The organism is Vogesella oryzagri, from assembly GCF_040148885.1.
In the GTDB taxonomy this organism is placed as follows: domain Bacteria; phylum Pseudomonadota; class Gammaproteobacteria; order Burkholderiales; family Chromobacteriaceae; genus Vogesella; species Vogesella oryzagri.
In genome coordinates this window covers 1-56,660 of sequence record NZ_JBEFLD010000012.1, presented here as the reverse complement: position 1 = coordinate 56,660, position 56,660 = coordinate 1, and the positions used below count along the sequence as shown (strand labels likewise).

Genomic DNA, 56,660 nt, shown 5'->3' with positions numbered 1-56,660 from the left:
GCCGATCACTAGCCGGGTGGTGAAGTTGCGGCCGCTTTTCAGCGTCAGCTGGCTGATGCCCGCGCCGATATGCAGCTGGCTGATTTCGTCCGGGCAAATCAGCTCGATATTGCCGTATTGCGCCAGCGCGGCGGTGCACCCCAGCTGCACGATGCGGTTTTCCACGATGTGGCCAAGGTTGGCCGCAGCGATCTCGCCGGCATCGAACAGCGTGCCGTCTTCACGCTTCTGTTCCCACACCTGCATGCGCTGGTAAGGCGCCGTGCGCATGGCGCGGATATGTTGCCAGGCACCGATATCCTGCAGCAGAGTGATGGAGGCCGGGCTGAGGGCGGACACGCGCAGATCCGGCGCGCTGGCGGGGTCGAAAGCCGCTGGAGTGCTCTGTTCCAGCACCGCGATGCGCAGCCCGCTGCCACCCAGCCGCGCGGCGATGGCGCTACCGACCATGCCACCGCCGACGATGAAGATGTCCACGTGTTCCATCATGCTGCGCTCCCGTATTCGGCAAAGCGCTGACTGTAGCAGTGCGTGTTGGCGGTGGCCTTGGCTTGGGTCAAACGCTGGCCAGCGCGGTCTGCAGCCGGGGCACGATGAAACTCATGAAGGCCTGGTATTTGCGCGGTAGCGGCTGGTGGTAGGCGAACACCAGGAACACCGGCCAGCCGGCGGCGCGCCAGTCCGGCAGCACCTCGGCCAGCAGGCCTTTTTCCACCAGCGGCTGGCCCATATAGCTGGGCAGCAGGCCGATGCCGTGGCCCTCCTGCAGGATGTTGGACACCACCGCGTACTGGTCGACGATGATGGCCGGTCGCAGCTTGAGGTTCAGCGGCTGGTCGCGGTATTCGAGTCGCCATTCGCGGCCGCTGTCGGTGTAGTAGGTATTGCTGATCAGCCGGTGCTGCGGCAATTGCTCCGGCGTCTGTGGCTGGCCGTTCCGGGCCAGGTAGCCCGGGGCGGCGTACAGCTTTTCCCATACCAGCCCCACCGGGCGCGCCACCAGGCGGTCGTCGTGCACATTGCGGGTACGGAAGGTGAAATCCAGCCCTTCGCTGACCGGATCCAGCACGCGGTTTTCCACCTGCAGGCCGATCTGCAGCGCCGGAAACTCCGTCACCAGCTCGCCCAGCAGCGGCCCCACCAGCTGCTGCGCCAACCCGGCGGAACAGCCGATGCGCAGCACGCCTTCCACCTTGTCCTTGCTCTCTTCGATATCGGTGCGGATACCGGCCAGCAGCAGTCGCAGCTTGGCGGCATGCGCCGCCAGCCGTTGGCCGCTTTCCGTCAGCACCACGCGGCGGGTATTGCGCAGCACCAGCACGGTGCCCAGTTCTTGTTCCAGCTCTTTCACCAGCTGGCTGACGCGGCTCTTGGCACAGCCAAGGTCGTTGGCCGCGGCGGTAAAACTCAGGCAGCGGGCCAGGGCATCGAAGGCCAGCAGGGCATCGGGCGGCAGGCTCTGGGCGGATTTCATGATGATTGCGTGGTGTGGGACGGAGTTCGCCAGTGTATCACCGCTTAACGCGGCGGAAAGCTGGCTGCCGGGACATCTTTGCACCGCGCCAGCTGCAACGCCAGCAGGCGGCCCAGCGTGGCCAGCGCCGCGTCCAGCGCCGGGGTAAAAGGTTGGCCGCAGCTGAGGCGCAGGCAGTGATCGAAGCGCGGTTCGGCCGAGAACACCACGCCGGGGGCAAAGCTGATGCCTGCCGGCAGCGCCTGCTGCAGCAACTGCGTGGTGTCGCTGCCCGGCGGGCACTCCAGCCACAACAGCATGCCGCCCTGCGGCTTGCGCACGCGGGTGCCTTTCGGAAAATGCCGCAGTACCGCGTCGGCGGTGGCGTGCATCTGTGCGGCCAACTGCTGGCGGATGCGCTGGCTGGTGCGCTGGTAGTCGCCGCTTTCCAGTACCTCGGCCAGCACCGCCTGCAGCAGCGGCGACACCGTCAGCGTGCTGCTGGCCTGCAGCCGCGCCAGCGCCTGGTGATGGCGGCCGCCGGAAAACCAGCCCAGGCGGAACGACGGCGCGTAGCTCTTGGTGAACGACGAGCAGTAGATCACCTCGCCGTCGCGATCCCAGGCCTTGATCGGCGTCGGCCGCTCGTTGCCGTAATACAGATCGCCGAACACATCGTCCTCAACGATGGTGATGCCGTGGCGGCGTGCCAGTTGCAGCAGCGCGCGCTTGTTGTCGTCCGGCATCAGCCCGCCGGTGGGGTTCTGGTAGTTGGGCACGCACACCAGGCACTTCACCGCCGGGCCATGCCGCAGCGCGAACTCCAGCGCCTCCAGCGACAGCCCGGCATCGGCGGTGCAGGGGATCTCCAGTACCTTCAAGCCCAGCCCTTGCAGCGTCTGCAGCAGGCCGAAGTACACCGGCGTCTCCACCGCCACGGTGTCGCCGGGACGGGTGAGGTGGCGCAGTGCAAGGCTGATGGCCTCGGTGATGCCGTGGCAGGGCAGGATGTCGTCGGCGCGCAGCGCCATGCCGCGCTGCTGTGCCAGCTGCTGCAAGGCGCTGGTCAGCCGGCGCTGGGTGTTGCCCGGCAGATGGGCGCCGATCAGCTCCGGCTGGCGCGCCAGCGTCTGCTGCAGCCGGCGCGCCAGCTCGGTGGACGGGTACAGCGCCGGCGCCGCCTCGGCCATGTGCAGCTGCAGCGGGATGCGGTCGTCGGCCAGCAGCAGCAGGGTAGACATGCGGCTGTTGAGATCCACCAGCGCGGCGGTGGATGGTAGCGGCAGCGCCGGATCGCTGCGGCGCGGGGCGATGCTGCCGGCGGGCGCGGCGGCAAAAAAGCCGGCGCGCGGCCGGGCCTCCACCCGCTGCTGTTGTTCCAGCAAGCGGTAGGCGGCCAGCGCGGTGAGGGTGTTGACGCCGTGTGCGGCGGCCAGTTGGCGTACCGCCGGCAGGCGGCTACCCGGCGGGTAGTCGCCGTGGTCCAGCTGTGCGGCCAACGCCGCGGCGATCTGCTGGTAGCGGGGAAGGGCGGTGCGGTTCATCGCTCTGTTATATAGAACAGGGCATAACAGCGCCAGCCTGTTATACCCGGCTGTGGCAGGCGCACCACGTTGGCCGCGACTAAGCTGTGTGCATTCCCGCTGCCCGCGCAGCCAACTCCCTACCCGCGAGCACGCCATGCTGCAAAAGCTGCCTCCCTCTACCCTGATCGCCGGTGTACTCACTATTGCGGTGGGCTACACCGGCCCTTTTTTAATCATCGTCCACGCCGCACAGCAGGCCGGCCTCAGTGCCGGACAGCTGGCGTCGTGGATGTGGGCGGTGTCGTTTGGCTCCGGCATCGCCGGGCTGTGGCTATCGTGGAAGTGGAAGATGCCGATCATCACCGCCTGGTCCACGCCGGGCGCGGCGGTGCTGCTGGCGTCCTTGCCCAGCGTCAGCTACCCGGAAGCGGTGGGCGGCTTTTTCCTGGCCGGGCTGGCGGTATGGCTGATCGGCATCAGCGGCGCGTTTGACGCGCTGATGAAGCGTTTTCCGCCGGCGCTGGCCGCCGCGCTGCTGGCCGGCATCCTGTTCCGCTTCGTGGTGGAGCTGGTGCCGGCGATGCGCGATCAGACTGCACTGGTGCTGCCGATGGCCATCGCCTTCTTTGTCGGCCGCCGGCTGTGGCCGCGCTACGCGCTGATGGGCTCGCTGCTGCTGGGCTGCGGGCTGTTGCTGCTGCAGGGCGGCTTCGTGGCGGCGCCGTCGCTGGCCACCAGCGCCAGCGGCCCGTTGTGGACCACGCCGGTGTTCAGCCTGGCCGGCATCAGCAATATTGCGCTGCCGCTGGCATTGGTGGCGCTGACCGGGCAGTTCCTGCCGGGCATGGCGGTGCTGAAGAACGATGGCTACGACATCCCGGCCAAGGTGCCGGTGAGCGTGCTGGGCGGCGTATCCACCCTGCTGGCGCCGTTCGGCTGCCATGGCGTGGTGCTGGCGGCGATCACCGCCGCGATGTGCACCGGCGCGGAGGCGCACCCGGACCGCAACCAGCGCTGGAAGGCCGGCATGGTGGCGGCGGTGTGCTACCTGCTGGTGGCATTGCTGGGCGGCGCGCTGGTGGCGGTGCTGTTGATTCTGCCCAAGGCGCTGGTGATGGCGGCGGCGGCGCTGGCGCTGTTCGGCACCCTGGCTTCGTCGCTGACTGCGGCGCTGAGCAACGACACCCACCGCGAGGCGGCGCTGCTCACCTTCGTGGTGGCGGCTTCCGGCGTCAGCATCGCCGGCATCGGCGCGCCGCTGTGGGCGCTGCTGGCCGGCGTGGCCGCCGGGCTGATTCTGCGCTGGCAGCCCAAGGTTGGCCGCAAGCAGAAAGCCGCCGCGCAGGCACGCTGATTGCCGGCAGCGCTGCCGCTGCAACAGAATCGCCACACCCCCGCCCTGTGTGACCGCACTTGGCGGGGTTTTGCTATACAGATGAACGATTGTATACAAAAATGCGCACTTTCCCGCCCACCCGTGGAAGGCCGCCATGTTCCAGCCCGACATCTACCTGCAACGCCGCCAGCAGCTGGCCGCGCTGCTGCCGGACAGCCTGTTGCTGTTACTCGGCAACGTCGATTCGCCGATAAACTACCGCGACAACATCTTCCCCTTCGTGCAGGACAGCTCGTTCCGCTACTTCTTCGGCCTCAACGAGCCGGGGCTGGCCGGCGTGATCGACACTGCTAACGGCGAAGCCACGCTGTTCGGTAATGACCCGGAGGTGGCCGACATCGTGTGGACCGGCGAGCTGCCGACGCTGGCCGCGCGTGCCGCGCAGGCCAAGGTTGGCCGCAGCCAGCCGTATGCCGCGCTGGCGGAGGTGCTGTCCGCCGCGCAGGTCGCCGGGCGCACTGTGCATTACCTGCAGCCCTACCGTGGCGAGAACGTGCTGGAGCTGGCGCGCCTGCTGCGTTGTGACCCAGATGCCGCCAAGGCGGGTTACAGCACCGCGCTGACCCGCGCCGTGGTGAGCCTGCGCGAGATCAAGGGCGCAGAAGAGATCGCCGAGATGGAAGCGGCGCTGGCGATTACCCGCGACATGCACCTGGCCGCCATGCGCGCCGCCAGGCCGGGGGTGGTGGAACACGCCATCGTCGGCGAGATGGAAGGCATCGTGCGCCGCCACGACCTGCAACTGGCCTACCCCAGCATCTTCTCGCGCCGTGGCGAGGTGCTGCACAACCACCATCACGACCAGGTGCTGCAGGCCGGCGATCTGGTGGTGAACGACACCGGCGCCAACTCCGCCGCCGGCTACGCCAGCGACATCACCCGCACCATCCCGGTGGGCGGCAAGTTTTCTCCGCGCCAGCGCGAGCTGTACGACACCGTGCTGGCGATGCAGCAGGCCGCCATCGACGCCATCCGTCCCGGCGTGCGCTACCTGGACATCCACAAACTGTCAGCACAGGTGATGGTGCAACGCATGACGGCGCTGGGCTTCTTCCACGGCGAGGTGGACGACATCGTGGACAGCGGCGCCTACGCCATCGCCTTCCCGCACGGGCTGGGGCACCAGATCGGCATGGACGTGCACGATATGGAAGGCCTGGGCGAAGAGCTGGTGGGTTACGGCGACGAGCTGGCGCGCAGCCCGCTGTTCGGCATGGGCTACCTGCGGCTGGGCAAGACGCTCAAGGCCGGCATGGTGGTGACCGTGGAGCCCGGCATCTATTTCATTCCGGCGCTGATCGCCGCCTGGCAGGCCGAAGGCCGCCACGCCGGGCTGATCAACTACGCGCGTTTCAACGAATACCGTGACTTCGGCGGCATCCGCATCGAGGATGACGTGCTGGTTACCAGCACTGGCAGCCGCGTGCTGGGCGACCCCATCGCCCGCACTGCCGACGAGGTCGAGGCGGTTATGGCGGGCTGACACCCTGCCACCGGCTGCGGGCGCAGCCGGCTGTTCCATCGTCAATACTCCATCCTTGCACCGCCCTTCGGGGCGGATTTTTTTGCCCGCCGGCAGAGGCGGGCGGGGCGGCACAAGGCGAAAACACCGCGGCACGCGACATTTACCCGTGGTAAATCCGCATGCCGCCGGCGTTGTTCAGCCGTTGTTGCCGCTGGCTAGCCGCCGCCGTGGCGGTTACAGGAATTGCAGCAGCTGGCCCTGGCGATTGAACGCCAGATAGCGGCCCACATCGCCGCCGGTCTGGATGGTCTGCACCATGCGCTTGATCGGCCCATCGGCATCCTGGCTGCCGCTGTCGTCGATGGCGGCGACGAACACCACCTGCCAGCTGTTATCCATGCTGTCGGCCTGTTCGGCCAGCGCGGCAAAGCTGTCCAGCTCCAGTACCGACTTGTCCACACATAGCACCGGCTGCAGGATGCCGCCTTCGCCGGCGGCAAAGCGCGCCGCTTCCGCCGCGGAATGGTCGTCGTGCAGGCGGCGGTTGCAGAAGGCGAACAGCAGGCGCTGCGGGGCGGGCTGGGCGCGGGCGGCGCCCAGCAGGCTGGCAAAATCGATAATCGGTTGCATGGTGGACTCCGCAGCAAAAAGCTCAGTCTAGGCGCGGATGCGCCGGCGGCGCGATACGCCGGAAGGAGGAGCCGGGGCGGGCAAACGGTTGAGACGGGTAAATTCGGTTACACGAAATGGCTGCAAGCCGCGCTGCCGCGTGCTTAGATGAAAAGACCGGGCATGCCAAGGGGTGTTGCCGCATTGCCCGGCCGTGTACCGGCCTGCCACAGACGGGCCGGCAAAAAGTAAAACACGGGAGCCGCCCGCGGCGCGGGCGCTACCCGCCGTACAGGAGCCCGTAGCATGGACTATCACGCCCTCCCCGGTATCAGCCTGCCTGCCACCACCGACCTGATTCACGTCGAACAGCGACCGCAACGCCCGCTGTCGCTGAAAAGCCCGGCGGTGGAAGTGTTGACCGACCTGCGCATCATCGACCCGATCAGCATCCACGATGACGTGGCGCTGGAAGAAGCCCACGCCCGCATGATCAACCACGGTATCCGCCTGCTGTTCGTCAGCAACAACGCCGGGGCGTTTACCGGCCTGCTCACCGCCAGCGACGTGCTGGGCGAGCGCCCGCTGCGTTGCATGCAGAGCAGTGGCAAGCAGCGCAAGGAGCTGCTGGTGGCGGACGTGATGACGCCGCGCAACCAGCTGGAGGCGCTGAACATGGGCGACGTGCTGCACGCCAGCGTCGGCCACATCGTCGCCACGCTGAAAGAACATGGCCGCCAGCACGCGCTGGTGGTGGAGCGCAACAGCAACAGCGGCCACCTGGAGATCTGCGGCCTATTTTCCACCTCCACCATCGCCCGCCGGCTGGGCATCTCGCTGAACTTCCTGCGCGTACCGCGCGCGTTCTCCGAGATCGAGCATGCGCTGTTGCACGAAAGCTGAGCCGCGCTGCTGCCCGGTACGTTGAACATGCGGCCAACCTTTGCGGGTTGGCCGCATTGTTTTGGCGCTTGGCGGCTGTTTGTGCACGCGAGCGCTGTGTGGTGTCGGCTGTGCGGCCAACGTCGGGGCTCCGCCCGTAGGCTGGGTTGAGCGCAACGAAGCCCAGCGTTTACCGCGTTGTTTTGCTGGTGTTGACTTGGGTGTGGAATCCGCTGCGCGGATGATGATTTTGGTGCCGGTTCCGCCCGGCGAGCAGGCCAAGGGGGCCACCGCAGCCCCCTTGGCAATCCCCGGCTCCCCGGCGGCTGCTCGAAACCCCGTGCAAAACGGCACGCCCCAGGCGCCGCCGAACTCGCCCCTCGCTAACGGCTCGGGACTCAAACAGATCGGCGTCTTAACACCTGGGGCGCACCACTTTGCCCGGCTCGCGCCAACGGGAATGGGGCGTAGCGGTTCGGTTCTACAAGTTGAAAGGTTGGCCGCATCGCAGCTGTAGCCCGGATAAGACGCAGGCGCATCCGGAGCCGTGCGGCCAACGTCGGGTCTTAGTCCTCGTCCTGCGGCACCGCGGTGCGGTACTTGCAGGTATTGATCACCACCAGCGATTCGAACTCGCGCACATGCGGGTTGTTCATCAGGTGGGCGCGGGCGAAGCGTTCGTAGTCGCCCATGTCGCGTACCAGCACGATCAGCACGAAATCCGGGCGGCCGGTCACGTTGTAGCACTCCATCACCTCCGGCGCCGCTTCCATTGCCGCCTTGAAGGCATCCACCAGCGGCGCCTGCGCGCGCTGCATCATCACGTTCACCACCAGCCGCAGGCTGCGGCCGAACAGTGCCGGGTCCACCAGCGCCACCTCGCGCTGGATCAGCCCTTCGCTGCGCAGCCGCTTCAGGCGGCGGGTGACGGCGGTGGGCGACAGGCTTACCGCTTCCGCCAGCTGGTCGTGGGTCTGGCGCGCGTCTTCCTGCAGCAGTGCCAGCAGTTTGCGATCGTAAGCATCCAGCATGTCAGGATTCCTGCGTTGAAATGTATTGAAATGCAGCTTGGCTGCAGTCTGACGCATGATAACGCAGCAGGTGGCAGTGGCGGGCTTTCTACACTGTGAGCATCGCATCGGGCAGCCGCCCGTCACCGGAGCCGCACATGAGCACCCTCAACCCCGCCCGCCGCCTGGCGGCCAACCTTTCCGCCAGCCGCTGGCTGCCGTACGCGCTGTTTGCCGGACTGGTGACCATGTGGGCGTACAACTACGTGGTGATGAAGGTGACACTGCAGGCGGCCACGCCGATCACCCACCTGATCATCCGCACCGCCATCGGCAGCCTGACGCTGTTCGGCGTGTTGCTGGCGCGCGGTCACGGCATCCGCCCGCAACGGCTGCGCGATGTCTGCCAGGTGGGGCTGTCCAGCAACTTCCTGTATGGCCTGGCGGTAACGCTGGCGCTGGTGGCCGGCGCCGCCGGGCGCACCTCGGTGCTGGTGTTCACCATGCCGTTCTGGGTGGCGCTGCTGTCGCGCTGGCTGCTGGCCGAGCCGTTCTCGCGCAACGCGCTGCGGGCAATGGCGGCCGGTTTTGCAGGGCTGATGCTGATCGTGGCGCCGTGGCAACTACACGGCGGCATGCTGCCGATGCTGTGCGCGGTGCTGGCGGGCCTGTTCTGGGCGCTGGGCTCGGTGCTGTCCAAGCGTGCCACCCAGCGCGGGCAGCTGGACAGCCTGAACTTTTCCGGCTGGCAGGCGCTGATTGCCCTGCTGCCGATGTTGCTGCTGCTGCCGTTCGCCGACTTTGCCGGCATCCACTGGTCGCCGGCCTTCGTGCTGGGCATGGTGTACTCCGGCGTGTTCTCCAGCGCGGTGGGCTGGCTGGCCTGGCTGTGGCTGCTGCGCCGGCTGCCGGCTTCCACCCTAAGTTTCAATTCGCTGGTGATCCCGGTGCTGGCGGTGGGAATGGCCGCCTACAGCCTGGGCGAATGGCCGCGCCCGGATGAGCTGCTGGGCATGCTGCTGATCGGCGCCGGCATCGTGCTGATCGCGAGGCGCTGACGTTCCACTGCGCCAAAAACACATGCGGCCAACCTGCAAAGGTTGGCCGCATTGTTTTTGGGGCGGTGCCGCCGCTTACGGTTGCACCAGCTGCTGCTCCACCACCATGTCCAGCACCCAGCGCAGCGACGGGGCGTCGGCCGGCGGGTTGGGCACTTTCACTTCCTTGATGCGCAGGCGGTAGGCAACGCCGGGCTGCGGGCGGAAGCCTTCGATCTCGCCGTAGTGCAGCTGCCACGGCTGGTTCTTGTCGCTGCGTACCTGCAGGCACATCATCCGCGCCACGCCGCTGCACGGCTGGCGCTCGGCGGCGACGTAGATCAGCCGGGTCGGCGCGGCGGACAGGTCTTCCTGCTGCCGCAGCACCAGTTGCTGCCCCGGCTTGCCCAGCAGCAGCTGGTCGCCGCGGCGCTGCACCGGCGGGCGGCTGGCCAGCAGTTGCGACAGTTCGCGCTCGCGCGCCATCGATACCGGGTCGCAGGCCATCATGGTGCTGGCCAGCTGATCTACCACCAGCACGCCGTTTTCCACCCGCGCGGTGCCGAACAGCCGGTTGCAGCCGCCGGACACCGACAGGCGGCCGCCTTTCAGTTCCAGCTCCAGCGGCGGTTTGTCATCGTGGTCGCCGCTGTGCCAGCGGCCATCCGGTTGCGGCGTGGTGCTGGCGCAGGCGGCCAGCAGCGCGGTGGTGATCAGTAGCGAGCTATGACGCAGACTCATGGGGAATTCCTTGCAGAGGTGCCCCGGAACACGCGGGGCGAAGGCGGCGCACAGCGGCGCGCCAGAATGTTGCAAGGCTAGCGAGCCGCTGATGCCAGCGTCAATCCTGCGCTGATTAAGCTTTGTGAATGCCGTCACACACCGTCACGACACGAGGCGGCGGCAAGAAAAACGGCCCCTTGCGGGGCCGTGGCGTTTGCTGCGTTGCGGGCGGGTTTAGTGCGCGCCGGCCTTCACCAGATCCTCGACCACTTTCTTGGCATCGCCGAACACCATCATGGTCTTGTCCAGGTAGAACAGCTCGTTGTCGAGGCCGGCGTAGCCGGCGTTCATCGAGCGTTTCACCACGATCACGGTGCGCGCCTTGTGCGCTTCCAGGATCGGCATGCCGTAGATCGGGCTGGCCTTGTCTTTCTGCGCCGCCGGGTTCACCACGTCGTTGGCGCCGATCACCAGCACCACGTCGGTGTTGGAGAAGTCGGAGTTGATCTCCTCCATCTCCTGCACCTGCTCGTACGGCACTTCGGCTTCCGCCAGCAGCACGTTCATGTGTCCCGGCATGCGCCCGGCCACCGGGTGGATGGCGTAGCGCACGTTGACGCCCTTCTCGTGCAGCAGCTCGGCGAATTCCTGCAGCGCATGCTGCGCGCGCGATACCGCCAGGCCGTAGCCGGGGACGATGATCACGGAATCGGCGTTGCCCATCAGGAAGGCGGCGTCGTCGGCGGAGCCGGACTTGTAGTTCTTCGGCCCGGAGGCGGCGGCGCCGCCAGTGGCGACTTCGGCGCCAAAGCCGCCCAGCAGCACGCTGACGATGGAACGGTTCATCGCCTTGCACATGATGTAGGACAGGATGGCACCGGAGGCGCCGACGCAGGCACCGGCGATGATCAGCACCGGGTTGTTCAGCGTGAAGCCGATACCCGCCGCCGCCCAGCCGGAGTAGCTGTTGAGCATCGACACCACCACCGGCATGTCGGCGCCGCCGATCGGGATGATCAGCGTCACGCCCAGCACCAGCGCGATGGCCAGCATCATCAGGAACGCCGCGTGGCTATCGCTGACGAAGTAGGCCGCACCGAAGCCGACCATGGCCAGTGCCAGCACCAGGTTCAGCAGATGTTGGCCGCTGAAGTTCACCGCCTTGGCGCCGAACTTGCCCGACAGCTTGCCGTAGGCCACCACCGACGCGGTGAAGGTGATGGCGCCGATGAAGGCGCCGATGAACAGCTCGATCTTCTGCACCCCGGTGTGTTCGACACCGGTGTGGAAGATGGCGGCTACCGCGATCAGCACCGCGCTCAAGCCGACCAGCGAGTGCATCGCCGCCACCAGCTCCGGCATGCCGGTCATTTCCACGGTCTTGGCCTTGTAGGCGCCGATGGCACCACCGGCGACGATGGCGCCGGCGATCAGCGCCAGTACCGGCTTGTCCAGGATCAGGAAGGTGGTGGCCACCGCGATCAGCATGCCCAGCATGCCGTAGCGGTTACCCTGAATGGCGGAGGTGGGCGAGGACAGCCCTTTCAGTGCCAGGATGAACAGCACCGCCGCGACCAGATACAGCACTGCAGAGAGATTTTCCATCGTTCGTGCTCCTTATTTTTTCTTCTTCTTGAACATGTCGAGCATGCGCTGGGTGACCAGGAAGCCACCGAAGATGTTGATGCTGGCGAGGAAGATACCGACCGCGCCCAGCGCCGAGGTCAGGGTGAGCTGGCTGCCGCCGATGTCCACCACCTGCAGCATGGCGCCGACGATGATGATGCCGGAGATGGCATTGGTCACCGCCATCAGCGGGGTGTGCAGTGCCGGGGTGACGTTCCACACCACGTGGTAGCCGACGAATACCGCCAGTACGAAGATGGTGAAGCTGGAGATGAACGGATCAACCATGAGTGGTCTCCTTCTTGGCTACCGGGGCCACGTGGGCCGCAGGGAAGCGCACCTCGCCGGCATGGGTCACCAGGGTGGCCGCCAGCAGGTCGTCTTCCAGATTCAGGGTGAAGCCTTCCTTGCTCAGCATCAGCGACAGGAAGGTCAGCAGGTTCTTGGCGTACAGGCTGGAGGCATCCGCCGCCACCATGCCTGGCAGGTTGCCAAGGCCAACGATGGTGACGCCGTTGTCGGTGGTGATCACCTCACCGCTACGGGTCAGCGCGCAGTTGCCGCCGGCTTCCGCCGCGATGTCGATGATCACGCTGCCCGGCTTCATTGCCGCCACGATGTCGGCGCTGATCAGCGTCGGCGCCTTCTTGCCCGGAATCAGCGCGGTGGTGATGATGATGTCGGCCTGCCGCGCGTGCTTGTCCACCAGCTCGGCCTGACGACGCTTGTAGTCGTCGGACATTTCCTTGGCGTACACGCCGTCGTTGGCTTTCTTCTCTTCCTCGCTCATCGGCACTTCGATGAACTTGCCGCCTAAGCTTTCCACCTGCTCCTTGGTGGACGGGCGTACGTCGGTGGCTTCCACCACCGCGCCCAGGCGCTTGGCGGTGGCGATGGCCTGCAGCCCGGCGACGCCGACGCCCATGATCAGCACCCGTGCCGGTTTCACCGTGCCGGCCGCGGTCATCAGCATCGGCATGAAGCGCGGGTAGTAGTGGGTGGCCAGCAGCACCGCGCGGTAGCCGGCGATGTTGTTCTGGCTGGACAGCACGTCCATGCTCTGCGCGCGGGTGGTGCGCGGCAGCAGCTCCATGGCGAAGGCGGAAACCTTCTTCTGGGCCAGCAGCGGGAAGGTGTCGTTGTGGTACGGCGCCAGCTGGCCGATCAGCACCGCGCCGTCCTTCAACTCGGCGATGGCATCGGCGGGCAGCGGGCGCACGGTGAGCACGATGTCGCCGCGGGACAGCGTCTCGGCGCGCGAGGCGGCCAAGGTGGCCCCTGCATCGACATAGGCCGCATCCAGCGCCGCGGCATGCCGCCCGGCCCCGGTCTCGACCACCACGGTGTGACCCATGGCGACGAGTTTCTTCACCGTTTCCGGTGTGGCGGCCACGCGGGGTTCACCTGCCAGCCGTTCGGTGGCAATAGCGATTTGCATGGTCTTCCTTTCTGCAAATGGTTCAAATGAAAAATGTAAAAACTGCGGAGATAGCGAACGCCCGTGCGAGGCTTGATTTCGAACGAGCGTTTGAATTGGTAATTAAGCATGACTCTTGATTTGGCGCAACGCTTTTACAAAAACGCGACATCGATTTGATCGAAAATCTTGCGCGGCCATGCTTTGTTTGATCTATGAATACTGTCTGACAGTTTTTTAATCAAATGATTTAACGAAGTATTTTCAGAACTACACGTTCTAATGATGGAACTGTTGTCAATTTTGTACGTTGCTGCGACGCAACATGGCATTGATAGCACGGGCCACGCCGGCAAGGCGATGCAACTTAGGTCTTACCACTATGTTATTGGCATCAATTGGGTGGTAATCGCCGATTCAGTAAACCTTTTAACGCCGCATGCTGTAAACGAGGGCTTACGCTTATAAGGGGTAACCTTAGCGCCGCCGGACGCCCCGCAGCAGCCACGTTGCGTCGCCTTGCTGTTCCACGGCGACAGCCTGCGGCGGCGCAGTTTGCCGGCAGGCGGTTCCGTGTCGCGCCATGCGGATCGCCACCCCGACCGCGGCCAAACCGGCTATGACGAAAATGAACCGTCTCAGGGTGACGATAGTCTGTTGCAGCAGGATGGCAACCAGGAGAACAGCATGCATTGGCCCTATCCCGCAGGTTTTGCCCACCGCCTTGGCGGCGCGCTGGCGCCGGAAAACACCCTGGCCGGCTTGCTGCTCACCCACCGGCTGGGGGTGAACGGCGTGGAGTGCGACGTGCAGCTGTCTGCCGACGGGCAGGCGGTGATCGTGCATGACCACGAGCTGGAGCGCACCAGCACCGGCTGCGGCCCGGTGAGCGCGCAAACGTTGGCCGCATTGCAGCAGCTGGATGCCGGCCGCCATCACCACCCGGCATTTGCCGGCGAGGCGCTGCCGTCGCTGGCGCAGCTGGCCACCCGCTGCCGCAAGCTGGGCATGGCGGTGAATCTGGAACTGAAACCGGCGGGCGACGATGCCGCCATGGCGCGGCAGTGCGTGGCAGAGATCGTGGCGCTGTGGCAGGGCGCCGCGTTGCCGCCGCTGCTGTCGTCGTTTTCGCGGCCGGCGCTGGCGGCGGCACAACAGGCCGCGCCGCAGTTGCCGCGCGCGCTGCTGCTGACACAGTTGTCGGAGGAGGCGGTGGCGCAGGCACTGGCACTGGGTTGTGGCGCGGTGCACGTGTATCACCGTGCGCTGACGGCGGAGTGGGTGGCCAGCCTGCATCAGCAGGAGCTGGCGGTGATGGCGTGGACGGTCAACCGCAGCGACGACATGCAGCGGCTGCGGCAATGGGGGGTGGACATGCTGTGCAGCGACCGCCCGGACCGGCTGGAGCCGGGCTGGACCTGAGCGGAGGCGCCCGTGGCGGTGGTCGCGCCGACGACAGCCACCGGCCACGCCGCGCAACCGGCCGGCGTTGTCGCAGCACAATTGCGCAAAGGTGACATCGATGTATAGAAGCGGCCTCGCCCGGGGGCAGCATGGTGCGGCGCGTTATTGGCTATCTGCTTGATTTGAATGGATTTAGTGCTGTTTTGTTGCCTGTGCTGCACTGCGACAAAGGTTGGCCGCAGTGATTGTGGCGCGGCGCGATTACTGAAATGATCGCCTCGCGCTCGTGCGGCTGGCGGCAGTCCGGCCACACCCTGCCTAGGGGGGGCGCTGTCGTCGGGCGGCATTCGGCTGCCGGCGTGCATCCAGCCGCAGCCGCACCAGGAGGTGACCATGTACAAACTAGTCGTAGACGACCTGCACAAGAAATACGGCGAGCACGAGGTGCTCAAGGGGGTATCGCTGAAAGCCAAGGCCGGCGACGTGATCAGCATCATCGGCTCGTCCGGCTCCGGCAAGAGCACCTTCCTGCGCTGTATCAACTTTCTGGAGCAGCCGTGTGCCGGCAGCATCACCCTGAACAACGAACAGATCCGCACTCACCAGGACAAGAAGGGCGCGCTGCGGGTCAGCGACCACAAGCAGCTGCAGCAGATGCGTACCAAGCTGGCGATGGTGTTCCAGCACTTCAACCTGTGGGCGCACATGACGGTGCTGGAAAACATCATCGAAGCGCCGATGCACGTGCTGGGCATCAGCCGCGACGAGGCGGTGGCGCGGGCGCGCAAATACCTGGCCAAGGTCGGCCTGCCGCCGGAGGTGGAAGGCAAGTACCCGTCGCACATGTCCGGCGGCCAGCAACAGCGCGTGGCCATCGCCCGCTCGCTGGCGATGGAGCCGGAGGTGATGCTGTTCGACGAACCGACCTCGGCGCTGGACCCGGAGCTGGTGGGTGAAGTGCTGAAAGTGATGCAGACCCTGGCCGAAGAAGGCCGCACCATGCTGGTGGTCACCCACGAAATGGGCTTCGCCCGCGAGGTATCCAACCACGTGGTGTTCCTGCATCAGGGCCGGGTGGAAGAGCAGGGCGACCCGAAAGTGGTGCTGCGCCAGCCCAAGAGCGAGCGGCTGCAGCAGTTCCTGCAAGGCAGCCTGAAGTGAGCCACGGCGGGTTCGCAAGGTTGGCCGCATGAGCGTGCAGCAGCTGGCGGTGCTGCTGTTGCCGCCGTGCTCGCCATTCGGTATCGGCTGCTTTGCCGAGCCGTTCCTGCAGGCCAACCGTCTGGCCGGCAAGACGCTGTATCAGCTGCAGTTTTATTCCTGGAATGGCCAGCCGCTGCCGCTGGGCGGGGGTATGAGCTACCCGGTGGCCGGCAGCCTGCGCGATGCCGGCCACTGCGACCAGCTGTTCGTGCTCAGCGAAGGGGTGCTGCCGTTTGCCGATGCCGCGTTGTGCTGCCACACCCTGGCCGTGCTGGCGGCGCGCGCCAGCCTGGTCGGCGGCGTGCACTGCGGCGCCTGGTGGCTGGCCAGTGCCGGGCTGCTGGACGGCCATCACGCCACCATCCACTGGTCGGAACAGCCGGCCTTTGCCGACCGCTTCGGCAAGGTGGTGGCCTCGCAGCACGTGTACGAGCTGGACCGCAGCCGCTTTACCTGTGCCGGCGGCGTGGCGCAGATCGACGGTGCGCTGGCGCTGATCGGCCGCCAGCACGGCGTGGAACTGGTGGATGCCATTGCCGCGGTGCTGTGTGCCGAGCGGGTGCGCAGCAGCGACGAACGCCAGCGCGTGCCGCTGCTGGCACGGGTGGGCGAGAAGCATCCCAAGCTCACCGAGGCGGTGATGCTGATGGAAGCCAATATCGAAGAACCGCTTACCACCGACGAAATCGCCACCCTCACCAACCAGTCGCGCCGCCAGCTGGCGCGGCTGTTCAAGCAATACCTGGACGACTCGCCATCACGCTACTACCTGCAGCTGCGGCTGGAGCGCGCGCGCCAGCTGCTGCGCAACACCGGCAAATCGGTGGTGCAGATTGGGCTGTTGTGCGGCTTTTCCTCCGGCCCGCATTTTTCCACCGTCTACCGTTCCTATTTCAACATCTCGCCGCGCGAGGAGCGCTTCCCGGGGGATGCGGAGTTTGTCGACGGCGAGTGATCGCCGCCGCGCTTCCGTGCCGGACAAGGTTGGCCGCATGCCATAACGGTTTGCGGCCAATGTGTTTGGTGGCGAAGTATCCGCTGCGCGGATGCTGGTTGCAGTCGCCGGTTCCGCCCGGCGCACGGGGAAGGGGCCGACCGCCGCCCCCTTTCCAATTCCCGGCGCCCCCGAAGGCTGCGCGAAACCCCGTGCCAGGTAGCACGCCCCAGGCGCCGCTGATTCGCCGCTTGCTAACGGCGCGCGGCTCAGGCCGCGGCTTGATCCCTGGGGCGCACCGTCTGGCCCGGCTCGCGCCAACGGGGTGTGGCGAGTTGGTGCGGGGCTGCTGTTTGTGAGCCTGGCTAAGTGACAAACGTTGGCCGTATAAGCGCTGACACGATATGCGGCCAACCTTGTGCCGCACCCATTGCGCCATTGGGCCGCATTGGAGCGCAAACGTTGACCGCACCGTACTGCCACTGTCGGGGGCTAACCTGGCCCATCCCCCCCGTCGCTGGCCCAAACAGAAAATTGCATGTCTTGATTCTGGACGGAAAATTTGACGCGTCTGCCTAGAATGGCTCCATCTCAACGCCAGACGAAGGATTTCCAGATGTCCGCTCCCGTTACCCGCCAAACCTTTGATGAAGTAATGGTTCCCAACTACGCCCCGGCCGCGTTCGTACCGGTCAAGGGTGAAGGTTCCCGCCTGTGGGACCAGCAGGGCAAGGAATACATCGACTTCGCCAGCGGTATCGCCGTGACCAGCCTGGGCCATCTGCATCCGGAGCTGACCCGCGTACTGCACGAGCAGGTAGACCGCCTGTGGCACCTGTCCAATACCTTCACCAACGAGCCGGCGCTGCGCCTGGCGCGTCGCCTGACCGAAACCACCTTTGCCGAGAAGGTGTTCTTCTGCAACTCCGGCGCCGAAGCCAACGAAGCCGCGCTGAAGCTGGCCCGTCGTTACGCCTTCGACCATTTCGGTGGCAGCAAGACCGGTATCGTGTCCTGCAAACAGGCTTTCCACGGCCGTACCCTGTTCACCGTATCGGTGGGCGGCCAGCCGAAGTACACCGAAGGTTTCGCCCCGCTGCCGGGTGACCTGAACCACATCGAATTCAACAATCTGGAAGCCGCCGAGGCCGCCATCAACGCCGGTACCTGCGCGGTGATCGTGGAGCCGGTACAGGGTGAGGGCGGCGTGCTGCCGGCCACCAAGGCCTACCTGCAGAAGCTGCGCGAGCTGTGCGACAAGCACAACGCGCTGCTGATTTTCGACGAAGTGCAGATCGGTGTTGGCCGCTCCGGCGCGCTGTACGCCTACCAGGCCTACGGCGTGACCCCGGACATCCTGACCAGCGCCAAGGCCCTGGGCAATGGTTTCCCGGTAGCTGCCATGCTGACCAGCAACAAAGTGGCGGCATCCTTCGTGGTGGGCACCCACGGTTCCACCTACGGTGGCAACCCGATGGCCTGCGTCGTGGCCGACAAGGTGCTGGAACTGATCGACACCCCGGAAGTGCTGGCTGGTGTGCAGCAGCGCCACGAGCTGATCAAGGCCGGCCTGGCACGCATCAACGCCAAGTACGGCATCTTCAAGGAAGTGCGCGGCATGGGCCTGCTGATGGGCGCCGAGCTGCAGGGCGAGTTTGTGAACAAGGCCAAGGACATCGTCAACGCCGCCACCCGGCACGGTCTGCTGGTACTGGTAGCCGGCACCAACGTGCTGCGCATCGTACCGTCGCTGATCATTGCCGAAGCCGACGTACAGGAAGGCCTGGCCCGTCTGGAAGCCGCCGTGGCCGAACTGGTGGCAGCCAACGCCAAACAGGCACAACCGGCCTAATGCGCCTCGCGGCGGCGATCCTGCATCGCCGCCGTTTTTTGCTACCCGAGGAAGACCCATGCTTCTTGTCCGCCCCAGCAAGCTGTCCGACCTGCCGCAGATCGAGCGCATGGCGCGCTCCGACGGCCCGGTACTGCACTCCCTGCCGCCCGATCGCGAGCGCCTGCAGCAGCGTGTGAATGATTCCGTGCATTCGCTGCGCGCCGATGTCGACTGCCCCGGCGAGGAAAGCTACCTGTTCGTGCTGGAAGACACCGCCAGCGGCCAGCTGCACGGCACTGCCGGCATCATGGCGGTGGCAGGCTTCTCCGAGCCGTTCTACGCCTTCCGCAACGAAGTGCTGGTGCATGCTTCGCGCGAGCTGAAAGTGAACCACCGCGTGCACGCGCTGATGACCTCGCACGAGCTGACCGGCCGCAGCCGCCTCACCGGTTTCTACTACGACGAAGCCGCGCTGGGCCGCAATATGGCGCTGCCGCAGCTGCTGTCGCGCGCGCGCATGATGTTCATCGCCCAGCACCGTGAACGCTTCAACAACGAAATCTTCTCGGTACTGCCGGGCGTTACCGACGACAACGGCCGCTCGCCGTTCTGGGATGCCGTCGGCTTCAAGTTCTTCCGTCGCGACTTTGCCGAGATGGAGCTGGCCTCCGGTGGCCGCAGCCGCACCTTCATCGCCGAGATGATGCAGGTGGACCCGCTGTACGTGCCGCTGATCGCCGAGGAAGCACAACGCGTGATGGGCGAGCCGCATGCCGGCGCGCGCATCAACTACCGCTGCCACCTGGCCGAAGGCCTGGAGCCGGACAAGTTCGTCGACCTGTTCGACGCCGGCCCGGTGCTGACTGCGCAGCTGGATGTATGCCGCTCGGTGCGTTACAGCCGCCTGCACACCGCCCGCCGTGGCGAAGTGGGCGGCGACACCGTGCCGCACCTGGTCAGCAACACGCTGACCGCCGACTTCCGCTGCCTGCTGGTGGACCTGCCGCCACTGCTGGGCGACGAAGTGGTACTGCCGCCAGAAGTGGCGGATGCACTGGAAATCGTGGATGGCGACGCCGTGCGTTGCGTCCCGCTGAATAGCGAAGGGGCCCGCTGATGTTCGTATTGCGTATGAGCCGGCCGGATGACGTAGACGCGCTGGTACAACTGGGCCACAAGGCTGGCCCCGGCCTCACCACCCTGAAACCCGACCCGGATGCCCAGGGCGCGCGCCTGCAGCGCGTGCAGCGCACCATCGCCGGCAGTGCCGAGCTGCCGGAGCAGGGTTATCTGTTCGTGCTGGAAGACACTGCCAGCGGCAAGGTGGTGGGGGTGTGCGGCATCGAAGTGGCCGTGGGCCTGGACCAGGCGTTCTGGACCTACCGCATGGATACCTTCGTGCACGCCAGCCGCGAGCTGGGGCTGTGGACGCGCATGGACAAGCTGCACATGTCGCACGGCCTTACCGGCTATTCCGAGCTGTGCACGCTGTTCCTCGACCCGGACTACCGCGTCAATGGCAACGGCTCGCTGCTGTCCAAGGCGCGCTTCATGTTCATCGGCCAGTTCCGTGACCGCTTTGCCGAGCGCATCTGCGCCGAAATGCGGGGCTACTTCGACGAAAACGGCGAATCGCCGTTCTGGAAGGCGCTGGGCGCGCACTTCTACCGCATCGACTTCCACGAGGCCGACCGCCTGGTGGCGCTGGGCAAGAAATCCTTCCTTGCCGAGCTGATGCCACGCCACCCGGTGTACATCGACTTCCTGCCGCAGGACGCCCGCGACTGCATCGGCAAGGTGCACAAGGAAACCGAGCCGGCGCGGCGCCTGCTGGAAGTGGAAGGCCTGCGCCTGGAGCAGCACGTGGACATCTTCGAAGGCGGCCCGGTGCTGGAAGCACGCATCGACGACCTGCGCGTGATGCGCGACAGCGGCCTGTGCCAGGTGGAAATCGTGGCCGAAGCCGCCGCCGACGCCCCGCGTCAGCTGGTGGCCAACGGCGAGCTGGCCGACTTCCGCGTGATCCTGGCCGCGGCCAACGTTAGCGATGGCGTGGTGCACCTCACCGCCGAACAGGCACGCGCGCTGCAGGCGAAAGCCGGCGACCGCGTACGCGTGATGCTGCAGAACCCGGCCAAATAAACCGAACACTTATTGCCGGCAGCCGATGCGCTGCCGGCCAACAGACAGGAATACAGCAATGAGCCAACTGTTCATCGACGGCGCCTGGACCACCGGTCGCGGCGCCTCCTTCGTATCGCTCAACCCGGCCAACGGCCAGCCGGTATGGGAAGGCCACTCCGCCTCCGCCGCCGACATCGACGCGGCCTTCGCCGCCGCACGCCGCGCCTTTGACGACTGGCGTCGCCGCTCGCTGGACGAGCGCATTGCACTGGTGCGCCGCTTTGCCGAAGTGCTGGGCGAGCACAAGGAAGACATGGCCCGCGCCATCGGCGTGGAAACCGGCAAGCCGCTGTGGGAATCGCGCCAGGAAGTGGCGGCCATGGTGGGCAAGATCGACATCTCCATCCGCGCCTACAACGACCGCACCGGTGAAAAGCGCGGCGAGCTGGCCGGCGACACCACCGTGCTGCGCCACCGCCCGCACGGCGTGATGGCGGTGTACGGCCCGTACAACTTCCCCGGCCACCTGCCGAACGGTCACATCGTTCCGGCACTGATCGCCGGCAACACCATCCTGTTCAAGCCGTCCGAACTCACCCCGCTGGTGGCCGAGCTCACCGTCAAGCTGTGGGAAAAGGCCGGCGCACCGGCTGGCGTGATCAACCTGCTGCAGGGTGAGCGCGATACCGGTATCGCCCTGGCGCAGCACCCGCAGCTGGACGGCCTGCTGTTCACCGGCAGCTCCGCCACCGGCGTGGCACTGCACAAGCAGTTCGCCGGCCGCCCGGGCTTCATGCTGGCGCTGGAAATGGGTGGCAACAACCCGATGCTGGTGGCCGAGGTGGACAACCTGGACGGCGCCGTGCACCACGCCATCCAGTCGTCCTTCCTGTCGGCAGGCCAGCGCTGCACCTGCGCGCGCCGCCTGCTGGTGCCGCACGGCGAGTTCGGCGACCGCTTCATCGCCCGCTTTGCCGAAGTGGCCGCCAAGCTCACCATCGGCGAATACGATGCCGAGCAGCAGCCGTTCATGGGCGCCATGGTGTCGCTGAAGGCCGCGCAGGGCATGCTGGCCGCGCAGGACAAACTGCTGGCCATGGGCGCCAAGTCCATCCTGGCCATGCGCCAGCTGGAAGACGGCAAGGCCTTCGTTACCCCGGCCATCGTGGACGTGACTGCCATCGCCGGCCAGCTGCCGGACGAGGAATACTTCGGCCCGCTGAGCCAGATCATCCGCTACCACGACTTCGACGAAGCGCTGCAGATCGCCAACCGCACCCAGTACGGCCTGTCCGCCGCGCTGCTGGCCGACGACGAGGCACTGTGGCAGCGCTTCAACCAGGACATCCGCGCCGGCGTGGTGAACTGGAACAAGCCAACCAATGGCGCCTCCTCCGCCGCACCGTTCGGTGGCACCGGCCTGTCCGGCAACCACCGTCCGGGCGCCTACTACGCCGCAGACTACTGCGCCTACCCGATGGCATCGGTAGAAGCAGGCAGCCTGGTGCTGCCGGCCCAGCTGTCGCCGGGCATGACGTTCTGATGCACTGACTGTTTTCGTTGCTCCTGCTTGGGCCCGCCGCGTGCGGGCCTTTTTTCGTGCCAGGTACCGTGTTGGCGACCAAGCTGACAAAGTATGCGGCCAACCTTGTGAGGCGCCAGATTGCCCTACGGGGAGCGCCGGGCACAATGGTGTTCGCCAGGTGTTAAGACGGCAGCTGAGCCGTTTGACGTTAGCAAACGGCGAATTGCCGGCGCCTGGCGAATGCCGTTTTGGCCGGGGTTTCGCGGACCATTAGGGCGAGCGGGGTTGCCAGGGGGCGGCGGCACGCCCCCTGGCCCGTCCGCCGGGCGGAACCGGCGACTTCAAACAACATCCGCGTAGCGGATACAAAACCAGACGCGGTAAACGTTGGGCCTCGCTACGCTCGACGCCAACCTACGTGTGGTAGGGCGGAAGCCCGGTGGTACCGGGCGTTCCGCCACCATGCGGCCAACCTTGCAGGCGTCCCGGCGGATCGCCCTTTGGGCATCCGCCCTACCTCTACTGCCCGCCAGCCGCTATGCTGCCGTCTTTGCCTTCTGCCCGAGATTCCTCATGCTGCTACCGCACTACACCCTGCGCACCCCGACGCCTGCCGATGCCGACGCCTGCTACGCCATCGAAACCAGTGCCTACGAAGGCGACGAGGCCGCCACGCTGGAGAAGATCGCTCTGCGCATCCGCCAGTACCCGGCAGGTTTCATGCTGCTGGAGGTCGATGGCCGCATCGCCGGCTTCATCAATTCCGGCTGCGCCGACCTGGTGGCGCTGTCGGATACCGCGTTCAAGGAGCTGGTGGGGCATCACCCGGACGGCCGCCACGTGGTGATCATGTCGGTGGTGGTACACCCGGACTTCCAGGGCCAGGGGCTGGCGGCGATCCTGCTGCACAACTTCATCCTGCGCATGCGCCGGCTGGGCAAGGAGAGCATCCAGCTGGTGTGCCGCGAGCAGCATATCGCGCTGTATGAACGCTTTGGCTTCCGTTACTTGCAGCCTTCAGCCTCTGCCTACGGCGGCCATAGCTGGCACGAAATGGCGCTGGCGCTGCGCGGGTAACGTCGTTGTCAGGGCGTAGTTTGGGCTGGAGAACATACCGCGGCCTGCCGGGTGTCGTGCGCAGGCTGCTACCGGGCTAGACATCGGCTGTTCTGCTTGTCGCATGGAGCGGGATGGCGGTGTCTATAGTGTGTTCAAGGTAGCCGCAGCAACAGGCGGGCTACTGCGGCAAGGCGGCGCAAGCCGTCCTGGCACCAGCTGGAGACACGATCATGGCTACTACGTCGGAACCCGGATTGCTGCACCTGTTGTATCTCTATTTCATTCCCTACTGGCTGTTTCGCGATGTCTCCCACGGCGATCAATTGCTGCGCGAACAGAACTATCGCTACAACCGCGAGCAGCGCAAATACCTGCCGGGCTATCTGTTGAAGTGGGCGATCCTGTGCGCGTTGCTGCTGGCCAGCCACCATCTGGCCAAGGAGCTGGCGCTGCAGGTGCCGGACTGGGATCAGCTGTTCCAGCTGTGGGCGCTGTTTTCCGGCATCAGCTTCTCGGTCGGCGTGGCCTTGATGTCCAACATCATGGTGGCCTGGAGCTTTCTGACCTTCATGCACTGAGTGCCGCCCGCGTGCGCTGCGGCGCAAGGTTGGCCGCATGGCCGGCGTACGCTTGCGGCCAACCTTACGGCGTCGCCTCCTCCTGCGCCGCCTGCGCGAGCAGCCATTCGCGGAATACGCGCACCTTGTAGACGTCGGTACGGGTGGCCGGGTGTACCAGGTAGTAGGCGTGCTGGCTGCGCACCGGCTTGTCCAGCGCCAGCACCAGCCGGCCGCTGGCCAGTTCTTCCGCCACCAGGAATTGCGGCAGCACCGCGATGCCGAGGCCGGCCACCGCGGCCTGGATCACCATGAAAAAATGCTCGAAGCGCGGGCCGGACAGCAGGCTGGCCTGCTGCGCGTCCATGTCCTGCAGGCCGGCGGCGGACAGCCAGTCGTTCCACGCCTGCGGCCGGGTGGTGTGCTGCAGCAGGGTGTAGTCCAGCAGCTCGCGCACGTCGGTCAGCGGCTTTTGCAGCAGGCCGGGGGCGCACACCGCCACGATGTCCTCGCCCATCAGCCGGTGGCAGATGGCGCCCGGCCACAGCGCCGGGCCGAAGTGGATCGCCACGTCGGCCTCCACTTTGTCGAAATCGAACGGCCGCACCTGGGTAACCAGGTTGAGCTGGATATCCGGGTAGCGGGCGCTGAAATCCACCAGCCTTGGCACCAGCCAGCGCGAGCCGAAGGTAGGCAGCATGGCCACGGTGAGCACGCCGCCCTCGCCGCGATAGGCCATCAGCTGCAGCGTGGCGGATTCGGCGCGGTCCAGCACGTCCTGTATCGCCGCGGCATAGGCCTCGCCGGCCACAGTCAGCACCAGTCGCTGCTTTACCCGCTCGAACAGCGGGCGGCCGATGAAGTCTTCCAGCCCGCGAATCTGCCGGCTGACCGCGCTTTGCGTCAGGTTCAGTTCCTCGGCGGCGCGGGTAAAGCTCAGGTGGCGCACGGCAGCTTCGAAGCACTGCAGGGCCATCAGCGAGGGCAGGGTGCGGCGCATGGTGAGTTCATGATTTTACGGAATGAAGTCAGCAGAATACATCGCTTGAGCCACTGGCGGAAAGGCAGGAAACTTTGCCGCATACAAAGCCGTCGCCAGCACGCAAAAACCGCGACGCGCCAAACTCACACCACGGAAAAGGTATTCGCAAATGACACAAGCTCAAGCCAGTATCGCCGGCAGCCAACTGAACAAACTGCTGGTACAGGTAGCCGGCGCCCAAGCCGCCGCCGACCTGTTCACCATGATCAAGGTAGAAGACGTGCTGCTGGCCGAGCAGGCCGGCGCCAGCGTATCGCGCCTGGTGCTGGCGCAGGCGATGAACATGCTGCTGTTCGCGAAGAACCTGGAAGCGGTGCCGGAAGGCAAACGCTATGTGGCAGACAAGCTGGCCGCCGGTGGCCAGGTGGTGTTCGATCACGGCGCGCTGCGCACCGTGGCTGCGGCCAACACCGGCGCGCTGCCGCAGGGCGAGCTGGCCTTCAAGCGCCTGCTGGAGCCGCTGGGCTTTGCCGTGGCCGACGTGTACCCGCTGCCGCGCCTGAAGATGACCGGCCGCGCTTACTGCCACCAGGATGCGCCGGAACAGGTGGCGCAGTTCTTTGTGTCCGAGCTGCATGTGGACCAGTTCTCGCCGGCGTTCCAGGCCGCGGTGAACAACGTGGTATCCACCTCGCGCGATCCGCTGTCCGCCGAAGACAAGGCGCTGCTGGCCACGCTGTCCGACAACCGCGAACTGCCGTTTGCCGATGCCGCCAGCCTGCTGCCCAAGCTGGTGGGCTGCTTCGACGTGCAGCACGCCACCCCGGCACTGGCCGACTACCACACCCTGCTGCAGGAATCCGCCGAAATGGCGTGGATCTCCACCGAGGGCAACGCTTTCAACCACGCCACCGACCACGTGGCGGACGTATTCGCCACCGCCGACGAGCTGCGCGCCAAGGGCCAGCCGATCAAGGACAAGGTGGAAGTGTCCGCCAGCGGCCGTGTGCGCCAGACCGCGTTCAAGGCGGCACAGGTGGAGCGCGAGTTCATCGACGCCGACGGCCAGCGCGTCAGCCGCATCGTGCCGGGCTCGTTCTACGAATTCATCACCCGCGACCGTTACACCGACGCAGCGGGTATCAACAAGCTGGATCTGCGCTTTGACAGCTCCAATGCGCAGGGCATCTTCAAGATGACCGCTGCTGCCTGCTGAGCGCAGGGTTAACAATCGTGGGGGGCGCCTTTAGTTCTAGGACGCCTGCTTAGGCTCGCACCCCGGTGCGAGCCATTTTTTCACCCGCGCCTGCGGCCAACTTTTAGCCAGAACACACATGATTCCCCGTCTGCATTCCCACCCACCAGGCGATGCGCTGTACCTCGATTTCGCGGCCGAACTGGCCGTGCGCGGCTTTGCCGGCGAGATCAGCCACGCTTATGCCGACCGGACCGTGCTGTCCACCGACAACTCCATCTACCAGGTGCTGCCGCAGCTGGTGGTGTTCCCGCGCGATAACGACGACGTGATCCGCATTGCCCGCCTGGCCGGCGAGCCGCGCTTCCAGGCGCTGACGCTGAACGCCCGTGGCGGCGGCACCGGCACCAATGGCCAGTCGCTGGGCCACGGCGTGATCGTCGACATCTCGCGCCACATGAACCGCATCCTGGAAATCAACGCCGAAGAGCGCTGGGTGCGGGTACAGGGCGGCGTGGTGAAAGACCAGCTCAATGCCGCGCTGAAGCCGCACGGGCTGTTCTTCGCGCCCGAGCTGTCCACCTCCAACCGGGCCACCATCGGCGGCATGATCAACACCGATGCCAGCGGCCAGGGCTCCTGCCTGTACGGCAAGACCCGCGACCACGTGCTGGCGCTGGACACCGTGCTATTGGACGGCACGCTGTGGCATTCCGCGCCGCTGGACGAGGCCGAGTTCGCCGCCATCAGCCGCCGTGACGACCGTGTCGGCGCGGTGCACCGCCTGCTGGACGACATCCAGCGTGACGACGCGGCGCTGATCGCCGACAAGTTTCCCAAGCTCAACCGCTGCCTGACCGGCTACGACCTGGCGCACATCCGCGACCAGGCCGGCCGCTTCAACCTCAACAACATCCTGTGCGGCTCGGAAGGCACGCTGGGCTTCATCGTCGAGGCCAAGCTGAACGTGTTGCCGATGCCGCGCGCCAGCGCGCTGGTGAACGTGCGCTACGCCAGCTTCGACGCCGCGCTGCGCGATGCGCCGGCGCTGATGCAGCTGGGTGCCGCCTCCATCGAAACGGTGGATTCCAAGGTGCTGAACCTGGCGCGGCAGGACATCGTATGGCACGGCGTGCGTGAGTTCTTCCCCGACGACGCCACCCCGGCGCAGGGCATCAATCTGGTGGAATTCCTCGCCGACAGCGATGCCGCACTGGAAGCCACGCTGGCCTCTATCGGCGCGCAGCTGGACAGCGAAGGCAATAGCCATGGCCGTCAGGGGCACACCGTGGCGCGTGGCGCCGCGGTTGGCCGCATCTGGGGCATGCGCAAGAAATCGGTGGGCCTGCTCGGCAACGTCAACGACAGCCGGCGGCCGATTCCCTTCGTGGAAGACACCGCGGTACCGCCGGAACACCTGGCCGACTACATCGCCGAATTCCGCGCGCTCTTGGACAGCCACGGCGTGAGCTACGGCATGTTCGGCCACGTGGATGCCGGCGTGCTGCACGTGCGCCCGGCCATCGACATGAAAGACCCGGCGCAGGAAGGCCTGGTGCGCAGCATCACCGACGGCGTGGTGGCGCTTACCCAGAAGTACCACGGCCTGCTGTGGGGCGAGCACGGCAAGGGTGTGCGCTCGGAGTACGCGCCGGCCTTCTTCGGCCCGCTGTACCCGCGGCTGCAGCAGATCAAGGCGGCGTTCGACCCGTACAACCAGCTCAACCCGGGCAAGATCGCCGCACCGACGGCAGACGGCTTGTGGAAGGTGGACGGCGTCACCACCCGTGGCCAGCTGGACCGCACCATCCCCATCGCCGTGCGCCAGCACTACGACGAGGCGCTGCACTGCAACGGCAACGGCGCCTGCTACAACTTCGACCCCGACGACGCCATGTGCCCGTCGTGGAAGGGCACCCGCGAGCGCCGCCACTCGCCAAAAGGCCGCGCCTCGCTGCTGCGCGAATGGCTGCGGCAGCTGGCCGCGCAGGGCAGCGACCCGGTGAGCGCCAGCCGCGCGCTGCGGGCGCGTGGTTTTGTCGCCGGCCTGCCGGCGCGCATCGCCAACACCCTGGGCCAGCGTCGTGGCGCCGTCGACTTCTCGCACGAGGTGAAGGAGGCGATGGACGGCTGCCTGGCGTGCAAGTCCTGCGTTGGCCAGTGCCCGGTGAAAGTGGACGTGCCAAGCTTCCGCGCCAAGTTCCTGGAGCTGTACTACGGCCGTTACTTGCGCCCGCTCAAGGACTATCTGATCGGCGGGCTGGAACATGCGTTGCCGCTGGCAGCACGCCTGCCGTGGCTATACAACGGCGTGATCGGCAGCAAGCTTGGCCGCATGCTGATGCGCAAGCTGAATCTGGTGGAAAGCCCGCTGCTGTCCGGTATCAATCTGCAGGCCGAACTGGCACGCCGCGGCGTGGCCGTGGCTAGCGCGCAAACGTTGGCCGCGCTGCCGGCGGCGGATCGCGCCCGCGCGGTGATCGTGGTGCAGGACGCCTTTACCAGCTACTTCGAAACCCCGCTGGTGCTGGACGTGTTCGCGCTGCTGCAGCGCTTGGGTTTTGTGCCGCTGCTGGCGCCGTTCCGCGCCAACGGCAAGCCGCTGCACGTGCATGGCTTCCTCGCCCGCTTCGAGAAAGTGGCGGCGGCCAACGTGGCCTGCCTGCAACAGCTGGCGGCCAGCGGCCTGCCGCTGGTGGGCATCGACCCGTCGATGACGCTGACCTACCGCAGCGAATACGCCAAGCTGGCACTGGCGGGAGAGCTGCCGAAGGTGCAATTGCTGCAGGAATGGCTGGCCAGCCGACTGGCCGAGCTGCCGGCAGACGCGCGTGTGGCGACTGGCGCAAGCTACACCCTGCTGCCGCACTGCACCGAGAAAACCAACGCCCCGGCGGCGGTGGGCGATTGGCAGCAGGTGTTTGCTGCCTGCGGCCTGAACCTGGCCACCCGCGCCAGCGGCTGCTGCGGCATGGCCGGCACCTTCGGCCACGAGGCCGACAAGCGCGCGCTGTCGGAAACCATCTATCGCCAGAGCTGGCAGGGCATTGTTGCCGGCCAGCGTGACGACAGCCCGCTGCTGGCCACCGGCTACTCCTGCCGTTGCCAGGTGGCGCTGATGGACGACGTGGCGCTGCCGCATCCGGCCAGCGCGTTGTTGAAGGCTTTGACGCCGGCTGCCTGACATCAGGCTCTGCCAGCGCCGTTGTACTGCATTTTGTCGGGAGCACGGCTCCCGGCCGTGACTGTTTTGCGGTGGGCCGAAGCGGCCCGCCAGACGCGTGGCTATTCAAGGTTGGCCGCGTGAGGACAACTCACCACCGACAAGGGGGTAATGCATGAACAGCAAGTTGGCAGGGCATCTGCTGGTGGAGTGCCTGGTGGCACAGGGTGTGGACATCGCCTTTGGCGTGCCGGGGGAAAGCTACCTGGCGGTGCTGGACGGCTTCTATCGCAGTCGCGAGCAGATCCGCTTCGTGGCCTGCCGCAACGAAGGCGGCGCCGCCTTCATGGCCGAGGCGCACGGCAAGCTCACGCGCCGCCCCGGTGTGTGCCTGGTAACACGCGGCCCCGGCGCCACCAACGCCAGTATCGGCGTGCACACCGCGTTCCAGGATTCCACCCCCATGGTGCTGCTGGTGGGTGACGTGGGCAGCGATTGCCGCGACCGCGAAGCGTTCCAGGAAATGGACTACAGCGTGTACTTCGGCCCGTCCACCAAGGGCATGGCCAAGCGCGTGGAGCGCATCGACGACGCCAACCGCATCCCGGAATACATCAGCCGCGCCTTCGCCACCGCCATGAACGGCCGTCCCGGCCCGGTGGTGCTGGTGTTGCCGGAAGACATGCTGGTGCAGCCGGTGGCCGACAGCCTGCAGCCGCTGTCGCGGGTGGAAGCGGTAACACCGCATCCGGACCCGGCCGGCATCGCTGCGCTGCAACGCCTGCTGCAGCAGGCCGAACGCCCGCTGATCATTGCCGGCGGCAGTGGCTGGGATGCCGCAGGCGCCGCCGCGCTGCAAGCCTTTGCCGAGCGCTGGCAGCTGCCGGTGGGCAATGCCTTTCGCTTCCAGGACACCTTCGACAACCATCACCCGCTGTATGCCGGCGACGTCGGTATCGGCATCAACCCGCCGCTGGCGGCCAACATCCGCAACAGCGACCTGATCATCGCCATCGGCGCCCGCCTCGGCGAGATGACCACCGGCGGCTACACCCTGCTGCAGGCGCCGCGCAGCCAGCAGCAGCTGGGGCACATCCTGCCGCAGGGCGACGAACTGGACCGCGTGTACCAGGCCGACGTGGCGATCCAGTCCGGCGTCAACGCCGCCGCACAGGCACTGGCCGCATTGCCGGCGCCGGCCGCCGCGCCGCGCTGGCAGGCCTGGAGCCAGCAGCTGAACGCCGACTACCGCGCCAACCTGGTACCGCAGCGCCTGGCCGGGCTGAGCGAAGGCATCAGCGGCGACATCGACCTGCCGCGCGTGATCGCCAGCCTGCAGCGCCAGCTGCCGGCCGATGCGGTAATCACCAACGGCGCCGGCAACTTTGCCAGCTGGATTCACCGCTACTTCCAGTACCACGGCGTGGCCAAAGGCCACAAAACCCAGCTGGCGCCCACCAACGGCGCCATGGGTTACGGTGTGCCGGCCGGCATTGCGGCCAACCTCGCCACCGGCCGCACCGCCTTCACCATCGCCGGTGACGGCGACTTCCTGATGAACGGCCAGGAACTGGCCACCGCGCTGCAACACGGCGGCAAATCCATCATCCTGCTGCTCAACAACGGCGTGTACGGCACCATCCGCATGCACCAGGAGCGCAAGTACCCCAACCGCATCAGCGGCACCACGCTTGGTAACCCGGACTTCTGCCAGCTGGCCAGCGCCTACGGCTACGCCGCCGAGCGCATCGCCAGCAACGACGAGTTCGACGCGGCGCTGGAACGTGCACTGGCGCGCGAGAGCGGCACGCTGCTGGAAATCCGCCTGCCGCCGGAAATCATCAGCACCCGCGCCACGCTGTCCACCATCACCCAGGCGGCGCTGGCACGCGGTTGAGGCGTATTTTTTTTGCGGTAATCGAACCGGCCTGTGGGCCGGTTTTTTGTTGTGGGGATTGGTAGATACCTTCTTGGCAATCAAGATGCGATAAAGCATGCGGCCAACGTTGTGAGGTGCCAGATTGCCCCACGGGGAGCGCCGGCCCTGTAACGTCGCGACTCATTTGGCACATTTTTGCGAATGCAATGGCACTGGCATGCAGGCAAAATTTGCGCTAGATTTGGCATTCACTTTGCGTATTCATACCGACTTAGGAGGGAGCTGCTGCTGCCTCCTTTACCGGCCAGTCTGGATCTCTCTCCCGAAGGACTGGAATTAAACTTCGAATAGAGGGAAGGTCTGATTCCTTGCATGCCAGACTCAATGTACAGGGCCTCAAGGAGCTTTTGATAGGGGAATCCATGCCTACGAAAAGCCACTCAGACAGCAATACTCTGCTTGCCATTGGCAATGCCTGTACTGGCGTTGCTGCACTTCTCCGGGGTTTTGCCGCGGTAGATGTAACAGGCACAAGCGCTATTGTTGCAGCACTGATGGTCGTGTTGGTGTTGTATAGCTTGAAGAGTTAAATGCTGGAGCAGAGCGAGTACGACCACTCGCTCATGCACCTTGCCCCTTCCAATACACCTCAAAACAGCCCGCCAAGCACTGCCGGCTCCCAGTTCGCTATCACCAGCTCCCGGCTGGTCTGCGGCGCTCCTTGGCTATTCCCCGTGCTGTACTTGATGTCCAGCCCCTCCATCCAGAAGCCAGCAAACGCGGCCCTAATGTCCGGGTGGTCGTTGATGCTGACCATCACCTTGCCCTTGCACTCCCGCATGGCCTTAGCCAACTGCTCGTACTGCTCGAAGTCGAATGGCACGCCGTAGCCCTCGGTCTGCCAATACGGCGGATCGGCGTAGAAAAAGGTGTACGGCCGGTCGTAGCGCTTCAGGCAGTCCTGCCAGCTGAGCCGCTCAATGTTGGTGCCGGTCAGTCGCAAGTGGGCGGCGCTCAGGTTCTCTTCGATCCGACACAGGTTGACCATCGGCGCGGTGGTGGCGGTGCCGTAGTTCTGGCCATCCACCTTGCCGCCGAAGGCGTGGTGCTGCAGGTAGAAGAAGCGCGCGGCGCGCTGGATATCGGTCAGCGTCTCCGGGCGGGTCATCTGCTGCCACTTGAACACCTCGCGGCTGCTCAGTGCCCATTTGAACTGGCGGACGAACTCCTCCAGGTGGTGTTGCACCACCCGGTACTCGCTGACCAGATCAATGCCGCAGAAGCTCTCAAACTGACGGATGCGGTTCAGCGGCATGGAGGTTTCCGCCAACCAGCGATACAGGGTTTTGGTTTCGACACCCATCAGGTCGGCCAGCACCTTGATCGGGCGGCGACGCTCGGCGGCGAATTCGATGCACAGCTCCATCGCCTCGGACAGGCTGGCGGGGCGTGCTGACTTCCAGTTGCGTTTTCTCATCATCGTTCTCCTTGCGTCGGGAAACGCCGCGCTAGTGCGCTGTCGCTTCCGCATCTACGCTTCAGCCCATGACCACGGGATGATTTGCAGAAACAAGGGGAACAGATGGAAAAGCCGGTTTAAAATGGCGCTTCTCGTAGCGTGTAGGCCAGATGGTTTCTGGCGTAACACCAATCGCAGCAGCAATGATTCGTTCAGCCTTTGGATAGGGACGATCCAGCGCTGTTTTTAGGGTGCTTTCACCAAGTCCAGCTTCTTTAGAAAGTTGGCGAAGTGACCAACCCTTTTTGCGTAGACAGGCTACGACATCCGCCCGGTGCCAATCCTCGGCGGCTTTTTTTGGCGCTTGCAATGCACTCATTTGGTAACCCTTTCAGTTACAACCGTGAGTGCAGTCTATGCGCATATGAGTTCAATGTAAACATGAAAGAGTTAATTTTCACGTTCGGTTTGCTCTCATTTGCTCAAATTATTGACAGCAAATTAGGCCAAACCATATAAAACAAGGCGTTACAGTGAACCCTAAAGCGACAGATGGTTTTCATGATCCGCTTTCAAGTTCGCAGCATGAACCTGAAAGCTCAGATTTCCACCAGCGACTTAACCTTTTGCTGCCTAGCTTCAAAAGTGTCCGTGCGTTTGCCATGGCTTCAGGCGTGTCTCAGACCGGTCTGCAACGCTTGATTAACGGTGGTGAGCCGACTCTTTCCACGTTGGTTGCCTTGGCAAAGGCCGCAGGTGTTTCTGTTGAGTGGCTGGCAACCGGTGAAGGCACAATGCGAAAAGGCGACGCTGTGACGGCCCCAAGTAGCATGGGCATGACTAGCTGCCCCTGTGAGGACACACTTGGTAACCCAGTAGACCTGGGCGAGTTCGTGTTTATTCCGCGCTATAACCTGCAAGCCGCTGCCGGCCATGGCGCCGCGACAGACGGCGAGAAGCCGCTGTTCAGCATGGCCTTCCGCAAGTACTGGATTGAGCACTACCTGCGCGCCAATCCGGCCGACCTGTCGGTGATCTCTGTCAAAGGGGATTCGATGGAGGGTGTGCTGAATAACCGCGACGTGATCCTACTGAACCGTGCGGACACTCAGGCGTCCGGTGGCCTGTACGTGCTGCGCCTGGATGGCGATCTGGTCGTGAAGCGTGTACAGCGTCTGCCTGGCAACAGGCTCCGCGTATCAAGCGCTAACGAGGCCTACGCACCGTTCGAGGTGGACATGAACGACACGCCAAGCGACTTTGCAGTGATTGGCCGTGTGGTATGGTTCGGGCGCCAGATTTAGTTGGCCCAGAATAATCAGTCAGTGCTGACTGATCGCTAGTGACAAAAAGGCCGCGAACTCTCGCGGCCTTGCTGTTTCTGGAGTGCAAAATGAATTCTGGGCGTTAGAAGTGCCGGCGCCACGCTAAGTCCCGCCAGGCTTTACTTCTTCCCACTTAATCCCAGATCATCCCACCGACGCCCCCTGTGCCAATACTCCCACCACACCACAGGCCCAAAGGGTGTTCGCCAGGTTTTAAGACGGCAGCTGAGCCGTTTGACGTTAGCAAACGGCGAATTGCCGGCGCCTGGCGAATGCCTTTTGGGGCGGGGTTTCGCGGACCATTGGGGCGAGCGGGGGTGGAGGGGGGCGGCGGCACGCCCCCCGCCCCGTCAGCCGGGCGGAACCGGCGACTTCAAGTAGCATCCGCGCAGCGGATACAAAACCATACGCGGTATGCGTTGGGCCTCGCTTCGCTCGACGCCAACCTACGTGGGCAGGCTCACCGCAACAAGAACCCCCGCCCGATCTCGTCATCCGCCTCCAGCGTCCAGCTGGCTTTGCCGCTGTAGTGGGCGCGGCCGGACACGCGCACGGTGACCGCGTCGTGGCCGGGCAGGTTGGCCGCGCCGTTGACGCTGGCGCTAAAGCGCGCGCCGGTGAGGCTCTCGAACACGCAAGCTTCGCCCACTGCCACCAGGCCACGGGCGTGGCGCAGCGCCATGCGGGTGGTGACGCCGGAGCCGGTGGGGCTGCGGTCCACTTCGGCATCGGCGAATACGCACACATTGCGGCTGGGGCCGTCGCCGGCGCGCTCCACGCCGTCGGTGAGGATGCTGCCGTACAGAAAGCCCAGGTCGTCGGCTTCCGGGTGGCGCACGCTGATGCTGCGCCGTACCGCCTCGGACAGCGCGCTGGCGGCATCCACCACGTCGCGCAGGCGGCCGTCCAGCGACACGCCAAGCCTGGCCGCAGACGTCACCGCGTAGAAGGCGCCGCCGTAGCCGATGTCGACATTGATCTTGCCGATGCCGGGCACGTGCACCGCGTGATCCAGCGCGAAGGCGAAGGCCGGCACGCTGTCGAAGCTGACGCTGCCGTCTTCCGCCAGCCAGGCGGTCACCAGCCCGCACGGGCATTCGATGCCGACCCGTGTCAGCGGCGCGGTGCGCGCCACCAGGCCGTGGTCCACGGCGTAGCGCGCCAGCGCGATCACCGCGTGGCCGCACATGGTGCTGTAGCCCTCGTTGTGGATGAACAGTACCGCCAGATCGGCGCCCGGCAGGCTGGGGCGCACCAGCACCGCGCCGTACATGTCGTAGTGGCCGCGCGGTTCGAACATCAGCAGGCGGCGCACGCCGTCCAGTCGCTCGCGCATGTCGCGGCGCTTGGCCAGGATGTCGGCGCCGTGGATGTCGTCATACAGGCCGGGGATGATGCGCACCGGCTCGCCGCCGGTATGCATTTCGATGGTGTCGAAGCTGCGGGTCTGCCAGTTCATGCGTGTTGCTCCTGTTGGCTGGCGGCCAGTGCGCAGCGGGCGGCGGCCAGGTCCCAGGCGGCGCTGCCCACGCTCTTGAACAGCTTGGGCGCGGTGGGGTCGAAGCGGCCGGCCAGCGCGTCGGCCAGGCTGTGTACTTGCGCCCAGTCGACGCCGGCCTGGATCAGGTCGCCGGCTTCGTGGCGGGCGCCGGGCACGTCGTCGCAGAACAGCTGGCTGCCGGCGATGCTGGTCAGCCCCAGCTCGGCCATCTCCGGGCGGAAGGCGCCGGTGCCGATCAGCAGCCGGCCGGCGCGCGCCGGCTCGTTGTACAGCGGGCTGCGGCTGGTGGTAAGCAGAATCACCACCTCGGCGCCGTCGTCGATGCGGCCAACCTTGGGGCTAAGTGCCAGCGGCAGCGCCGCCAATTGCTGACAGGCGGTGGCGGCGCTGTCTGCGCTGCGGCTGTGGAGGTCCACGCGCAGGCCGGGCCAGGTTTCGGCCAGTGCCGCGGCATGGGCGCGCGCCTGTTTGCCGGTGCCCACCAGCGCCACGTGGCGCGGCGGCTGCGGCAGCAGGGTCTGGATCGCCAGCAGCGATACCGCGGCGGTGCGGCGCGCGGTGACGGTGGGGCCGTCCAGCAGCAGCTGCGGCACGCCGCTGACCGCATCGTAGACGCTGACCACGCCGTGGATGGTGGCCAGGCCCAGCCCGGCGTTGTGCGGGCAGACGTTGACCAGCTTGTGGATGGCGATGTCGGCGGCGCTGGCCGGCATCGACAGCAGGGTGCCGCCCTCGGGCAGCGGCAGTGCCTGCCGCTCCGGGCAGTGGATGTGGCCGGCGGCCAGCTCGGCGGCGGCCTGCGCCAGCTGGCGGCAGAGCTGCGCCATCGGCAGCCGTGCCTGGGTCTGCTGGCTATCGAGTACCGGCAGCGTGGTGGCGGTGGACATCGTGGTTTCTCCGTAAATCAGGGGCGGTCGGCATCGCGCCCGCCGTGGGCTGTGCGTGCTGGGAAAGTGAAAAAAGCGGCCGGCAGGCGCCGGCCGCAACTGCGACTACAAAACGACCGGGAGTGTTTACTGCACGACGGACTTCACCTTCCAGTCGTTACCTTCCACCGTGGAGATGGTTACCGGCGCCTTCTTCAGGTTGCCGTTGCCGTCGAAGCTGAAGTCGGCGGTGACGCCCTTGTAGCCGGTCTTGGCGATGAAGGGCAGGAACTTGGCCGGCTCGGTGGAGTTGGCGCGCTTCATCGCGTCGGCCACGATCATCACACCGTCGTAGAACTGCGGCCCGAGCAGCACCACTTCCTGCTTGAAGCGCGCCTTGTAGCGGGTTTCAAAGTCCTTGCCAGCCGGACGGGCGCCCAGTTCGCCACCCGGTACTGCCGAGAAATGACCGACGGCATCCGGGCCGGCCAGCTGGATGAAGGTGGGGGTGCTGAGCATGTCGCCGCCCATCAGCTTGGCGTTGATGCCCAGGCGTTTCATCTGCCGTGCCATCGGCGCCGCCTGTGCATCGGCGCCGCCGTAGAACACCACGTCCGGTTTCTGCGCCTTCAGCGCGGTGAGGATGGCGGTGAAGTCGGTGGCCTTGTCGCTGGTGTATTCACGCTTGATCGGCTTCTTGCCCATGCCGGCGATGGACTTGATGAATTCGTCGGCAATGCCCTGGCCGTAGGCGGTGCGGTCGTCGATCACCGCGATGTTCTGTGCTTTCAGCTGCATCACCGCGTAGCGGCCCAGCGCGCCGCCGACCTGGCTGTCGCTGCCGACCAGGCGGAAGGCGGTCTTGTAGCCGGCGGTGGTGTAGGCCGGGTTGGTGGACACCGACAGCTGCGGGATGCCGGCATCGGAATAGATGCGCGAGGCCGGAATCGACACGCCGGAGTTGAAGTGGCCGATCACCGCCTTCACGCCGGCATCCACCAGCCGCTGTGCTACCTGGGTGCCGACGCGCGGGTCGGCCTGGTCGTCCTCGGACACCAGTTCGAATTTCACTTTCTGGCCGCCAACGGTGATCGGCTTGGCGTTCAGGTCGTCGATCGCCAGTTTGGTGGCGTTTTCATTGTCCTTGCCGTAGTGCGCCTGCGGGCCGGACAGCGGCGAGGAAAAGCCGAGTTTCACCACGGTGTCAGCCTGTGCCGCACTGATGGCGAACGGGGCCATCATGCCGCCCAGGGCCAGAACCAGATGCAGCGTACGCGGTGCGATGGAAGGTTTCATGCTGTTTCTCCTTTGTGTTCACTACTGGAAGGTTGGCCGCAGGGCGGCTGTTTGTTGCCTAAGAGCTGTGTTGCGGTCTTGTTGCCGCGTTTGGCGTCACTAACCACATTCCTGATCCTGCGTTGCGCCTCCTTGCCGTACGACTTGTACTGTCTGCGTCGGCGCGCCTTGGCTCAGGTGTCGTTGTTAGCGACTCCTCATCTACTACAAACCAGCCGCCATGCCGTGGCACGGCAGCGAAAACGGTGCAGCTCAAAACCGGTCCGGCCGATAGGCGCTGGTATCCATGCTGGGCGCCAGTGCGCAGATCTGCTCGGTCAGCAGCGCGCCGGTGGTGGCCGCCAGCGTCAGGCCGAGGTGGCCGTGGCCGGTGGCGAAATACAGGCCGCCGCAATCCGGCGCCGGGCCGATCACCGGGATGGTGTCCGGCAGCGACGGGCGGTGGCCCATCCACACGCTCATGCCCTCGGTGCTGAAATCGCCGACGATGCGGCGGGCGCGCTCGATCAGGATGTGGGCGCGCTGCCAGTTCGGCGCCGCGTCGCGGTGCGCCAGTTCCACGGTGCCGGCCAGGCGCAGGCCGCCGCCCGCCATCGGCAGGATCACGAAGCTCTCGCTGGCGCACTGGATGAAGTGGTGCAGCGCCACGCCGGCGTTGGGCAGGGTGACGTGGTAGCCGCGCTCGCTTTCCAGCGGCAGGCGGCAGCGCTGCTGGTGGGCAAAGCGGTCGCTCCACACGCCGCAGGCGATCACCACGCAGTCGGCGTCCAGCCGGCCGCCGTGCTTGGTGTCCACGCCGACAATGCGGCCAGCCTCGCTGGCGGTGGCCAGCACGTCGTCCTGGATAAAGCTGCCGCCTTCGCGGAGGAAGGCATCGAACAGGCCACGGCTGAACAGGTATGGGTCGTCCACGTGCGACCACTGCGGCACCTCCACTGCCACCTGCCATTCCTCGCTCACCTGCGGCGCCTGTGCCTGCAGCGCGGCACGGTCCAGCTTGCGCCACTCCACGCCGTGCGCGCGCTTGGTGTGCCAGGCGGCTTCGGCGGCACGGAATTCCGCCTCGCTGCGGTACAGGGTGAGGTTGCCGTGGCGGCGCCACATGGCATCCAGCCCGGCGCGGGCGATCAGCGGCGCGTAGTCGGCATTCACCCGTGACAGCAGCGCGCTCAGCTGTCTGGTCAGCTCGGCCACCTTGCCCGGGCGGCTGGCAGCCAGAAAGCGCAGCAGCCACGGCGTGAGGCTGGGCAGGTAGCGCCAGCGCAGTGCCAGCGGTCCCAGCGGATCGAACATCCAGCCCGGCACCTTGCGCAGCACCCCCGGCTCCGCCAGCGGGATCACGTCGCTGACAGCGAAGGCGCCGGCATTGCCGTAGCTGGTTTCCATCGCCGGTTCGCCGCGGTCGAGCAGGGTGACGCGGCAGCCGGCCAGCCGCAGCTGCAGCGCGGTGGCGATGCCGACCACGCCGGCACCGACCACGATTACGTGTTTATTCATTGTCATGGCATGGAAGCCTCGAAAAACCGTCACGAGCGGGCCGAGTGCAAGGCGCCCGGAGCGCAGCGACCGAGGTAGTACAAGTGGTACAGCGAGGGAGCGAGCACCGCGCAACGCAGCAATCGGCCCGCGCAGCAGGTTTAGCGATGGCTTCCATCAGCCCACCACGAAGCCGTGCACGTACGGGTCGGCGTCGTCCAGCAGGATGCGGTTGTAGCCGGTGGTGATCGCCCAGCCTGCAATGCCGGGGATGATGGCCGGGATGCCGGCGACTTCGGTTTCCGCCTCGATGGTGCCGGTGAACTGGCTGCCGATAATGCTCTCGTGCACCAGCACGTCGCCCTTCTTCATCAGCCCGCGGCCGTAGCGCTGCGCCAGCCGTGCCGAGGTGCCGGTGCCGCATGGCGAGCGGTCCAGTGCCGCCGCGCCGTACAGCACCGCGTTGGCCGCATGCGAGCCTGGCGTCTTCGGCGCGCCGGTCCACTGCACATGGCGCACGCCGCGGATGTTGGCATCCAGCGGATGCACGATTTCATAGTGCGCGTTGATGTAATCGCGCAGCTCGTTGCCCATCGCCACCAGCTGCGCCGGGGTGTAGTCGGCCATGTCGCGGTAGTTCTGCTGCGCTTCCACGATGGGGTAGAAGTTGCCGCCGTAGGCAATATCCACTTTCAGCTTGCCCAGTGCGGCGATCTCTACCGCCACGTCCTTCATCAGCAGGAAGGACGGCACATTGGTGAGCTTCACCGATTTCACCTTGCGGCCAACCTGGGTGTACTCGGCCACCACCTTGCCGGCCGGGGTGTCCAGGTTCAGTACGCCCGGGGTTTTCGGGGTAACGATGCCGTGCTCGATGGCCATGGTGACCACGCCGATGGTGCCGTGGCCGCACATCGGCAGGCAGCCGCTGGTTTCGATGTACAGCACCGCCACGTCGCAGTCGTCGCGGGTGGGCGGATACAGAAAGGCGCCGGACATCTGCGCATGGCCGCGCGGCTCGAACATCAGGCCGGTGCGCATCCAGTCGTAGCGTGCCAGGAAATCCAGCCGCCGCTCGGCCTGGGTGTTGCCATTCAGCGCCGGCGCGCCCTTGGTGACCAACCGCACCGGGTTGCCGCAGGTGTGGCCGTCAATGCATTCAAATTCGGTTACTGCCATCGCTGTGCTCCTTGGCTTGCGTTGGCTTCACTGTAGGATTTTGCTGCATTGAATACAATAATTGGATGCAATTTTGCCAAAACACCACACTGTGTATGCGCTCTTGTATCTGCTGCATACGGGGCTGAAAGGCTTGTTAATCAAGTATTTCTGCTGGTGTTGTAAAAAATCACCGTCGATTTTGGATAAGTGCATGCTGCACTGCGATGTGAGTTTTGAATGCAAAAAATGTTGAGTTTTGTATTCAAAAAGCCCTAGCATGAAATGGACCGCAGCACAGTCGCTGCACCCTACCCCCTGAAGGAGCAACACCATGGCACATCTCTGGACTGGCGTTTTCCCCGCCGTAACCACCAAGTTCAACGCTGACGAATCGCTGGATCTGGCCGGTACCACCCAGCACATCAAGTGGCAGCTGGAATGCGGCGCCGACGGCATCATCGTGTGTGGTTCGCTGGGCGAGGCATCTACCCTCACCGCCGACGAGAAAATCGCCATCCTGAAGGCAGCCAAGGAAGTGGCCGGTGACAAGCCGGTGCTGCTGACTGTGGCCGAAGACAGCACCCGCGCTGCCGCCGCGCTGGCCCAGGCCGCGCACGCCGCCGGCGCCGACGGCATCATGCTGCTGCCGGCCATGCGCTACGTGTCCGACGAGCGCGAGACCATCAACCACTACCAGCGCGTGGCCGATGCCAGCCCGCTGCCGATCATGATCTACAACAACCCGATCGCTTACGGCGTCAACATCACTCCGGAGATGTACGCGGAAATGGCGGCGGAACCGAAGTACGTGGCGATCAAGGAATCCAGCGGCGACATCCGCACCCTGACCAACGTGATCAACGCGGTGGGTAACCGCTTCGCCATCTTCAGCGGCGTGGATGACCTGGCGCTGGAAAGCATCGTGATGGGCGCCGACGGCTGGGTCGCCGGCCTGGTGGTGGCGTTCCCGAAAGAGACCGTGGCCATCTACAAGCTGGCCAAGGCTGGCCGCCTGGAAGAAGCCCGCGCCATCTACCGCTGGTTCGCGCCGCTGCTGCACCTGGATGTGTCGATGAAGCTGGTACAGAACCTGAAGCTGTGCGAAGCCATGGTTGGCGTCGGTACCGAGCATGTGCGTGCCCCGCGTCTGCCGCTGGCTGGCGCCGAACGCGAGCGCGTGGCCGCGGTTATCAAGGCCGGGCTGGCAGCGCGCCCGCAACTGCCGGCGATCTAAGCCCGCGCAGCAGTATTCCTCTCTCCCTGATCTTGCTGCGGCCAACCTTTGCCGCGGCTCTGCCTTCCCGCCCGCCCCCGCGGCGGGAGGGCCATTTTTTTCGGCTGCGCGTTATGTGTGGCCACCAGGAGTCACCATGCATTGCAACCTGATCAACGGCGAATGGCGCGGCGGGCAGCCGGCCATCGTCAACCGCAACCCGTCCGACCTCGATGACGTGGTCGGCGAATACGCCAGCGCCTCTGCCTCCGACATGCGCGAGGCGGTGGCCGCCGCCCGTGCCGCCTTCCCGGCTTGGTCGCGCACTACGCCGCAGCAGCGCGCCGATATCCTGGATGCCGCCGGCAGCGAAATCCTGGCCCGCAAGCAGGAGCTGGGCACGCTGCTGGCGCGCGAGGAAGGCAAGACCCTGCCGGAAGCCATCGGCGAGGTGACCCGCGCCGGCCATATCTTCAAGTTCTTTGCCGGCGAGGCGCTGCGGCCGCAGGGCGAGCTGCTGGATTCGGTGCGTCCCGGCGTGGAGGTGTTGATCAGCCGCGAGCCGGTGGGCGTGGTGGGGCTGATCACGCCGTGGAACTTCCCGATTGCGATTCCGGCATGGAAAGCCGCGCCGGCACTGGCGTTCGGCAACTGCGTGGTGATGAAGCCGGCCGAGCTGGTGCCAGGCTCGGCCTGGGCGCTGGCCGACATCCTGCAGCGCGCCGGGCTGCCGGCCGGGGTGTTCAATCTGGTGATGGGTAGCGGCCGCGTGCTGGGGCCGGCGCTGCTGGATGCCGGTATCGACGCACTGAGCTTTACCGGCTCGCAGGCCACCGGGCAAAGGTTGGCCGCAGACTGCGCGGCGCGCGGCATCAAGGTGCAGCTGGAGATGGGTGGCAAGAACCCGCTGCTGATTGCCGACGATGCCAAACTGGAGCAGGCGGTGGAATGCGCGATCAACGGCGCGTTCTATTCCACTGGCCAGCGCTGCACTGCCAGCAGCCGGCTGATCGTATGCAGCGGTATCCACGATGCTTTCGTCGCCAGATTGGCCGAACGCACTGCCGCGCTGCGGGTGGGCCATGCGCTGGCGGCGGACACGCAGATCGGCCCGGTGGCCAGCGAAGCGCAGCTGGCCGGCAACCTGTCCTACGTGGAACAAGGCCTGGCCGACGGTGCCAGCCTGCTGTGCGGCGGCGAGCGGCTGACGCTGGCGACGCGTGGCTACTACCAGTCGCCGGCACTGTTTGCCGGCTGCACGCCGCAGATGAGCATCAGCCGCGAGGAAATCTTCGGCCCGGTGGCGGCAGTGCTGCGCGCCGACGACTACGAGCACGCGCTGGCGCTGGCCAACGACACGCCGTTCGGCCTCGCCGCCGGCATCTGCACCCAGTCGCTGGCGCTGGCCACCCACTTCCGCCGCCACAGCGAGGCCGGCATGGTGATGGTGAACCTGCCCACCGCCGGGGTGGACTACCACGTGCCGTTCGGCGGCCGCAAAGGCTCTAGCCATGGCCCGCGCGAGCAGGGCCGCTACGCGGCGGAGTTCTACACCACGGTGAAAACCGCCTATCTCGGCGTGTGATGCTGTCGCCCCCGCCCGACGGGGGCTTTTTTTAGCGCGCGGCGGGCGGCAGAGTTGGCCGCCGCGGCGACACCATAACCATGGCATGCGGCCAACCTTGCCCGGCCGCGCCTGAAAATTGCGCGTGCGCTGTGGTAAGGTAGCGCCGCCGTTGCGAGAGACCACCATGAACCAAGCCGCCGAAACCCCGCAAAGTCTTACCGTTGTCGCCACCGAAGCCATCCGCCAGCGCATTCTGGCCGGGGAGTGGGCCGATGGCAGCCAGCTGCGCCAGGAAGCGCTGTCGCGCGAGCTGGGCATGAGCCGGGTGCCGATCCGCGAGGCGCTGCGCCAGCTGGAAGCGGAAGGGCTGGTGAACATCATCGAGAACAAGGGCGCGGTGGTGTCGCAGCTGTCGCTGCCGGAAATCGTCGAGCTGCTGCGGGTGCGGGTGCTGCTGGAGTGCGACGTGCTGCTGGAGGCGATTCCGCGCCAGAGCAGCGCCGACATTGCCGAAGCCGAGGCGCTGCTGGCCAAGTTCGAGGTGGCGCTGCGCGACAAGGACATCAGCGCCTGGGGCATTCTCAACGCCCAGTTCCACCTGGCGTTGTACCGCGCCGCCGGACGTGGCCAGACGCTGGCCATCATCGAGCAGCTGCACAACCGCACCGACCGCTACACCCGCATGCAGATCCTGCTCACCGGCTTCAACGATCGCGCCCACCTTGAGCACACCCAGCTGCTGGAATACTGCCGGCAGAAGGATGCCATCAGCGCGGCGGCGTTTCTGCGCCAGCACATCATGAACGCCGAGGAGGCGCTGGAGGCGTGGTACCGCGCCCAGGCGCTGGCGCAGCAGGGCAAGCGCGGCCGCAAGCGCAAGACGGACAACGACGCCGCCTGAGCCACCACAGGCAAGGCTTGGCTCCCGGCCGGCATCGGCTATGGTGAAGTGTCCGCTGCGGCCAACCTGGGCCGCGCACCCACCCCCGCGGGAGTTTTGCCATGTCTCTTTCCATGTATCAGGCATCGGTACCGGTGCTGTTGCACGCGCTCAAGAACCTGTCCGCCATCCTCGACAAGGCGGTGTTGCATGCCGAGAAACAGCAGTTTGCGGCGGAAGTATTGCTGCAGGCGCGGCTGGCGCCGGACATGTTTCCTTTCATCCGCCAGGTGCAGGTGGTGAGCGACACCGCCAAAGGCTGTGGCGCGCGGCTGGCCGGGGTGGAGATCCCCAGCTTTGCCGATAGCGAAACCAGCTTTGCCGAGCTGCAGCAGCGGCTGGCCAAGACGGTGAGCTTCCTGCAGGGGCTGCAGCCGGCGCAGTTCGACGGCAGCGACAGCCGCGAGATCGTGCTGAAGTTTCCGCACCAGACCATGACTTTCAGCGGCCAGGACTACCTGCAGTATTTCGTGCTGCCCAATTTCTACTTCCACCTCACCACCGCCTACGACATCCTGCGCCACAACGGCGTGCCGCTGGGCAAGGGGGATTACCTGGGCGGCGGCGGCTAGCCGGCAGCAATAAAAACGGCGGCCAGGTTGGCCGCCGGTGGGGTATCGACGCCGGCTGGCGTCAGGATTTACCGAACAGCCCGCCCAGCAGGCTGGCGCCTTGCGACAGCAGGTCGCCGCCCTGCGGCACTTCGCCATTCGGGGTCAGGCGGTCGATCAGCGTCGGCAGGTGCTCGGCCACCTGTTGTGCCACCTGGTTGCTGTCCAGCCCCAGCTTGGCGGCCAGGCCGGCAATCTGCTCGTTGCCCAGCACCGACTGGATCTGCTCGGCGCTGATCGCCAGGTTGTCGCCGGTGCCCACCCACGACGACACGATCTCGCCCAGTCCGCCCTGCTGGAATTTCTCCACCAGCCCGGACACGCCGCCGTTGTCGTTCAGCAGTGTCTGTGCGCTTTGCAGCAGACCGCCGTTGCCTTCGCCGCCCAGCAGGCCGCCCAGTTGATCAAACAAGCTCATAGTGCACTCCTTGAGGTGGTTGCTACCTGTCCATTAAAGACGCATGGACATGACAAACATAGTATTTGTGCCGCGGCGGTGGAAATACAAGCGCCGGACGGTGATTAACTGCCTGTTTTCGCAACGGTTTTTTCTGGACAGCCTACCCGTCACAGCGCATACTGCCGCGCTTTGCCATTCAGGAGCCTTCCATGCCGATCAACTTCTACGATCTGAACCGTTTCGAGGCGGTGAAAGTACGCGAGAACCTGCGCAAGGCCGGCTCGCCGGACCGCTTCGGCAAGGATTCCAATGCCAAGGACGGCAAGAAGCTGGACAACCCGCTGCTGGGCAAGCTGCTGCAGCAGCATGTCGACGACAGCAAGAAATAAGCGCTGGCTGCCCCGGGCAGCACAACGCGTAGTACCGCAGGCGGCCCATCGGGCCGCTTTTGTTTTGCCGTCTGCCGGCGCGCCGCTACCCATTCATACTCATTAATCAACTTGGTCACATGCTTGCCGCTGGAATTGGTTAGGCTTGCATGATTCGCAATTGTGTTGGCGCAGACGATAGCAATGAACAAAAAGATCCTGATCGGTAGCGTGGTGGTGGCCGCCCTGGCCACTGGCGTGTGGTGGCAGGCGGGCAGGGCCAAGCCGGCGGCCCCGGCGGGGCGCAAGCCGCCGGCGGTGCAGCTGGCCGCGGTGGTGGCCAACCGGCAGCCGGTGCTGTTGACTGCCAATGGCAGCGTCACCGCGCTGGAGCGGGTGGAAGTGCGGCCGCAGGCCAACGGCGTGGTGGCGCGCCTGCTGGTGACCGAGGGCAGCATGGTGCAGCCGGGGCAGCTGCTGGTGCAGCTGGATGATGCCAGCGAGCAGGCGGCGCTGGCCAAGGCGCGCGCGCAGCTGGCCAGCGATCAGGCACAGCTGCATAGCGCCGAGCGCGAGCTGACGCGCGGCCGCGATCTGGTACGGCAGAACTTCATCTCGCAAAGTGCGCTGGATACGCTGCAGGCTACCGCCGACACCCGCCGCGCCACCTTGGCCGCAGACCGGGCGCAGATCGCCGCCGCGCAGGTAGCGGTGCAGCAGAAGCAGCTGCGCGCGCAGGTGGCAGGCCGCATCGGCGCCATCAGCCTGGCGCCGGGCGCGCTGGTGACCACCGGCATGGCCGAACCGGTGCTGACCATCACCCGCATGAACCCGGTGATGGTGAGCTTCAACCTGCCGGAGCAGCAGCTGGCCGCCGTGCGGCAGGCGCAGGCGGCGGCGCCGCTGGCGGTGCAGGCGCAAGACAGCGCCGGTGGTGTATGCCGCCGCGGCGAACTGAGCTTTATCGATAGCGCGGTGGACAGCGCCAGCGGCAATGTGTTGCTGAAGGCGCGCTTCGACAACAGCGACGGCGCGCTGTGGCCGGGGCAGTTTGTCAGCGTGCAGCTGCAGGCCGGGCAGTACCCGGGGGCGGTGGCGCTGCCGGTGGCCGGGCTGATTACCGGCCCGGACGGCCAGTTTGCCTATGCGGTGGGCGCCGATAACAAGGCGCAGGCGGTGCCGCTGCAGCTGCTGGGCATTGCCAACGAGCAGGCCATCGTGCGCGGCATCCAGCCGGGGGTGAAGGTGATTGTCAGCGGTGGCCAGAACGTGCGTCCGGGCGAAGCGGTGCAGCCGTTGCCGCCGCGCAAGCCCAAGGCGGCCGCTGAGGGCAAGATGGCGGCGGGCAAACCGGGCGGGCTGCCTTCGTGCGGCGGTCATGCGGCCAACGTTAACGCCGGCGGCCAGCGACCGGCCAGCGGAGCGCAGTGATGACGATTTCCGAACTGTGCATCCGCCGTCCGGTGATGACGGTGCTGCTGTGCCTGTCGCTGATCGTCGGCGGCCTGCTGGCGCTGGGGCGCATCCCGATTGCCGCGCTGCCCAGCTATGAAACGCCGACCATCAACGTCTCGGCCAGCCTGTCCGGCGCCAGCCCGGAAACCATGGCCACCTCGGTGGCGACGCCGCTGGAGAAACAGTTCGCCACCATTCCCGGGGTGGCGGTGATCAGCTCCACCAGCAGCCTGGGCAGCACCTCCATCACCCTGGAGTTCGTGCCCGGCCGCAATCTGGACGGCGCGGCGCTGGACGTGCAGGCCGCCTTGCTGCGCGCGCAGCGCAGCCTGCCGGAGGAGATGACCAGCCTGCCGTCGTACCGCAAAGTCAACCCGGCCGACGCGCCTATCCTGCTGTTGGCGCTGAATTCGCCGGCGCTGTCGCTGACGCAGCTGAACGACTACGCCGAAAACCTGGTGTCGCCGACGCTGTCCACCATCAACGGCGTGGCGCAGGTGCAGGTGTTCGGCCAGAAGCGCTACGCGGTGCGGGTGCAGGCCGATCCGCAAAAACTGGCCGCCCGCAACCTGACGCTGGACGAGGTGGCCACCGCGCTGCGTGCGGCCAACGGCAATACGCCACTGGGCACGCTGGAGGGCCGCGCGCAGGTGCTGACGGTGCAGGCCGACAGCCAGTACCGCAACGCCGCCGCGTTTGCCGCCTTGGCGGTGGGCCGCAACGGCGACAAGGTGGTGCGGCTGGCGGATGTGGCACAGGTGGAGGACAGCATCGAGAACCTGAAGACCGGCAGCTGGGTCAACGGCGAGCGCTCCATCGTGCTGGCGGTGTTCCGCCAGTCCGATGCCAACACGGTGGCAGTGGTGGATGCCATCCGCGGCATGCTGCCCAAGCTCACGGCGCAGCTGCCGGGCTCGGTGCGGCTGGCGCCGCTGTCCGACCGCTCCGATGCCATCCGTGAGGCGGTGCACGACGTCAACCTCACCCTGCTGCTGACGGTGGCGCTGGTGATCATGGTGATCTTCGTGTTCCTGCAGCGGCTGGCGGCGACGGTGATCCCGGCGCTGACGCTGCCGATCTCGCTGATCGGCACCATGGGGCTGATGTATCTGCTGGGCTATTCCATCGACAATATCTCGCTGCTGGGGCTGACGCTGGCGGTGGGGCTGGTGGTGGACGATGCCATCGTGGTGCTGGAAAACATCGTGCGCTACATGGAACAGGGCGAGAAGCCGCTGGCGGCGGCACTGCGCGGCTCGCGCGAGGTAGGCTTCACCATCATCAGCATCTCGCTGTCGCTGGTGGCGATCTTCATCCCCATCTTCTACATGGATGGCGTCATCGGCCTGCTGTTCCACGAGTTCGCGGTGGTGGTGACGCTGGCGGTGCTGGCGTCGGCGCTGGTGTCGCTGACGCTGATCCCGCTGCTGGCGTCGCGCTTCTTGCGCGCCGAGCACATGCCGCACCATGCCGGCACTGGCCACGGCCATGCCATCGCCCGCGTGTTCGAGCGCGGCTTCGATGCGCTGCTGGCGGGCTACGAGCGCACGCTGGACCTGGCGCTGCGTCACCGCCGCGTCACGCTGCTGGTGGCGCTGGGTACGGTGGCCGGGTCGGTGTGGCTGTTCAATGCTATTCCCAAGGGCTTTTTCCCGGTGGAGGACACCGGGCAGATCCAGGTCAACACCGAGGTGGCGCAGGATGTGTCCTACGACCGGTTGGCGGCCTTGCAGGCGCGTGCCGCCGAGATCGTGCAGCACAGCCCGCACGTGGCGGCGGTGACCTCGTCGCTGAGCAGCAGTGGCGGGCGCATGTTCGTGACGCTGAAGCCGCGCGGCCAACGTGCCGCGGTGCAGCAGGTGGTGGAAGACCTGCGCAAGGATTTGCGCAAGGTGAACGGCCTGTCGGTGTTCCTCAACCCGGTGCAGAACCTGCGTCTGGGCGGGCGGCAGAGCAAGAGCCGCTATCAGTACGTGCTGCAGAGCGTGGACGCCAGCGGCCTGTATGACTGGGCCGACAAGCTGGAGCGCGGCATGCGCCAGGATGCGCTGTTCCAGGATGTCAGCAGTGATGCGCAGCGCAAGGGGCTGCAGGCGGAACTGCTGATCGACCGCGACAAGGCGGCGCAGCTGGGGGTGGGCATGCAGAGCATCCGCACCGCGCTGTACACCGCCTTCGGCCAGCGTCAGGTATCCACCATCTACACCTCGGCCGACAGCTACCCGGTGCTGCTGCAGCTGGACGAGGCGTTCCGCATCAACGAGTTCGACCTGACGCGGCTGTATGTGCGCGGCAGCGACAACACGCTGCTGCCGCTGTCCAGCATCGCCAGCGTGCGCCGCACGGTGGGGCCGGTGGCGGTCAGCCATCAGGGCCAGCTGCCGGCGGTGACGCTGTCGTTCAACCTGCCGGCCGGTGTGGCGCTGGGCGAGGTGGACCAGCACCTGAAAGCCATCCAGCAGGACATCGGCCTGCCGGCCAGCGTGTTTACCAGCTATGCCGGCGACGCGGCGGCGTTTGCCGAATCGCAGAGCAGCCAGACCACGCTGTTCCTGGTGGCGCTGGTGGTGATCTACGTGCTGCTGGGGGTGCTGTACGAAAGCTACATCCACCCGCTGACCATTCTCGCCGGCCTGCCGTCGGCGGCGATGGGCGCGCTGGGGGCGCTGATGCTGATGGGGCAGGAGCTGACCATCATCGCCGGCATCGGCATCCTGATGCTGATCGGCATCGTCAAGAAGAACGCCATCATGATGATCGACTTTGCGCTGGTGGCGCAGCGTGAGCAGGGCATGACGCCGTACGACGCCATCCGCAGCGCCTGCCTGCTGCGGCTGCGGCCGATCCTGATGACCACGCTGGCGGCGATGATGGGGGCGCTGCCGATTGCGCTGGCGCTGGGCGCCGGTGCCGAGCTGCGTCAGCCGCTGGGGGTGGCGGTGGTGGGCGGGCTGCTGTTCTCGCAGTTGGTGACGCTGTACATCACCCCGGTGCTGTACCTGTGGTTCGACGGCCTGGGCGCGCGCTGGCGCAAGCCGGCAGTGGCGAACGCGGACGCCTGATACAAGGTTGGCCGCAGTAAACGACAAGGCCCGGCAATGCCGGGCCTTGTGCTGTGTGCGTGCCGCCGGTTCAGGGTGTGGCCGGTGGCGGCGAGTCGCTGAACTCGGCCAGCGCCCAGTCGCGGAAGGCGATCACACTGGGCAGGGTGGCCAGCTCTTGCGGGTAGATCAGGTAGTAGGCCCAGTCGGTTACCAGCGCGATATCCGACAACTGCACCAGCGTGCCGCCGGCCAGGTCGTCGGCAATCATGCTTTCTTCTGCCAGGGTAATGCCCATGCCGCGGCTGGCGGCGACGATGGCCAGGTCCAGCGTGTCGAAGGCGTAGGCTTCCGGATTGCCGCCGGCGCTTTCGCCGGCCAGCGCGAACCACTCGGCCCAGAACGGGTCTTCGTGCGATGGGTGCAGCAGCGGGTAGTTGCGGAACTCGGCCGGCGTGGGCAGCGGCTTGTCCTGGAACAGCGACGGCGACGCCACCGGCACGAAGCGGGCGCTGCGCAGGCGGTGGTAGATCAGCCCCGGTTCCTTGCTGATGCTGGCCTGGAACGAGATGTCGTACTCGCGGCTCTTGAAGTTGGGATCGAAGGCGGTAACGGTAACCAGGAACACCGTCAGCTCCGGGTGCAGATTGCGGAAACGGGTGAGCTTGGGCAGCACCCAGCGCGAGGCAATCGACGGGCTGGCCTTCACCCGCAGCTCGCGCGAGCGGCGCGAGATGGCATCGCTGGCGGACTCAATGCGGGCAAAGGCATCGCGCACCGCCGGCAGCAGCGCGGCGCCTTCCGGTGTCAGTGCCAGGCCGCGCGCCTGGCGCACGAACAGCGGCAGGCCGTAGTGCGCCTCCAGCGTCTGGATATGGCGGCTCACTGCGCCCTGGGTCAGGTGCAGGGTTTCTCCGGCCTTGGTGAACGAGTGCTGCTCGGCGGCAACCAGGAACACGCGCAGGGCATTCAGCGGCGGCAATTTCATTGCAGACATCCCATGATTTTTTTGCATGGTAAACATGCGTAAGAATGCTTTGTCAATCTTGGGGCCGCTGCGTAACCTTGCACGGGTCATGGCAAAAATCCTTGCTGCAATAGCACGTTAAATTTCCGGTGGCGCGGCATTGTACTGTTTTGTATCAATATTTAATACGATCCAGCAATGCAATATGCTCATGGTGATTGCAAGGGCAATTAAAGCGCGCATTTAACGGTATTTGTGGCATGCCAACCGCAGTCGGCTGCGGTTTGTCGCCGGCTTGTAAGCAAATGGAAAGCTTGGGCTGTTAGGCTTTGTGCTGGTGGATGCAACTTCCGCCGCTAGCCGTAGTCTGTTGCGGTGCTGTACTGCTGCCGCAACGGCACGACAGCTGATGGCAAGGATGCAAGTTTTGCTGGTGTCGGTTCTGCTTTACGCAGATACTGGATGCCCGAATTATCGGCTGTTGCCGCCTGGCAGCAGCGATGCAGGAATGCGCGACCGCAAGGTCGCCGCAAGAACCCCTCCCGGCAACGGGGGCGCGGTAGGGTGGTGTGAAGTAGCCGAACTGTCACGGGCATGGTCTGCCTGCCGGCTGCGGCACAGTACCCGACGGTTGGCAGCTTGCTGCCAGCTGGCTGTAAATCCTGATTATCAGGGTTTTGCTCTGTCCCACGGTGACCCGCCGGCTGTGTCCGGCGGGGTTTTTTTTTGCCCGTGCGGCCAACGTTTGCCGCGTTACAGCTCCGCCCACTGCCGCAGCAGGTTGTGGTAGGTGGCGGTCAGCGTTACCAGTTCCTGGCAGTTGCCCACCTTTTCTCGCAGGCTGATGATGGCCATGTCCATGTCGAACAGCATGGCGCGCTGCGCATCGTCACGCACCATGCTTTGCGTCCACATGAACGAGGCCAGCCGGGCGCCGCTGTGCACCGGCTCGACGCGGTGCAGGCTGGTGGACGGGTAGACGATCAGATCGCCGGCCGGCAGCTTGACGCGATGGCTGCCGTAGGTGTCCTCCACCACCAGCTCGCCGCCTTCGTATTCGTGCGGCTCGCTGAAGAACAGCGTGCTGGAGACGTCGGTGCGCACGTACTGGCCGGACAGCGGGTCGGTGCGCACGGCGTTATCGACGTGGTTGCCGTAGGTCATGCCGCGCTGGTAGCAGTTGAACATCGGCGTCATCACCACTTTGGGCAGTGCCGCCGACATGAACAGCGGCTGGCGCGCCAGCGCGCGCTGCACCAGCGCCGCCAGCTCGCGGGCGGTGTCGCCAGTGGCCGGCAGTTGCAGGTTGTGTTTGACGTCGATGGCCTGGTGGCCGGCGGTGGCGCGGCCATCCTGCCAGTCGGCATTGGCCAGCAGCATGCGGGCGTGGGCCAGTTCTTCGCGGGTCAGTACTTCGGGGATGTGCAGCAGCATGGGGATTCCTGAGCAAAACGGGTTGGCAGACGCGCAAGATGGGGTGGTGCATCCTGCCAGCGTTTTGGCGATGGCGCTGCCCTCATCGCCAAAACGGCCTTGCGGCCAACCTGCAGTGCTGCAGAGGTTGGCCGCAAGGCGGCGGGCTTAGTACTTGTAGCCCACGGTCAGTTGTACTTCACGCGGCGCGGCGGCGGAGGCATGGCCGCTGTAAGCGGAGTCGTAGTACTTCACGTTGGTGAGGTTGTTGACGTTGAGCTTCACGCTGTACTTGCGCGCTTCGTAGGCCAGCATGGCGTCGTAGCGCACGTAGGCCGGCAGGTAGTTGGTCTTGGACTGATCGGTGCTGCCGTCAGCGGCAAAACGCTTGGCCGCATAGTAGGCACCCACCCCGGCACGAATCACCTCGTTCACCTTATATGTCGCCCACAGGTTGGCGGTACGCTTCGGCGTGTACTTCGGCACCGCGCCGGTGTTGACGCTGGTTTCGGTGTTGGTGGTGGAGTTCCAGCCCTTGTCGATCTTCGGGTCCATCAGTGCGGCGCCGGCGAAGATTTCCCAGCGTTCGCTCAGACGGCCGGCGGCTTCCACTTCAATGCCGTTGGTGTGGCGCTTGGCGTACAGGATGCTGATGTCCGGCGACAGTGCATCGGTGTTGCGCTCGTACAGCTTCACGGTGCGGAAGATGGCGGCGCGCAGGGTAGCATCGCCATCGGCCAGATCCCACTTGGCACCCAGTTCGTAGTGGTTGTTGCGCTCGGCCTTGAGCTTGTCGGTGCCGGTGCCGCTGTTGACGTCGAACTGGTAGGCCTCGCCGGACGGGTTCAGCAGGCTGCTGTAGCCCAGGTAGTAGCTGGACTCATTGGTCGGCTGCCAGATCAGGCCGGTGCGGTAGCTCAGGCCTTTGTCATCACGTGTGTTGGTGCGGCTCACGCTACCGTTGCTGTAGCTCTTGTAGTTGCCTTCCAGCGTGTCCATGCGCACGCCGCCCATGACTTTCCAGTTGGCGCCCAGCTCAACGGTGTCGGTCAGATACGCCGCCAGGTTGCGGGTGACGTAGCTGTTGGACGGCGACTCGCTATAGCTGCCGGTGTAACTGATGCTGCTCGGGTCGCCCACGGTGGTGGTCAGGTTGGTGATGCTGCTGTTGGCGGTGATGGTGAAGGCATTCTGCGTTTCGCGCACGAATTCCACGCCGGCCAGCAGGTTGTGACGCAGGTCGCCGGTGGCGAATTTGCCGGTGTAGTCGGTGGTCAGCGCCTGCACTTCGTTCAGCGAGCCGCGGTTCTTGCCTGAATAGCGCAGCAGGGTGTCGTCGGTTACCGCAGTGCCGGCGCTGATGCCGCCAGTATTGGTGCTGTTGCGCAGCTGCGGCTGGCTGGTGACCAGCCAGCGGTCATAGCGGGCCACGCGCAGCTGGCTGCTGATCTCGTTGTTGGCGTCCAGCTTGTGAGTGATGCGCGCGGTGCTGATATCGCTGGTGATGTCTTCGCTGCTCATGCCCTGCAGCCCGTAGAAGCGGTCCAGCGGCACGTCGATCGGGCGGTTGGTGTTCGGGTTGTACGGCACGCCCAGCATTGGGGTGTTGTTTTCCTTCAGCCGCATGTGCGACAGCACCACGGTGGTGGGCTCGCCCAGGCCGAAAGCGATGGAGGGGGCAATGCCGAAGCGCTCCGCTTCGCTGATGTTGTTCGGGCTGCCATCGTTGACCGCCATCATGTTCAGGCGGATGGCGCTGGTGTCGGACAGCGCCTGGTTGACGTCGGTGGTGGTGCGGTAGAAATCGTTGCTGCCCACGGTAGCGGTGACTTCCACCTGTTCGCCGGCAAACGGCGTCTTGCTGACCTGGTTCAGTACGCCACCGGTGGAGCCACGGCCGAACAGCATGGAACTGGCGCCCTTCAGCACTTCGATTTTCTCATCGTTGAACGGGTCGCGGTTGTACTGCGCCACATCGCGCTGGCCATCGCGGTAGGTGTCGGCAAACATGGCAAAGCCGCGCAGGTAGACCTGGTCGCCGCTGCGGCCGCCTTCGCCGGCGGCGAAGCTGATGCCGGACACGTTCTTCAGTACGTCCTTCAGGTTCACGTCACCCTGATCTTCCATCAGCTGGCGGGTGATGACCGAGACCGCCTGCGGTACATCCTTCAACGCCTGCTTCTGCTTGCCCAGGGTGGTGGTGCCGGCCTGGTAGCTGCCGCGTTTGGGTTGTTCGCCGGTCACCACCACGGTTTCCAGCGTGGTGCTGCTGTCGGTGCTGGCCGTGGTGGTGGCATCGGCGGCAATGGCCAGGCCCGGGGCCAGGCTGGCGGCCAGCATGCTGGCAAGCATGGTGTGCGGCAGGCGCTTGGGGGCACCCTGGGTGGCAACGATGGAGGCGGTCTTTTTCATATGTCTAATGTGTCGTTGTGCGTAAAAAACGGGCAAAAGCCGCCCCGTGCGGCCAACCTGGGTGGGCCGCAGTGCGGGGGAACGGCGTGGAGGATTACTGCGCTTCGGTGACGAAGCCGATGCGGTTGATGCCGCTGCCTTGCGCCGCGGCCAGGGTGGTGGCTACCACCTCGTAGCGCACTGCCTTGTCGGCGCGCAGGTGCAGCTCCACCGCGGCATTGGCGGCGGCGGCTTCGGCAAAGCGGCTCTTCAGCCGGCCCGGCTCGATCGGCAGATCGTTCCAGTACAGCTTGCCATCGGCATTGATGGCCAGGCGGATGGCTTCCGGCTTCTCTTCATGCTGCGCGGCGCTGGCCTGCGGCAGATTGACCTGCACCGCATTGGTCAGCAGCGGTGCGGTGATGATGAACACCACCAGCAGTACCAGCATCACGTCCACCAGCGGTGTGGTGTTGATCTCGGACATCGGCGCATCGGTGCCTTTGTCAAAACTACCGAACGCCATCGTTGCCTCCGTGGGTCAGCAGGTGGGCGTGCAGGTCATGGGTGAAGTGGTCCATTTCCTGGTTGATCACCCGGTTCAGGCGGGTGAAGGTGTTGTAGGCCAGCACCGCCGGGATCGCGGCGGCCAAGCCTGCGGCGGTGGCGATCAGTGCCTCGCCGATCGGGCCGGACACGGTGGCGATGGATACCTGGCCCTGGGCGCCGATATTCACCAATGCGTGATAGATGCCCCACACGGTGCCGAACAGGCCGATGAACGGCGCGGTGGAGCCGATGGTGGCCAGTAGCGTCATGCCGCCTTCCAGCTTTTGCTGTTCCTGCAATAGCCGTTTGCGCAGCGCGCGGGTCAGGTAGTCATCCAGCGAGCACGCCTGCCCCAGCGCGCTGCTGCTATGTTGCTGGTACTGACGCAGCGCCGCCAGGCCGTCGCGCAGCAGTGCCGATACCGGTGCCGGGGTGGCGGTCAACTCGCCTTCCGCCTGTTTCCAGCTGTCGGCGGCCCACAGCAGGCTTTCGGATTGACGGTTCAGGCGCAGGGTGCGCCACGCGCGCCAGCCGCGCAGCACGATGAAATACCAGGTCAGTACCGACATCAGGATCAGGCTCAGGAAAACCGACACCAGAATGGCGTCGCCCTGTTCGAAGGTGTGCATCAGGTTCATGTTCAGGCTTTGGTCTTGTTTGGAAGGACGAATTTGATCGGGGCGGTAAAGGTGTCGTCGATGGGCTCATCGCCGCGCATGGCCGGGGAGTAGCTCCAGCCGGCGGCCGCACGGCGTGCGGAGCTGTCCAGGCGCGGGAAGCCGCTGGAGCGGGCCACGCTGACCGCGGTAGCCCGGCCTTTGCTGTTCACGGCGATGCGCAGGTACACGGTGCCTTCTTCCCCCAGCTCCAGCGACAGTGGCGGGTATTCCGGCTTCGGATTGTTCAAGTAGCTGCCCTTCTCATATGAAGGCGGGGTGACGGCTACTTTTTCCGGCACGGCGGCCTGCTCAACGTTGGCCGCATGGTTTGTTGTTTCCGTGGCGGCAGTGCTGGGGCTGCTTGGTGCCGGTGCCGGCTGGCTTGGCGCCGGTACGCTGGGAGCATTGCTTGTCACTTGGCGCGGCACGCTGGGGGTGACGATCGGCTTAACGGCAGCGGGCTGCGGCGTGAGCTGCTTGGGCACAACGGGAGTCACGCGTTGCGGCGCGGCCGCCGCTGTCGGTTGCGGTGCTTCATTAATGCTTACCATCTCGATCGGCAACAGCTGTGGCGGCGTGACCGGTGTGGTGTGGTTGGAGGCGAGCATCAGTAGCCCCAAGTGTGCCGCGCCGATCACAGTCAGGGCGCCATAGTGGAAAGCACGGTGTTCCATAAAGTATTTGCTGGTAGTTATAAGAACTATTCGCATTTATATTATTGTTATCTTCGATTCATTGTCAAAACATTCGCCATACAATCCGGTAAAAATCACGAAAATCGGAGAGAAAAACGCGCGATCAGAGCGTGCTGCAGCCGCTATCCATTGCCGGGTGGGGTGTGATGGTGAAATTTTTTCGTGCCGATAGCTTTGCAGATCAACGACTTGTCGATTTTGTCGGGTTTTCTGTGGTGGCGGGTGTTGACGGGTGTGGGTTGGCTGGGTATAGTTCGCCTCCTCTGCTGACGACGCAACGAAACGAAGTCAGCCCGCTCTTTAA

The 56,660-nt window shown here is 65.6% G+C and carries 50 protein-coding genes (1 of these 50 running past the window's edge); 25 read left to right on the top strand and 25 right to left on the bottom strand.

Annotated features, from left to right (window positions below):
• The 3 genes from ABNW52_RS18470 to ABNW52_RS18460 form a co-directional block, all read right to left on the bottom strand.
• Positions 1-489, bottom strand: the 5' end (the start) of a protein-coding gene (locus ABNW52_RS18470) for an FAD-dependent monooxygenase (RefSeq protein WP_349591139.1). The gene continues 723 nt to the left of window position 1, outside the view; 489 of the gene's 1,212 nt are visible here — the first part of the coding sequence; it begins with the start codon at positions 487-489; its stop codon lies beyond the left edge, outside the window.
• A gap of 67 nt (positions 490-556) precedes the next feature.
• Positions 557-1,474: a LysR family transcriptional regulator gene (locus ABNW52_RS18465; RefSeq protein WP_349591138.1), complete on the bottom strand. Its 918-nt coding sequence runs from the start codon at positions 1,472-1,474 to the stop codon at positions 557-559.
• Positions 1,475-1,518: 44 nt separating this feature from the next.
• Complete coding sequence (locus ABNW52_RS18460) at positions 1,519-2,997, bottom strand: aminotransferase-like domain-containing protein (RefSeq protein WP_349591136.1); 1,479 nt, start codon at positions 2,995-2,997, stop codon at positions 1,519-1,521.
• A 136-nt stretch (positions 2,998-3,133) separates the two neighbouring features.
• Here ABNW52_RS18460 and ABNW52_RS18455 point away from each other — a divergent pair, with 136 nt between their 5' ends.
• Together ABNW52_RS18455 and ABNW52_RS18450 are read left to right on the top strand one after the other, a co-directional pair.
• Complete coding sequence (locus ABNW52_RS18455; protein WP_349591134.1) at positions 3,134-4,333, top strand: benzoate/H(+) symporter BenE family transporter; 1,200 nt, start codon at positions 3,134-3,136, stop codon at positions 4,331-4,333.
• Between the two features lie 136 nt (positions 4,334-4,469).
• Positions 4,470-5,858, top strand: a complete 1,389-nt coding sequence (locus ABNW52_RS18450) for an aminopeptidase P family protein (protein ID WP_349591133.1) — start codon at positions 4,470-4,472, stop codon at positions 5,856-5,858.
• Between the two features lie 216 nt (positions 5,859-6,074).
• Here the strand turns inward: ABNW52_RS18450 and ABNW52_RS18445 are convergent, their stop codons facing one another.
• Complete coding sequence (locus ABNW52_RS18445) at positions 6,075-6,470, bottom strand: ribonucleotide reductase subunit alpha (RefSeq protein WP_349591130.1); 396 nt, start codon at positions 6,468-6,470, stop codon at positions 6,075-6,077.
• 285 nt (positions 6,471-6,755) lie between these two features.
• Between ABNW52_RS18445 and ABNW52_RS18440 the strand changes: the two genes are divergently transcribed.
• Positions 6,756-7,352: a CBS domain-containing protein gene (locus ABNW52_RS18440; protein WP_349591127.1), complete on the top strand. Its 597-nt coding sequence runs from the start codon at positions 6,756-6,758 to the stop codon at positions 7,350-7,352.
• A 545-nt stretch (positions 7,353-7,897) separates the two neighbouring features.
• Here the strand turns inward: ABNW52_RS18440 and ABNW52_RS18435 are convergent.
• The gene (locus tag ABNW52_RS18435; protein WP_349591125.1) at positions 7,898-8,362 is read right to left on the bottom strand and encodes an Lrp/AsnC family transcriptional regulator; all 465 of its coding nucleotides are present in this window, start codon (positions 8,360-8,362) and stop codon (positions 7,898-7,900) included.
• A 137-nt stretch (positions 8,363-8,499) separates the two neighbouring features.
• Here ABNW52_RS18435 and ABNW52_RS18430 point away from each other — a divergent pair, with 137 nt between their 5' ends.
• The gene (locus ABNW52_RS18430; protein WP_349591122.1) at positions 8,500-9,399 is read left to right on the top strand and encodes a DMT family transporter; all 900 of its coding nucleotides are present in this window, start codon (positions 8,500-8,502) and stop codon (positions 9,397-9,399) included.
• A gap of 75 nt (positions 9,400-9,474) precedes the next feature.
• Here the strand turns inward: ABNW52_RS18430 and ABNW52_RS18425 are convergent, their stop codons facing one another.
• The 5 genes from ABNW52_RS18425 to ABNW52_RS18405 all read right to left on the bottom strand — a co-directional run bounded on the left by ABNW52_RS18425 (position 9,475) and on the right by ABNW52_RS18405 (position 13,837).
• Positions 9,475-10,119 (bottom strand): META and DUF4377 domain-containing protein, encoded by a 645-nt coding sequence (locus ABNW52_RS18425; RefSeq protein ID WP_349591120.1) that lies wholly within the window; start codon positions 10,117-10,119, stop codon positions 9,475-9,477.
• A gap of 216 nt (positions 10,120-10,335) precedes the next feature.
• The gene (locus tag ABNW52_RS18420) at positions 10,336-11,706 is read right to left on the bottom strand and encodes an NAD(P)(+) transhydrogenase (Re/Si-specific) subunit beta (RefSeq protein WP_349591118.1); all 1,371 of its coding nucleotides are present in this window, start codon (positions 11,704-11,706) and stop codon (positions 10,336-10,338) included.
• Between the two features lie 12 nt (positions 11,707-11,718).
• On the bottom strand, positions 11,719-12,015 hold the full coding sequence (locus ABNW52_RS18415; RefSeq protein ID WP_349591115.1) for a proton-translocating transhydrogenase family protein: 297 nt from the start codon (positions 12,013-12,015) through the stop codon (positions 11,719-11,721).
• A complete protein-coding gene (locus ABNW52_RS18410; protein ID WP_349591113.1) occupies positions 12,008-13,165 on the bottom strand; it encodes a Re/Si-specific NAD(P)(+) transhydrogenase subunit alpha in 1,158 nt (385 codons plus the stop codon). The genes ABNW52_RS18415 and ABNW52_RS18410 overlap by 8 nt, the downstream gene beginning before the upstream one ends.
• A gap of 456 nt (positions 13,166-13,621) precedes the next feature.
• Positions 13,622-13,837, bottom strand: a complete 216-nt coding sequence (locus ABNW52_RS18405) for a hypothetical protein (RefSeq protein WP_349591110.1) — start codon at positions 13,835-13,837, stop codon at positions 13,622-13,624.
• On the opposite strand from ABNW52_RS18405, the gene ugpQ reads away from it, so the two are divergent.
• From ugpQ to ABNW52_RS18360, 9 genes are all read left to right on the top strand, one after another.
• A complete protein-coding gene (gene ugpQ / locus ABNW52_RS18400) occupies positions 13,832-14,566 on the top strand; it encodes a glycerophosphodiester phosphodiesterase (protein WP_349591108.1) in 735 nt (244 codons plus the stop codon). The two genes, ABNW52_RS18405 and ugpQ, sit on opposite strands and share 6 nt — an antisense overlap.
• A gap of 375 nt (positions 14,567-14,941) precedes the next feature.
• The gene (locus ABNW52_RS18395; protein WP_349591105.1) at positions 14,942-15,709 is read left to right on the top strand and encodes an ABC transporter ATP-binding protein; all 768 of its coding nucleotides are present in this window, start codon (positions 14,942-14,944) and stop codon (positions 15,707-15,709) included.
• Positions 15,710-15,737: 28 nt separating this feature from the next.
• Positions 15,738-16,706: a GlxA family transcriptional regulator gene (locus tag ABNW52_RS18390; protein WP_349591103.1), complete on the top strand. Its 969-nt coding sequence runs from the start codon at positions 15,738-15,740 to the stop codon at positions 16,704-16,706.
• 595 nt (positions 16,707-17,301) lie between these two features.
• Complete coding sequence (locus ABNW52_RS18385; RefSeq protein ID WP_349591101.1) at positions 17,302-18,537, top strand: aspartate aminotransferase family protein; 1,236 nt, start codon at positions 17,302-17,304, stop codon at positions 18,535-18,537.
• A 58-nt stretch (positions 18,538-18,595) separates the two neighbouring features.
• Positions 18,596-19,636 (top strand): arginine N-succinyltransferase, encoded by a 1,041-nt coding sequence (locus tag ABNW52_RS18380; protein WP_349591099.1) that lies wholly within the window; start codon positions 18,596-18,598, stop codon positions 19,634-19,636.
• Positions 19,636-20,661: an arginine N-succinyltransferase gene (gene astA / locus ABNW52_RS18375; protein WP_349591097.1), complete on the top strand. Its 1,026-nt coding sequence runs from the start codon at positions 19,636-19,638 to the stop codon at positions 20,659-20,661. The genes ABNW52_RS18380 and astA overlap by 1 nt, the downstream gene beginning before the upstream one ends.
• 58 nt (positions 20,662-20,719) lie before the next feature.
• Entirely contained in the window at positions 20,720-22,186 is a 1,467-nt protein-coding gene (gene astD / locus ABNW52_RS18370; protein ID WP_349591094.1) for a succinylglutamate-semialdehyde dehydrogenase, read from the top strand.
• Positions 22,187-22,741: 555 nt separating this feature from the next.
• Positions 22,742-23,245 (top strand): GNAT family N-acetyltransferase, encoded by a 504-nt coding sequence (locus ABNW52_RS18365; RefSeq protein ID WP_349591091.1) that lies wholly within the window; start codon positions 22,742-22,744, stop codon positions 23,243-23,245.
• Between the two features lie 212 nt (positions 23,246-23,457).
• Complete coding sequence (locus ABNW52_RS18360) at positions 23,458-23,805, top strand: hypothetical protein (RefSeq protein ID WP_349591089.1); 348 nt, start codon at positions 23,458-23,460, stop codon at positions 23,803-23,805.
• A gap of 64 nt (positions 23,806-23,869) precedes the next feature.
• On the opposite strand, the gene gcvA is transcribed toward ABNW52_RS18360, so the two are convergent.
• Positions 23,870-24,784 carry a transcriptional regulator GcvA gene (gene gcvA, locus ABNW52_RS18355; protein WP_349591086.1) on the bottom strand — a complete coding sequence of 305 codons (915 nt, stop codon included), beginning with the start codon at positions 24,782-24,784 and terminating at the stop codon, positions 23,870-23,872.
• Between the two features lie 151 nt (positions 24,785-24,935).
• Here gcvA and ABNW52_RS18350 point away from each other — a divergent pair, with 151 nt between their 5' ends.
• The 3 genes from ABNW52_RS18350 (at position 24,936) to ABNW52_RS18340 (ending at position 31,021) form a co-directional block, all read left to right on the top strand.
• A complete protein-coding gene (locus ABNW52_RS18350) occupies positions 24,936-25,982 on the top strand; it encodes a DUF1338 domain-containing protein (protein WP_349591084.1) in 1,047 nt (348 codons plus the stop codon).
• 118 nt (positions 25,983-26,100) lie between these two features.
• Entirely contained in the window at positions 26,101-29,145 is a 3,045-nt protein-coding gene (gene ydiJ, locus ABNW52_RS18345) for a D-2-hydroxyglutarate dehydrogenase YdiJ (protein ID WP_349591082.1), read from the top strand.
• Positions 29,146-29,299: 154 nt separating this feature from the next.
• The gene (locus tag ABNW52_RS18340; RefSeq protein WP_349591080.1) at positions 29,300-31,021 is read left to right on the top strand and encodes a thiamine pyrophosphate-dependent enzyme; all 1,722 of its coding nucleotides are present in this window, start codon (positions 29,300-29,302) and stop codon (positions 31,019-31,021) included.
• A 631-nt stretch (positions 31,022-31,652) separates the two neighbouring features.
• Here ABNW52_RS18340 and ABNW52_RS18335 read toward each other — a convergent pair.
• Complete coding sequence (locus ABNW52_RS18335) at positions 31,653-32,480, bottom strand: DNA adenine methylase (protein ID WP_349591078.1); 828 nt, start codon at positions 32,478-32,480, stop codon at positions 31,653-31,655.
• A gap of 61 nt (positions 32,481-32,541) precedes the next feature.
• On the bottom strand, positions 32,542-32,841 hold the full coding sequence (locus ABNW52_RS18330; protein WP_349591076.1) for a helix-turn-helix domain-containing protein: 300 nt from the start codon (positions 32,839-32,841) through the stop codon (positions 32,542-32,544).
• Positions 32,842-32,995: 154 nt separating this feature from the next.
• On the opposite strand from ABNW52_RS18330, the gene ABNW52_RS18325 reads away from it, so the two are divergent.
• Positions 32,996-33,766 carry an XRE family transcriptional regulator gene (locus ABNW52_RS18325; protein WP_349591074.1) on the top strand — a complete coding sequence of 257 codons (771 nt, stop codon included), beginning with the start codon at positions 32,996-32,998 and terminating at the stop codon, positions 33,764-33,766.
• A 481-nt stretch (positions 33,767-34,247) separates the two neighbouring features.
• On the opposite strand, the gene ABNW52_RS18320 is transcribed toward ABNW52_RS18325, so the two are convergent.
• From ABNW52_RS18320 to ABNW52_RS18300, 5 genes are all read right to left on the bottom strand, one after another.
• Positions 34,248-35,246 (bottom strand): proline racemase family protein, encoded by a 999-nt coding sequence (locus ABNW52_RS18320; protein WP_349591072.1) that lies wholly within the window; start codon positions 35,244-35,246, stop codon positions 34,248-34,250.
• A complete protein-coding gene (gene lhpI / locus ABNW52_RS18315) occupies positions 35,243-36,175 on the bottom strand; it encodes a bifunctional Delta(1)-pyrroline-2-carboxylate/Delta(1)-piperideine-2-carboxylate reductase (protein WP_349591069.1) in 933 nt (310 codons plus the stop codon). Before lhpI ends, ABNW52_RS18320 begins: the two co-directional genes overlap by 4 nt.
• A gap of 126 nt (positions 36,176-36,301) precedes the next feature.
• On the bottom strand, positions 36,302-37,450 hold the full coding sequence (locus tag ABNW52_RS18310) for a branched-chain amino acid ABC transporter substrate-binding protein (protein ID WP_349591066.1): 1,149 nt from the start codon (positions 37,448-37,450) through the stop codon (positions 36,302-36,304).
• A gap of 252 nt (positions 37,451-37,702) precedes the next feature.
• Positions 37,703-38,947, bottom strand: a complete 1,245-nt coding sequence (locus tag ABNW52_RS18305; RefSeq protein ID WP_386108505.1) for an NAD(P)/FAD-dependent oxidoreductase — start codon at positions 38,945-38,947, stop codon at positions 37,703-37,705.
• Positions 38,948-39,103: 156 nt separating this feature from the next.
• Entirely contained in the window at positions 39,104-40,105 is a 1,002-nt protein-coding gene (locus tag ABNW52_RS18300) for a 4-hydroxyproline epimerase (protein ID WP_349591061.1), read from the bottom strand.
• Between the two features lie 313 nt (positions 40,106-40,418).
• Here ABNW52_RS18300 and ABNW52_RS18295 point away from each other — a divergent pair, with 313 nt between their 5' ends.
• The 4 genes from ABNW52_RS18295 (at position 40,419) to ABNW52_RS18280 (ending at position 44,379) form a co-directional block, all read left to right on the top strand.
• Positions 40,419-41,321, top strand: coding sequence for a dihydrodipicolinate synthase family protein (locus ABNW52_RS18295; protein ID WP_349591059.1), 903 nt, complete (start codon positions 40,419-40,421; stop codon positions 41,319-41,321).
• A 136-nt stretch (positions 41,322-41,457) separates the two neighbouring features.
• Positions 41,458-42,885, top strand: coding sequence for an aldehyde dehydrogenase family protein (locus ABNW52_RS18290; protein ID WP_349591056.1), 1,428 nt, complete (start codon positions 41,458-41,460; stop codon positions 42,883-42,885).
• Between the two features lie 166 nt (positions 42,886-43,051).
• Positions 43,052-43,768, top strand: a complete 717-nt coding sequence (locus ABNW52_RS18285) for a GntR family transcriptional regulator (RefSeq protein ID WP_349591053.1) — start codon at positions 43,052-43,054, stop codon at positions 43,766-43,768.
• Between the two features lie 101 nt (positions 43,769-43,869).
• Positions 43,870-44,379, top strand: a complete 510-nt coding sequence (locus ABNW52_RS18280; RefSeq protein ID WP_349591050.1) for a DUF1993 domain-containing protein — start codon at positions 43,870-43,872, stop codon at positions 44,377-44,379.
• Between the two features lie 61 nt (positions 44,380-44,440).
• Here the strand turns inward: ABNW52_RS18280 and ABNW52_RS18275 are convergent, their stop codons facing one another.
• Positions 44,441-44,836, bottom strand: a complete 396-nt coding sequence (locus ABNW52_RS18275) for a YidB family protein (protein WP_349591047.1) — start codon at positions 44,834-44,836, stop codon at positions 44,441-44,443.
• Between the two features lie 191 nt (positions 44,837-45,027).
• Between ABNW52_RS18275 and ABNW52_RS18270 the strand changes: the two genes are divergently transcribed.
• The 3 genes from ABNW52_RS18270 (at position 45,028) to ABNW52_RS18260 (ending at position 49,703) form a co-directional block, all read left to right on the top strand.
• The gene (locus ABNW52_RS18270; protein ID WP_349591046.1) at positions 45,028-45,207 is read left to right on the top strand and encodes a hypothetical protein; all 180 of its coding nucleotides are present in this window, start codon (positions 45,028-45,030) and stop codon (positions 45,205-45,207) included.
• Positions 45,208-45,390: 183 nt separating this feature from the next.
• Positions 45,391-46,617, top strand: coding sequence for an efflux RND transporter periplasmic adaptor subunit (locus ABNW52_RS18265; RefSeq protein ID WP_349591043.1), 1,227 nt, complete (start codon positions 45,391-45,393; stop codon positions 46,615-46,617).
• On the top strand, positions 46,617-49,703 hold the full coding sequence (locus tag ABNW52_RS18260) for an efflux RND transporter permease subunit (RefSeq protein WP_349591040.1): 3,087 nt from the start codon (positions 46,617-46,619) through the stop codon (positions 49,701-49,703). The genes ABNW52_RS18265 and ABNW52_RS18260 overlap by 1 nt, the downstream gene beginning before the upstream one ends.
• A gap of 70 nt (positions 49,704-49,773) precedes the next feature.
• Here the strand turns inward: ABNW52_RS18260 and ABNW52_RS18255 are convergent, their stop codons facing one another.
• The 6 genes from ABNW52_RS18255 to ABNW52_RS18230 all read right to left on the bottom strand — a co-directional run bounded on the left by ABNW52_RS18255 (position 49,774) and on the right by ABNW52_RS18230 (position 56,335).
• Positions 49,774-50,670 (bottom strand): LysR substrate-binding domain-containing protein, encoded by an 897-nt coding sequence (locus ABNW52_RS18255; RefSeq protein WP_349591037.1) that lies wholly within the window; start codon positions 50,668-50,670, stop codon positions 49,774-49,776.
• Between the two features lie 732 nt (positions 50,671-51,402).
• Complete coding sequence (locus tag ABNW52_RS18250) at positions 51,403-52,083, bottom strand: Fe2+-dependent dioxygenase (protein WP_349591035.1); 681 nt, start codon at positions 52,081-52,083, stop codon at positions 51,403-51,405.
• Between the two features lie 147 nt (positions 52,084-52,230).
• Entirely contained in the window at positions 52,231-54,474 is a 2,244-nt protein-coding gene (locus tag ABNW52_RS18245; protein WP_349591033.1) for a TonB-dependent receptor, read from the bottom strand.
• A 94-nt stretch (positions 54,475-54,568) separates the two neighbouring features.
• Complete coding sequence (locus tag ABNW52_RS18240) at positions 54,569-54,979, bottom strand: ExbD/TolR family protein (RefSeq protein ID WP_349591031.1); 411 nt, start codon at positions 54,977-54,979, stop codon at positions 54,569-54,571.
• On the bottom strand, positions 54,966-55,640 hold the full coding sequence (locus ABNW52_RS18235; RefSeq protein ID WP_349591029.1) for a MotA/TolQ/ExbB proton channel family protein: 675 nt from the start codon (positions 55,638-55,640) through the stop codon (positions 54,966-54,968). The genes ABNW52_RS18240 and ABNW52_RS18235 overlap by 14 nt, the downstream gene beginning before the upstream one ends.
• Before the next feature lie 2 nt (positions 55,641-55,642).
• Complete coding sequence (locus ABNW52_RS18230) at positions 55,643-56,335, bottom strand: energy transducer TonB (protein ID WP_349591026.1); 693 nt, start codon at positions 56,333-56,335, stop codon at positions 55,643-55,645.
• A 131-nt stretch (positions 56,336-56,466) separates the two neighbouring features.
• On the opposite strand from ABNW52_RS18230, the gene ABNW52_RS18225 reads away from it, so the two are divergent.
• Positions 56,467-56,660, top strand: a 194-nt coding sequence (locus ABNW52_RS18225) for a hypothetical protein (RefSeq protein WP_349591023.1), incomplete at its 3' end; no start/stop codon positions are given.

Coding starts and splice junctions, on each gene's coding strand:
- ABNW52_RS18235 (WP_349591029.1), bottom strand. CDS start 55,640: ATGAACCTGATGCACACCTTCGAACAGGGCGACGCCATTCTGGTGTCG.
- ABNW52_RS18305 (WP_386108505.1), bottom strand. CDS start 38,947: ATGAATAAACACGTAATCGTGGTCGGTGCCGGCGTGGTCGGCATCGCC.
- ABNW52_RS18340 (WP_349591080.1), top strand. CDS start 29,300: ATGAACAGCAAGTTGGCAGGGCATCTGCTGGTGGAGTGCCTGGTGGCA.
- ABNW52_RS18250 (WP_349591035.1), bottom strand. CDS start 52,083: ATGCTGCTGCACATCCCCGAAGTACTGACCCGCGAAGAACTGGCCCAC.
- ABNW52_RS18275 (WP_349591047.1), bottom strand. CDS start 44,836: ATGAGCTTGTTTGATCAACTGGGCGGCCTGCTGGGCGGCGAAGGCAAC.
- ABNW52_RS18285 (WP_349591053.1), top strand. CDS start 43,052: ATGAACCAAGCCGCCGAAACCCCGCAAAGTCTTACCGTTGTCGCCACC.
- astD (WP_349591094.1), top strand. CDS start 20,720: ATGAGCCAACTGTTCATCGACGGCGCCTGGACCACCGGTCGCGGCGCC.
- ABNW52_RS18445 (WP_349591130.1), bottom strand. CDS start 6,470: ATGCAACCGATTATCGATTTTGCCAGCCTGCTGGGCGCCGCCCGCGCC.
- ABNW52_RS18365 (WP_349591091.1), top strand. CDS start 22,742: ATGCTGCTACCGCACTACACCCTGCGCACCCCGACGCCTGCCGATGCC.
- ydiJ (WP_349591082.1), top strand. CDS start 26,101: ATGATTCCCCGTCTGCATTCCCACCCACCAGGCGATGCGCTGTACCTC.
- ABNW52_RS18350 (WP_349591084.1), top strand. CDS start 24,936: ATGACACAAGCTCAAGCCAGTATCGCCGGCAGCCAACTGAACAAACTG.
- ABNW52_RS18430 (WP_349591122.1), top strand. CDS start 8,500: ATGAGCACCCTCAACCCCGCCCGCCGCCTGGCGGCCAACCTTTCCGCC.
- ABNW52_RS18310 (WP_349591066.1), bottom strand. CDS start 37,450: ATGAAACCTTCCATCGCACCGCGTACGCTGCATCTGGTTCTGGCCCTG.
- ABNW52_RS18425 (WP_349591120.1), bottom strand. CDS start 10,119: ATGAGTCTGCGTCATAGCTCGCTACTGATCACCACCGCGCTGCTGGCC.
- astA (WP_349591097.1), top strand. CDS start 19,636: ATGTTCGTATTGCGTATGAGCCGGCCGGATGACGTAGACGCGCTGGTA.
- ABNW52_RS18385 (WP_349591101.1), top strand. CDS start 17,302: ATGTCCGCTCCCGTTACCCGCCAAACCTTTGATGAAGTAATGGTTCCC.
- ugpQ (WP_349591108.1), top strand. CDS start 13,832: ATGCATTGGCCCTATCCCGCAGGTTTTGCCCACCGCCTTGGCGGCGCG.
- ABNW52_RS18410 (WP_349591113.1), bottom strand. CDS start 13,165: ATGCAAATCGCTATTGCCACCGAACGGCTGGCAGGTGAACCCCGCGTG.
- ABNW52_RS18255 (WP_349591037.1), bottom strand. CDS start 50,670: ATGAAATTGCCGCCGCTGAATGCCCTGCGCGTGTTCCTGGTTGCCGCC.
- ABNW52_RS18415 (WP_349591115.1), bottom strand. CDS start 12,015: ATGGTTGATCCGTTCATCTCCAGCTTCACCATCTTCGTACTGGCGGTA.
- ABNW52_RS18240 (WP_349591031.1), bottom strand. CDS start 54,979: ATGGCGTTCGGTAGTTTTGACAAAGGCACCGATGCGCCGATGTCCGAG.
- ABNW52_RS18395 (WP_349591105.1), top strand. CDS start 14,942: ATGTACAAACTAGTCGTAGACGACCTGCACAAGAAATACGGCGAGCAC.
- ABNW52_RS18440 (WP_349591127.1), top strand. CDS start 6,756: ATGGACTATCACGCCCTCCCCGGTATCAGCCTGCCTGCCACCACCGAC.
- ABNW52_RS18280 (WP_349591050.1), top strand. CDS start 43,870: ATGTCTCTTTCCATGTATCAGGCATCGGTACCGGTGCTGTTGCACGCG.
- ABNW52_RS18265 (WP_349591043.1), top strand. CDS start 45,391: ATGAACAAAAAGATCCTGATCGGTAGCGTGGTGGTGGCCGCCCTGGCC.
- ABNW52_RS18435 (WP_349591125.1), bottom strand. CDS start 8,362: ATGCTGGATGCTTACGATCGCAAACTGCTGGCACTGCTGCAGGAAGAC.
- ABNW52_RS18245 (WP_349591033.1), bottom strand. CDS start 54,474: ATGAAAAAGACCGCCTCCATCGTTGCCACCCAGGGTGCCCCCAAGCGC.
- ABNW52_RS18465 (WP_349591138.1), bottom strand. CDS start 1,474: ATGAAATCCGCCCAGAGCCTGCCGCCCGATGCCCTGCTGGCCTTCGAT.
- ABNW52_RS18420 (WP_349591118.1), bottom strand. CDS start 11,706: ATGGAAAATCTCTCTGCAGTGCTGTATCTGGTCGCGGCGGTGCTGTTC.
- ABNW52_RS18270 (WP_349591046.1), top strand. CDS start 45,028: ATGCCGATCAACTTCTACGATCTGAACCGTTTCGAGGCGGTGAAAGTA.
- lhpI (WP_349591069.1), bottom strand. CDS start 36,175: ATGTCCACCGCCACCACGCTGCCGGTACTCGATAGCCAGCAGACCCAG.
- ABNW52_RS18335 (WP_349591078.1), bottom strand. CDS start 32,480: ATGAGAAAACGCAACTGGAAGTCAGCACGCCCCGCCAGCCTGTCCGAG.
- ABNW52_RS18450 (WP_349591133.1), top strand. CDS start 4,470: ATGTTCCAGCCCGACATCTACCTGCAACGCCGCCAGCAGCTGGCCGCG.
- ABNW52_RS18360 (WP_349591089.1), top strand. CDS start 23,458: ATGGCTACTACGTCGGAACCCGGATTGCTGCACCTGTTGTATCTCTAT.
- ABNW52_RS18300 (WP_349591061.1), bottom strand. CDS start 40,105: ATGGCAGTAACCGAATTTGAATGCATTGACGGCCACACCTGCGGCAAC.
- ABNW52_RS18330 (WP_349591076.1), bottom strand. CDS start 32,841: ATGAGTGCATTGCAAGCGCCAAAAAAAGCCGCCGAGGATTGGCACCGG.
- ABNW52_RS18405 (WP_349591110.1), bottom strand. CDS start 13,837: ATGCATGCTGTTCTCCTGGTTGCCATCCTGCTGCAACAGACTATCGTC.
- ABNW52_RS18455 (WP_349591134.1), top strand. CDS start 3,134: ATGCTGCAAAAGCTGCCTCCCTCTACCCTGATCGCCGGTGTACTCACT.
- ABNW52_RS18320 (WP_349591072.1), bottom strand. CDS start 35,246: ATGAACTGGCAGACCCGCAGCTTCGACACCATCGAAATGCATACCGGC.
- ABNW52_RS18290 (WP_349591056.1), top strand. CDS start 41,458: ATGCATTGCAACCTGATCAACGGCGAATGGCGCGGCGGGCAGCCGGCC.
- ABNW52_RS18260 (WP_349591040.1), top strand. CDS start 46,617: ATGACGATTTCCGAACTGTGCATCCGCCGTCCGGTGATGACGGTGCTG.
- ABNW52_RS18295 (WP_349591059.1), top strand. CDS start 40,419: ATGGCACATCTCTGGACTGGCGTTTTCCCCGCCGTAACCACCAAGTTC.
- ABNW52_RS18380 (WP_349591099.1), top strand. CDS start 18,596: ATGCTTCTTGTCCGCCCCAGCAAGCTGTCCGACCTGCCGCAGATCGAG.
- ABNW52_RS18390 (WP_349591103.1), top strand. CDS start 15,738: ATGAGCGTGCAGCAGCTGGCGGTGCTGCTGTTGCCGCCGTGCTCGCCA.
- ABNW52_RS18230 (WP_349591026.1), bottom strand. CDS start 56,335: ATGGAACACCGTGCTTTCCACTATGGCGCCCTGACTGTGATCGGCGCG.
- gcvA (WP_349591086.1), bottom strand. CDS start 24,784: ATGCGCCGCACCCTGCCCTCGCTGATGGCCCTGCAGTGCTTCGAAGCT.
- ABNW52_RS18460 (WP_349591136.1), bottom strand. CDS start 2,997: ATGAACCGCACCGCCCTTCCCCGCTACCAGCAGATCGCCGCGGCGTTG.